This is a genomic window from Niallia sp. FSL W8-0177, from assembly GCF_038006285.1.
Taxonomy (GTDB): Bacteria; Bacillota; Bacilli; order Bacillales; family Cytobacillaceae; genus Niallia; species Niallia circulans_A.
Map to the genome: position 1 here is coordinate 2651285 of NZ_JBBOUX010000001.1, position 57671 is coordinate 2708955.

Consider the following 57671-nt stretch of genomic DNA (forward strand, 5'->3'; position numbering starts at 1 on the left):
GATAAATACCAGGCATAGAGGAAATTTCAGTTTTACTATTTTCTTCTTCTGTAATAAAAATCGGATAAATTAAATCATCCAGATGTACATATGTTTCTTTCACTAATGCTCTCATATTGGCAGATTGTCTTAATCTGCGATGACGTTTAAATTCAACCATGTTCTTACCCCCAACTTAATTTGTTAAATACTGCACTAAATGTTCCAGAATACTATCTGTTGTATATGGTTTTGCTGTGATTGTTACATGCATTCCATAGCTGTGCAAGGTTTCTGTTGTGATTGGTCCAATACTAATCACGATACACCTTTCCACCCTATCAATCAATTGATGTTTTTGGATGATTTGCATAAAATGATGGGCGGTGGAGGAGCTGGTAAACAGTAATACCTCTATATCATTTTCCTTTACTTCATTAACAAGCAATTCTTCACTTTCTAGCGGGAAATACGTTTCATACAATATAGCTTCATCTACTTGTAAACAGGCTTTCTTTAATTGCTCTGCTAGAAATTCTCTTGATCTGTTTCCTTTTATAATTAGAATTCTCTGTTGTTTTTCCAAAATGGCTGCAAACTCTTTGGCAAACTGTTCAGCAACAAAATCTGTCGGCATAAAATCAGCTTGATACCCATATCCCGCAATAGCAGCTGTTGTCTTTTCGCCAATAACAGCAATTGGAGCTACAAGGGTTAATTCTAATCTGTTCATTTCTTTAAAAAAAGCATCTACTCCATTACGGCTCGTAAAGACAAGCCAATCATATGCTTTATTTTTTAAAGAAGCAATTACTCCATCTGGAAGTTGTTTTTCTCGAAACGCGATTAAAGGCACTTCAACCGGAATACCGCCTAGATCAATAATCTGCTTTGATAACACACTCGCTTGTTTTTTTGATCGAGGGACGAGAATTTTTTTTCCAAGAAGCAGATTAGCCATCGATAACATTCTCCTCTTTCAACCGATCAATTAAGGCCTTCGCACCTTTGTCTGTTAAAATGGCTGCTGCTTGCTCCCCTACTTCTACTGGGTTTTTTCCCGATACTTCTTCCTTGTATATCTGTTTGCCATCAGGTGAAATAACTAATGCTGTTAATGACACTTCATCTTTTTCTACTTGTGCAAACCCTGCAATCGGAACTTGGCAGCCGCCTTCCATACGCTGTAAAAAGGCTCTTTCTGCATAAACAGTACGCGTCGTATCTTGGTTGGACAGCTTGCTTAAAAGTTCCAATACCTCTTTATCATCTTCGCGGCATTCAATAGCAAGGGCACCTTGGCCAACTGCCGGTAAGCATACTTCAGGCTCTAGAAACTCTGTCACTACATCGCTTGTCCATCCCATTCTCGCTAACCCAGCAGCAGCTAATATGATGGCATCATATTCTTCTGTTTCTAGCTTATTTAGACGGGTGTCTATATTTCCGCGAATCCATTTGATTTCAAGATCAGGACGAACTGCAAGTAATTGAGCACCTCTTCGCAAGCTGCTTGTCCCAATGACTGCCCCTTCTCTTAAATCTTTTAAAGGAATATGATTTTTACTAATTAAAGCATCTCGATAATCCTCACGCTCAGGAATACAGCCAATGGTTAATCCTTTTGGAAGCTCAGCCGGCATATCTTTCATACTGTGAACAGCAATATCAATTTCCTTATCCAGCATACTTTGCTCGATTTCTTTTACAAATAGCCCCTTTCCTCCAACCTTGGATAAAGTGACATCGAGCACAACATCTCCCTTGGTAACCACTTCTTTCACTTCAAATTCAAAAGAAGAATCTAATTTCTTCAGCTGATTAATTACCCAATTTGTCTGAGTAATAGCAAGCTTACTTTTCCTCGAACCAACAATTATTTTACGCATAAAAAGTACCTCCAACATATTTCCGTTATGTAGTCTTCCTTTTAATAATGAAAGGTGGAAAAATTACCTACTAACAAGAAATTAATTAACATAATTAAAAAACTAGCAATATTTAAGAGGGCAATATTTTTCCCCCTCATTTTTCGAGAAACTCGTAAGTACAAAAAGCTGCTATATACGAGTAACACAATAAAGGAGCTGATAATTTTCGGATCATACCAGAGAAAATCAGGTTTTTGAATAATGGCCCATTGCACCCCAAGAATTAAGCCAATTAATAATAATGGTACACCAAACACGCTTAATAAGTAAGATATATGTTCTAGTTTGGCTAAATCGGCGATCCGCATTACCCTCCTTCCCCATTTTTTCTGTTTCAATAAATCATATTGTATACAATAAAGGACAGAAAGAATAAAAGAGATCGTAAACATTCCATAGGCTAAAAGGGCCGCTGTCACATGAATGAACAGTAACTCAGAAACAACCTGTTCCACATGAATTCTGGCAGAATCTCGTGCAGGAGCAAAAGTATGTATTGCCATAACAATAAATCCGACTACATTTGTAAAAAATACAATAAAATCAATTTCCAGCCACTTATTTATTACCAAAGAAAAGGTTACCAATACCCAAGAATAAAAGTATAATCCTTCCATAATTGTGAGAATCGGAAACCTATTCATCTCCACTATATAGATAATTAAGAAAGATGATTGTAATATCCAGACAAATAAAAGTAACCAGAAAGCGACTCGATTTGCTCTCTGGTTATTATGCATAAAATCAAAAAAATATAATAGCACAGATAACGCATAAAGAATAATCGTGAATTCATGGAGTCTAGTCATAAATATATCCTGCATCATCGCTTCCCCTTCGAACATAAAAGATCATAATACCAAGTTTTTCAACTTAATATAACTCTTATTTCTATAACCCCATCTATATTTTAACCTAAGAAAAGGAAAGTGAAACTACGACCCGAAAAGTTTATTATCGGATGACAAAGAAAGAAATCAAGAGCTCATTCACATTAGGCAGTAATTAAAACATTATCTCAATCATACTTGAATAGACGGCTGTGCAATTGGAGAAAATGCTTCTTTCTCTTCTTTCTTTCCTATATCGCTCGCTTCTTTCGGTGCATCGGCTTCTAAATTGAAGATTTTCATAAAAAGCTGCATTGATTGATCTGCATTCGGTTGAGCCGCTAATTCCTTCGCTTGAAGAATTGGATCTTTTAACATTTGATTCACAATACTCTTCGTATGCTTATTTAAAATCTTTCTTTCTCTTTCAGTAAGGTTAGGAAGTTTTCGATCTAGACTTTTCATTGTTTCACTTTGAATAGCAAGTGCCTTTTCGCGAAGAGCAGAAATGACTGGCACCACACCTAATAAGTGAAGCCATTGGTTAAACTCGATAATTTCTGCCTCTATCATGATCATAATCTTTTCTGCTACTTTTTGTCGTTCTTGCAGATTCGCTTCTACAATTCCTTCTAAATCGTCAATATCATAAAGAAATACGCTATCTAATTCCGCGATTTCAGGATCTAAATCTCTTGGCACAGCAATATCAACCATGAATAGTGGATTCCCTTTACGAATTTTCTCCACGCCCTTCATCATTGCCTTTGTAATGACAAATGCATTAGACCCTGTTGAACTAATCACAATATCTGCATCTATTAAAGCACATTGTAGTTCATTCATCGGTTTGGCTTGACCTTCGAAACGATGTGCAAGTACTTCTGCTTTCTCAAATGTGCGATTTATCACAGTTACGTTTTTTGCTCCATTGCTATACAGATTCTGAATAGCAAGCTCGCCCATCTTTCCTGCACCTAATATAAGGACATTCTTATTTAGCAAGGTACCAAATATTTTTTTCGCCAATTCTACCGCAGCATAACTTACAGATACAGCGTTCGCACCGATATCTGTTTCTGTATGTGCTTTTTTCGCAAAGGTAATAGCTTGCTTAAATAATTGATTAAACACCGATCCAGTCGATTTAATGGATTGCGCTGTTAAGAAGCTAGTTCGTATCTGCCCTAAAATCTGTGTTTCTCCAACCACCATGGAATTTAAGCCACATGTCACTTGGAATAAGTGGTTTAATGCACCATCTTGTTCATACACAAATAAATAAGGAACAAACTCTTCTTGTTCCAATTGAAACCACTCTGCTAAAAATTGTTTAATATAATAGCGACCAGTATGAAGCTGATCTACTACTGCATATATTTCCGTACGATTACATGTTGAAATAATCACATTTTCTAAAATGCTTTTTTTATGTTGTAATTGATTCATAGCTTCCCCTATTTGCTCTGAATCAAATGTTAAACGTTCACGAATTTCTACTGGGGCCGTTTTAAAATTTAGTCCGACAGCTACTATATGCATTTCTTTGTGACACCCCCAAAGTAAGTTATACCTAATTATTCCTATTGAATTTTTTTAAACCTTTTATATAAACGGATTAAATTATAATAATTATTAACATGTAGTTATTATAACAAAATCATTTCAAAAATGGGTAACAATTTGCCTATTAATTGTGAACAAATTGTGAATTCATATGGTAAGATATAGTATTGATAATAGAAAAAGAATTATACTTACGTTATTTACTATAATAGTTTGTACTTCTTTTGCAAAATTATCGTTATTTTATTCGTTTTTTTGTACAATATTGCACTTTACTCATTGTACAGTAACAAAAATCTTCTATGTATTCAAGCTTAGTTTTTTGGAAGTGGAGGAAATAATGAAAACACAAAAATGGTTCTCTGGTATCGTATTAATCGGTTTTGGATTTTATTTTATCTTAAAGGAATTTGATATTACTATTCTACCCAATCTGTACACTTGGCCAACCCTATTAATTATCATTGGGATTGCTTTTCTTTTTCAAGGTTATGGAGGAAAGGATTATGGCGTTATTTTGCCAGGTGTGATTTTAACTGGCTTTGGTTTACACTTTCACTTAGTAAATAAACTTGCTATTTGGCCTGATCATACGGGCACTTTTATTCTAATTATCGCTCTTGGCTTTATTCTTCAAAATCAAAAAACAGGGCAAGGCTTATTAAACGGTCTTCTTTTTCTTTTGTTAGCTGTTCTTTTGCTTTTCTATCAAGAAATTCTTGGTTCGCTAACATTCTTAAAAATAAGTCCTCATACGTTAAATAATTTAATACCTATTTTATTCATTATCTTGGGGGGATATTATTTAGTTTCGAAAAAGAGGAAATAATGATGTTCGTACATAATACATGAGAATAACTCACAAGCATGATTCCTGTTCGCTTTCCGCGGGTTGGACGTCTTTTTAGGCTTGCTATTCAGGATATTATTTCATTTATAAACAAATATAAAAAAACGACTCACTTTTCAACCTAGCTAGCTGATGTGAGTCGCTTTTTTTATTTATTAGCTAAATGCTCTAGTAATGACCAAACTTTATCTTTTCCTTCTCCAGTTTCAGATGAGAATAGGATAAGGTAATCATCTGCACTTAGTCCTAATGTTTCTTTTGTAACTTTTAAATGTTTTTGCCATTGAGATTTGGATATTTTATCGGCTTTTGTCGCAATAACCACACATGGAATCCCATAATGCTTTAAAAAGTCGTACATTAAAATATCATCAGCAGTTGGCGGATGGCGAAGATCCGTAATTAAAACTACTGCTTTTAATTGTTCTCTAGAGGTGAAATACGTTTCCAGCATTTTCCCCCATGCTTCTCGTTCCTTTTTCGAAACCTTTGCATATCCATAACCAGGTACATCTACAAAGTGCATGATTTCATTAATTAAGTAAAAATTTAATGTTTGTGTTTTCCCTGGCTTCGAGGAAATGCGAGCTAATGCTTTTCGCCCAAGCATGCGATTAATGAAGGAAGATTTACCAACATTCGATCTACCCGCTAAAGCAAACTCTGGCAGATTTCCTTCAGGATATTGGTTTGGTTTTACGGCACTAATTACTATTTCTGCTTGATTTACTTTCAAAGATTTACACTTCCGTTCAACGCGTGTTTTAATACTTCATCTACATGTGAAACAAGGATAAAGTCTAGTTCTTCTCTTACACTTTCAGGAACATCATCGATATCCTTCGCATTATCTTTCGGGATAATAATTGTCTTTAACCCAGCACGGTGAGCACCAAGAGATTTTTCCTTTAATCCTCCAATTGGAAGAACACGCCCTCTCAATGTTACTTCTCCCGTCATTCCAACCTCTTTCTTGATTGGCTTTCCAGAAAGAGCAGAAACAAGTGCGGTTACCATGGTGATTCCTGCTGATGGGCCATCCTTTGGTACAGCACCTTCTGGAACATGAATATGAATATCATATTTCTCATGGAAATTCGCATCAATGCCCAGCTCTTCCGATTTAGAACGTATATAGCTGAATGCCGCTTGGGCAGATTCCTTCATTACATCCCCTAATTTTCCCGTTAAGACTAATTTACCTTTTCCAGGCGCCAAGGATACTTCAATTTGCAAAGTATCACCACCAACTGTAGTATAGGCAAGACCAGTTGCTACGCCAACTTGATCCTCTTCCTCAGCTTGACCATAATGAAAAATTGGCTTACCAAGGAAATCCTCTACATTTTTAGCTGTGATAACGACTTTTTTCTTCTCAGCTGTTACAATCATTCTTGCTGTTTTGCGGCAAATTGTAGCTAATTGCCTTTCTAAAGTACGAACTCCTGCTTCTCTAGTATAGAGACGAACAATTTTTTGGAGTCCGTCTTCTCTAATTTGGAGCTGTGCTTTCGATAATCCATGCTCTTTAATTTGTTTAGGCAATAGATGATCTTTCGCAATATGAATTTTCTCGATTTCTGTATATCCAGCTATCGAGATAATTTCCATTCTATCACGTAATGGACCAGGAATGGTAGCTAAATTATTAGCTGTTGCGATAAACATAACTTTCGATAAATCATAAGTTTCTTCAATATAATGATCACTGAAGTTGTGGTTTTGTTCTGGATCAAGTACTTCTAGCATGGCTGATGAAGGATCGCCTCGGAAATCATTAGACATTTTATCAATCTCATCTAATAAAAATACCGGATTAATGGTTTCTGCCTTTTTCATTCCTTGAATGATTCTTCCTGGCATCGCCCCAACGTAAGTTCGTCTATGACCTCTAATTTCTGATTCATCACGCACACCACCTAAAGAGATGCGGACAAAATTACGGTTTAAGGAGCGAGCTATAGAACGAGCAAGACTGGTTTTCCCCACTCCAGGAGGTCCAGCAAGACAAAGAATAGGGCCTTTCAAAGAATTTGTCAGCTTTTGTACAGCTAAATACTCCAATACCCTTTCTTTTACCTTTTCTAGTCCATGGTGATCATCATTAAGGATTTTTTCTGCCTTAATAAGATCCAAATCATCTTCTGTTGCATTGGTCCATGGTAATGCCAAGAGCCAGTCAATATAATTGCGGATGACAGAACTTTCTGCAGAGGTAGAAGGAATTTTTTCATAGCGATCTAATTCCTTTAATGCTGTTACCTTTACATGGTCTGGCATGCCCGCCTCTTCAATTTTTTCAAGCAGTGTACTTACTTCGCCAGTTTTGCCATCCTTGTCACCTAATTCTTTTTGAATGGCTTTCATTTGTTCGCGTAAATAATATTCCTTTTGTGTTCTTTCCATTGATTTCTTTACGCGCTGACCTATTTTCTTCTCGAGGTTTAACACCTCTTTTTCATTTTGAATAATGTCGATAACATAATTCATTCTCTGCTTATTATTTAAAGTTTCTAAAATTTGCTGTTTTTCTTTTAATTTAATTGGTAGATGGGAAGCAATAATATCGGCCATTCTGCCCGGCTCTTCCATATCGGAAACAGCTGCATATGTTTCATGCGATATTTTTTTAGAAATTTTTATGTATTGCTCAAAATATTGAAGCATTGTTCTCATTAATGCCTCATCTTCTACGTCTTTGGTAGTTTCTTCTTCAAACAAACGTAGTCTTGCAGCAAAATAACCATCTTCCTCCATCAATTCTTCTAATTCTGCTCTTTGTACCCCTTCAACAAGAACTCTAATTGTTCCATTTGGCAGCTTTAACATTTGCTTCACTTTTGTTAAAGTTCCCATTTTATATAGATCCTCTTCTTCAGGTTCATCTATATCCATATCTTTTTGCATTGTAAGAAAAATTAAATGGTCTTCTACCATTGCTTTTTCGAGAGCTTGCACTGACTTATCACGACCAACATCTAAATGAAGCACCATCGTTGGATAAACCAGTAAACCCCGAAGCGGCAGGAGGGGGACTATTGTTTTTTTATTTTCCTCCATCACGTTGCACCTCCAGCTTTAAAAATCTCTTTCCTTATATCGCCTATTTCTAATCATTATTTACCACATAGGCTCCCTTTGCATTCTAATGCTTTGTACAATTCTATCTTATTTATGAAAATGTGTCTATTAACTAGGGTTATTAGACAAGCCGTAAAAATAGAACTACTTTTCGCCTTCGTTTTTTTGCTAATCCTTATTAAAATAGCTCATTAAAGAAAGCAGAAAGATAAAAAGAATAGATTGCAATTAAAAACAAGCCTTCCTTATTTAAAATGGCTTATTTAGACGATTTCCATTCAAGAAAAAAGACTGTTTATGCTTACACATATATATTCAATTATATAATAATAATTGGATTTAAGAAAATATAGCCTTATTTTAAAAGGATATTTCTGCACGAAAAACTATAAAGCTTGTTTAGGCTATTTTCCCACAAAAAAACGCCGACTAACTCTCCCTTTACAGAATTAGCCGACAGTGACAATGCTTAATTTAATTTGCATTTTAGCTTAAAATTATATACTCTCTTTCTTTGTTAATGCAATGGTGGAAGCTGGGATTGCTTCTTCTTTCCACTCTTCTTTAAGGAGCGCATTTTCCAGCACTTCATTTAATGTCTTCACAGGAATAATGGTGATATCCTTTATTTCATCTAATATTGCTTGCATATTTTCCTGTGGGATAATAACTTTTTGAACACCCGCAGCTTTAGCAGCTTTCACCTTTGCGACAACTCCCCCGATAGGCTTCACTTTTCCGTGAATACTGATCTCACCGGTCATCGCTACTTGCCGATCAACAGGCTGCTTGTAGATCGCTGAGTAAATCCCTGTAGCCATTGAAATGCCTGCAGAAGGCCCATCAATTGGAATACCGCCTGGAAAGTTTACATGAATATCAAATTGATCTGCAGGAACATCCATAGAACGTAATACAGTAATGACATTTTCAATGGATCCCTTCGCCATACTTTTCCGTCTAATGGATTTTCCTTGTCCGCCAATACTCTCCTCCTCGACAATCCCAGTAATATTTATGCTTCCTTTTCCATCTTTTGCTGGAATTACTGTTACTTCAATTTCCAGCAAAGCCCCGATATTGGCACCATATACTGCTAATCCATTAACAGCTCCAATAACAGAATGGTTATTAATTTTCCTTTCCATTCTTGGAGAAAGTTGACTAGAATGAATCACCCATTCTACTTCATCATCCTTTATAAAATCGCGATCCTCTCCAATTGCTAGTCCAGCAGAAATCTGGACCATATTAACAGCCTCTCTTCCATTTCTTGCATACTCAGAGAGTGTATCAAGGGCTTTCTCACTTATTCTCATCTTCACCTTATCAGCAGCCTTTTTGCCAATTTGAATCACTTCTTCTTTCGTTAATTCTCGAAAAAACACTTCCATACATCTCGAGCGAATGGCTGGAGGTATCTCGTTTGGCGTTCTTGTCGTCGCCCCGATTAAACGAAAATCAGCCGGTAGTCCATTTTTAAAAATATCATGTATATGGGAAGGAATTTGCGTATTCTCCTCATTGTAATAAGCACTTTCTAAAAAAACCTTCCTGTCCTCTAATACTTTTAGAAGCTTATTCATTTGCGTAGAATGCAATTCTCCGATTTCATCGATAAATAGAACGCCGCCATGTGCATTTGTAACAGCACCTTGTTTTGGCTGTGGGATTCCAGCTTGCCCCATTGCTCCAGCCCCTTGATAAATCGGGTCATGTACAGAACCGATTAATGGATCCGCTATCCCTCTTTCATCAAATCTAGCTGTTGTAGCATCTAATTCTACAAACACAGAGTTTGGCTTAAAGGGTGACTTTTGATTTTTCTTTGCTTCCTCTAATACAAGCCTAGCTGCAGCTGTTTTTCCAACCCCTGGTGGTCCATAAATAATGACATGCTGGGGATTTGGTCCACAGAGAGCGGCTCTTAAAGCTTTGATCCCATCCTCTTGTCCCACAATATCTGAGAAGCTTGTTGGACGTACTTTTTCAGAAAGAGGTTCCGTTAATGAAATGGCGCGAATCTTTCTTAATTGATCCATTTCTTTTTTTGATTCCCGGTCAATCGAAACTTTTTGGCTTCTCTGGCTCTTTAATAAATTCCAGAAATATAGTCCGATAATAATTCCAAAGAATAGTTGTACAAATAAAGCAATCTCCGCCCAACTCATAAAAAATTACCTCCTGAAATCTTGTTGTTTTAAAACTTCGCACATGTATTAGCTCAAGTTTCCTTCAATGGTTAGCGATATGTATCTACCCCTACAGCTCAGATGGAAAGGAAAATTTTTTGATTGAATATCAGCATCAAATTCCGCAGTCGCATCAGGCTATAAATAGATTCTTCCATAAAGACTATATACAAATTGTGCCTTGTCTTTAAAAAATAGTATCTCCTTCCCTTTGTTGGAATAAACAAGATTTCAAGGAAAAAATATATAGGAATGATATATAATTGATGATTAAAATCGAAGTATGGGCTTGTAGCAATTGTTACATCCTTCTACTTTCGCCCGCAAAAAAAGAATCAATGATAGATATCATTGATTCTTCTCGTAACTGTTGTTAAGCTGAAGTTTTTGTTTCTTTATCCACCACTGTTCCATCTTCTAGAACAAGCTTAGGTGAAGCATTATCCGTTACTGTTTCTTTCGTAATGACACATTTAACAATGTCTTCTCTTGAAGGCAGGTCAAACATAACATCTAACATAATGCCTTCGATAATAGAACGTAATCCGCGTGCACCTGTTTTTCTTTCAATTGCTTTTTTAGCAATTTCTTTCAGTGCTTCTTCTTCAAATTCTAATTCGACATCATCTAATTCCATCATTTTCTTAAATTGTTTTACTAATGCATTTTTGGGCTTTGTTAATATTTCCATTAATGCTTCTTCGTCTAATTGACCAAGACTGGCAATAACTGGAAGACGACCAATAAATTCAGGTATTAAGCCAAAACGTAATAAATCTTCTGGAAGTACTTTAGATAATAAATCTTTATCTTCTATTTCAGCTTGTTTACCGTCAGAACCAAATCCAATTACTTTTTGACCTAGTCGTCTTTTAATAATTGGTTCGATACCATCAAATGCTCCACCACAAATAAAGAGAATATTCGTTGTGTCAATTTGAATAAATTCTTGATGAGGGTGCTTTCTGCCACCTTGAGGCGGAACACTTGCAACGGTACCCTCTAGAATTTTTAATAATGCTTGCTGAACCCCTTCACCGGAAACGTCACGTGTAATAGAAGGATTTTCAGATTTACGTGCTACTTTATCAATTTCGTCTATATAAATAATACCTTTTTCTGCTTTTTCTACATCATAATCTGCAGACTGGATTAATTTCAAAAGAATATTCTCAACATCTTCCCCTACATATCCAGCTTCTGTTAGACTAGTTGCATCTGCAATAGCAAATGGTACATTTAATATTCTTGCCAATGTTTGGGCAAGAAGTGTTTTACCACTACCAGTCGGTCCGATTAACGCAATATTACTTTTTGATAATTCTACATCATCAATTTTACTATTTGAGTTAATACGTTTGTAATGATTATACACTGCAACAGAAAGAGCCTTTTTCGCTTGGTCCTGTCCAATTACATATTCGTTAAGGATATCGCGAATTTCTGCTGGCTTTGGTACATCTTTAAATTCTACTTCTTCTTCTGTCCCTAATTCTTCTTCTACGATTTCTGTACATAATTCTATACATTCGTCACAAATGTATACACCAGGTCCAGCAACTAATTTACGAACTTGATCTTGTGTCTTTCCGCAGAATGAACATTTTAGCTGGCCTTTTTCGTCATTAAATTTAAACATGCCTTCACCCCTTAAAACTTCTTTTGTATATTTTTACCGTTACGGATTATTATTTGTTCAGAAACAAATTTTACTTTTTTCAACAGTTATGTATTGAATTGTATCACATGATAGTAATGTACAGGAAATAATACAACTCGGATTTGCAGTTCTCTATCATCCAATAACGGTAAAATGGATATACTTCTTTAATCATAACCAGATTTCGCTTCTTTAAATCTGGAAAATTATCTCTTATTTGATTGTATACTCCTGTACGGTTAGAGTAACTTATTTTATAGTTACCCATATTATATGTTATTTAACACTAATATAAAACTAAGGCACGAAATAGTCGCGCCTTAGTTTTTTTACTTACTTCTATTATGCAACAGTTTTACTGTTTTCTACAAGGAAATCGATTGCTTTTCTCATTTTTATGTCCATTTGTAAGTTTTCAACGCCGCCTAATGCTTGTTTAATAGCATCTACTGGCATATTGTACATTTGAGACATATTTTCGAGTTCAGCATTCACTTCTTCTTCTGTTACTTCGATGTTTTCTGCAGCAACGATAGCTTCAAGTGTTAAGTTTGAACGAACACGTTTTTCAGCGTCTTCTTTCATTTGATCTTTAAGTGCTGCTTCATCTTGTCCTGAGAATTGGAAGTATAGCTCAAGATTCATACCTTGCATTTGTAAACGTTGTTCAAATTCGCTCATCATGCGGTCGATTTCTGTATCAATCATTGCTGATGGAATATCCATTTTCGCATTTTCAGAAGCTTTTTCTACAACTGTATCACGAACTGTGTGCTCTGCTTGATGCTTTTTATCATTTTCTAAACGAGTTTTAATTTTTTCTTTTAATTCAGCTAATGTTTCCGCTTCTTCATCTACATCTTTAGCAAATTCATCATCTAATTCAGGAAGTTCTTTCCCTTTGATTTCATGAACTGTTACTTTAAATGTCGCAGGCTTACCAGCTAAATCTTCAGCATGGTATTCTTCTGGGAATGTAACTTCAACTTCAGTTGATTCGCCAGTAGCAACTCCCACTAATTTTTCTTCAAACCCAGGAATAAATTGTCCTGAACCAAGTTCTAATGAGAAGTTCTCAGCAGTTCCACCTTCAAAAGCAACTCCATCTTGGAATCCTTCGAAGTCGATAACAACTGTATCTCCTAATTCAGCAGTTCCTTCTTCTTTTACTACTAATTCAGCTTGTTTTTCTTGCAATGCTTTAATTTCCGCTTCAACTTCTTCATCTGTAACTGTTGTTTCTACAGCAGGTACTTCTAACCCTTTGTATTCACCTAATGTTACTTCAGGTTTCACTGTAACAGTTGCTTTGAAAATTAAAGATTTTCCTTTTTCGATTTGTTCTACATCGATTTCAGGACGATCAACTGGCTCGATTCCAGTTTCATCAATTGCATTTGCATAAGCTTCTGGTAAAAGAATATCAATTGCATCTTGGTATAAAGACTCAACACCAAAACGTTGTTCAAACATTCCACGTGGAATTCTACCTTTACGGAAACCTGGAATATTTACTTGCTTAACTACTTTTTTAAATGCTAAATCTAAACCTTCGTTTAGTTTTTCTGCATCTAATTCAATTGTAAGAACACCGCGGTTCCCTTCTAAAACTTCCCATTTAGCTGACATACTATAAATTCCCTCCAACAATCTATTCTACTTTTTCATTACTTCTACTAATGTATAGATTAACTTCTTTATTCTTGTTTGGCTACTATTTCTATCGAAACAGAAAGAACCTCCTAATAGGAAAAAAGTTATCTAGTAAGAAATATACATCTTCGCATTTTCTAAATGCAACCATTACATTATATCATAGGTTCTAGTTGTTTCAACATCCTTGCCTAAATATTAGGATAAGAAATTTGCTCCAGCTGATAAATAAACGTTTTTGCTTGTTCAAATTCAGTCTCATCTACTTCGTATAATACAAATATTTCTTCCTCATCCTCTTGGCCAAAATATTGATTTACAACTGCATGATAAGCCGCAGCCCATGTTTCATCCTTGTATTCTGCTAGCGCAAATGGGTACAGCAAAAACATTTGTCGATCTATTAACATTTTAATATTTTCAAATAAAATAGGGTTATTACTTTCCACATAATCAATGAGAATAGTAATAATTTTCTTATATTGCTCCTGTTCTTTCATATCCTTTAATGCTGTTGGTTGTATGACAATCTTTCGATCAAACTTCTCAATTTCTACTTCTTTTTCATATTCTTGCTCTCTTAAAATATTGATTAGCATCGTTTTTAAAAAAGGATTTTTCTCCACATCAAGAAGATACTGCTTTACTTCTTCTATATATGCGCGAATATTTTTGCTAGACATTTTAGCTATTAGCAACATTTCTTCCTGAGGATCCTCTAAGTTCATTAAACTCTCGGTTGTCTCTTCAGATTCCTCTTCTCGATAATCATCCGCTTGCGATAGGGAAGCGGACTCAGCCATTTTTCTGCTAAATAAAAGCATTTTAGAGAAATGTTCTATTTTATTTGCTGGTATTTGGTGTTCTTCTAGCAAACCTTCAATCGTAGTAACTATTTCTTCATATTCATGTAGCTGGACTAGAATCATAATATACAATTCAAGTACATGGATGTAGTCTCCATCATCTTGTTTCAGTGTTTCCTTCGCTAGATGCTTTGCCTGTTCCAACAATCCTAATTCATAGTAAGCGAGAATGAGTCCAATGTTTATGTCACGATGAAATGGATTTCGTTCTTTTGCTTCTTCTAAAAATGAAATAGCCTCTTTGTATTGCTTTTCTTGAATAGCATCTAATCCTTTTTGCAATAATCGTTTATCTAAATCGGGAAAAAAAACAACGTTATCCTTTTTTTCCTGCTCCCGTTTCTTCATCCTTTTAACCGCCTATACATATTCTTTTTGTTGCTAGTGTAGCTTTTTTTTCTCTAGGATGCAACCTACCTCTTCCATAATGTGGTTGCTGCTAATATTTTTAATCTACAAAAACAAACAACAGCAAAAGGAAAGACCCTTAGAAGATAATGATGTGATCTCCTAAGGGTCCCTTCATTAGATTATTTTGAAACGGCTCTATTTTCATATTCTGCTATTTTATCACTGTATTGAAGGGTGATTTCAATTTCATCCCAGCCGTTAATCAACATTTTTTTCCAATATGGATGGATAGAAAACGATGTTGAAAACCCTTGGTCGTCCTCTACTCTCTCTTTTTCAAGATCTATATGAAGAAAATAGGGTTGGCTTTGGGCAGCTTTTAAAAGATATTCTACTTCATCTGTCTGCAATTGAATTGGAAGCATCCCATTTTTCAAACAGTTTTGATAAAAGATATCTGCAAAAGAGGGAGCAATGACAACGGAAAAGCCAAAATCCTGCAAAGCCCACGGTGCATGCTCTCTTGAAGATCCACATCCGAAGTTTTTATTCGCAATTAAAATAGAGGCTCCTTGATTTTCAGGTTGATTCAGTTCAAATTCAGGATTCGGTTCGCCATTTTTCAAATAGCGCCAATCAAAAAACGCAAATCTACCAAATCCTGTCTTTTCGATACGTTTCAAAAATTGCTTAGGGATAATTTGATCTGTATCCACATTTACTCGATCCATTGCTACTGCTTTTTCATAAAGCTTCTTAAAGCCACTCATTAGAGACTCCTCCTTTACACTGTTGCTTGTAATTCTGTATTCACTTTGCGAATATCAACAAATCGTCCATTTAACGCTGCTACTGCTGCCATTGCAGGACTGACTAAATGGGTTCTTGCACCTGCTCCTTGTCTTCCCTCAAAATTACGATTAGAAGTGGAAGCACAGTGCTCACCGCTTGGAACTACGTCGTTATTCATGCTTAAGCACATACTGCATCCTGCATCTCGCCACTCGAACCCTGCTTCAACAAACAGTTTATCTAGGCCTTCTGCTTCTGCCTGTTTTTTAACTTGCTGGGAACCTGGAACAACTAATGCTCTTACTCCAGGAAAAACTTTTTGTCCTTTAATCACTGATGCTGCTTGTCTTAAATCTTCTATTCTTGAATTCGTACAAGAACCAATAAACACATGCTGGATCGCGATATCGGTAATCGCCATTCCTTCTTTTAGCCCCATATATTGAAGAGCACTATGTAAAGCGCGACGATCCGTTTCCTCTTGATAAGAATCTGCTGTTGGAATCTTTTCATCTACTTTAGCCGTCATAGATGGATTGGTTCCCCAGCTTACCATTGGCGCAATATCATTGCCATCAATCGTGATAACTTTATCGTAAATAGCATCCTTATCTGAAGCTAAATTACGCCATTCTTGTACTGCTTCATCCCAATTTTCTGGCGCGTGTTTTCTGCCTTTTAAATAGGCAAAAGTCGTTTCATCTGGACAAATTAAGCCTGCACGCGCTCCGCCCTCAATGGACATATTACATATGGTCATTCTTTCTTCCATCGATAGATTGCGAATCACTTCCCCTGTATATTCAATAACGTGGCCAGTTCCAAAGTTGACTCCATGTTTAGAAAGCACATAAAGAATGACATCTTTCGCATTCACACCAAAGGCTAGCTTTCCATTGACCTCAACTTTTAATGTTTTAGGTCTTGTTTGCCATAACGTTTGCGTAGCAAGTACATGTTCTACCTCACTTGTGCCTATTCCAAATGCTAGTGCCCCAAACGCACCATGGGTTGATGTATGACTATCCCCACAAACGATTGTTTTACCAGGCTGAGTTAATCCAAGTTCTGGACCAATCACATGAACAATCCCCTGCTCCGGACTTTGCAGACCAGCTAATGGGATATCAAATTCTACACAGTTTTTTTCTAATGTGGTCATCTGATTTAAGGCAATTTCGTCGTCTATCTTAAAGCGGTTAATCGTTGGCACATTATGATCCATTGTGGCAAAAGTTCGGTCTGGCCTTCTCACTTTGCGATTTTTCATTCTTAATCCGGAAAATGCTTGCGGTGAGGTTACTTCATGGACAAGATGCAAATCAATATATAATAAATCCGGCTTTCCCTCTTCTCTATGTACTACATGTTTTTCCCAAATTTTATCGATAATGGATTTTCCCATTACTTTACCCTCCAATCCATATTTTTTCCCTGTTGTTGATTAAAGGGCTGTCAAAGTATTCTTTTGACGAGCCCTTTAACATTTCATTTCTCTCTATTATTAGTCCCTTATCCAATCACTGCCACTTTTGATGAACTGTGTTTATTTATATGCCCTTTGTGCAATTTTTACATTAATTTGAGCTGTTCTTAGGTGATTTTCTATTTTTTCAACTAACTTGCATTGCTTATCAGCCAAATTCTTGATTTTTCAGCCAAACCACGCTATTTATCAGCCAAACTTCTGTTTTTTCAGCCAAACCACGCTACTTATCAGCCAAACTTCTATTTTTTCAGCCAAACCACGCTATTTATCAGCCAAACTCATTATCCCACAGCAGAGCAACCTTGTTATAATACTTGTGTCACTTTTGCAAGCTGATGAATTTCTTTCTCAACTGCTTCCACCATCGCAGTCGTCGAAACAATTTTACAGTTTGGTGAAAGAATATCTCTTGTTCTATAACCTTGATTTAGAACATTATTTACCGCCTCTTCTATAATCGAAGCTTCTTTCTCCATTTGAAAAGATAATCGCAACATCATACTTACAGATAAAATCGTTGCAAGGGGATTAGCGATATTTTCTCCAGCGATATCTGGTGCAGATCCGTGGATCGGTTCATAAAGATATGGTCCATCTGCTGACATGCTGCTCGATGCCAACATTCCTAATGATCCTGTTAGCACGGATGCTTCATCGCTTAAGATATCGCCAAACATATTTTCTGTGACAATCACATCAAATTGTTTTGGATTTCGAACAAGCTGCATTGCTGCATTATCTACAAGCATATGTTCAAGCATAACATCTGGATATTTTTCCGCTATTTTACTTGCGATTTCTCGCCATACTCTACTAGTCTCTAAAACATTGGCTTTATCAACAGAAGTAACTTTTTTTGATCGCGTTCTAGCAATTTCAAATGCTTTCTCAATAACTCGCTCGATTTCTTCATTTTTGTATAATAGTGTATCTACAGCACCAGGTTTCCCATCGATAATCGTTCGTTCGCTTGGCTTTCCAAAATAGATGCCGCCTGTCAATTCACGGACAACAACCAAATCTACTCCTTCAATAATATCTGCTTTAAGGGGAGATGCTTCCGCCAAGCTTTCATAACAGGTTGTTGGACGAATGTTCGCAAATAAGTTCAATTCTTTTCTTATTTTTAATAGTCCTTGCTCTGGACGTTTTTCAACAGGAAGCGCATCCCATTTCGGTCCACCTACTGCCCCTAAAAGAATTGCATCACTATTTTTACAAATGGTAATCGTCTCATTAGGTAATGGTGTTCCTGTTTTATCTGTCGCACATCCACCAATATCTACGTATGTAACTTCAAACTGGTGACTAAATAATGTCTCTATTAACTGCAAAATCTTCATAGCGCCTGCTACTATTTCAGGTCCAATTCCATCACCTGGCAATACGGCGATTCTTTTTTTCATTTCTACTCGCTCCCTATATCAAAGCTTGATGTTTTAGACCTCAATCCCTACACTTTTTCAAGAAATTGTTCTTTGGCAAGAATCCCTCTATTAATCGCATTTATATAGGCCTTTGCAGAGGCTATTAATACATCTTGGTCTAAACCTCTTCCTGTACTTTCTTTTTCGTCATATTGAACTCTGACAAATACTTGAGCTAATGCATCTCTGCCAGCTCCCAGTGACTGAATTCGATAATCTTCCAACTTCACCTGGCCAGATATAGACATTTCCAATGTGTTATATAATGCTTCAACACTTCCAGAACCAGTGCCATGTTGAATAATCAGTTCATTTTTCGGACCGAAAAGTTTCACTGTTGCATCTGCTTCATTATCATTTTTATGTTGAACCTTTACGTCCACTAACTCATAATACTTCTCTTCTTTAGCTAGCTTCTTCTCTAAAACAATGGCAATAATGTCTTCATCAGAAATTTCTTTTTTATGATCTGCTAAATCCTTAAAGGCCATAAAAAGATCTTTCACATCCTCATCATTCACTCGCAGCCCTAGTTCGTTCAGCTTTGTTTTAAACGCATGGCTGCCTGAATGCTTCCCGAGAACCATATTATTGTTGTTTACATAGCCTACAAGCTCTGGAGAAATAATTTCATAAGTCGTTTTCTCCTTAAGAACACCATCCTGATGAATACCAGATTCATGAGCAAAAGCATTGCGACCAACAATCGCTTTATTTCCAGGAACTAGCATGCCCGTTAATTCACTTACAAGACTGCTTGTTCTACTAATTTCTTTTAAATTAATTCTTGTTTTTTCTTGATAATGATCATTTCTAATATGAAGCGCTACCACTATTTCTTCCATAGAAGCATTGCCAGCACGCTCTCCGATACCATTAATCGTACATTCTACTTGTGTTGCCCCATTTTCGATAGCAGCTAATGAGTTTGCTGTCGCCATCCCTAAATCATCATGACAATGAGTAGAGAGAGAAACTTTGTCAATAGATGGAACATTATTTTTTAAATATTGAAAAACTTCTCCATATTCGTTAGGCGTTATATAGCCTACTGTGTCTGGTATATTAATAATTCGTGCTCCCGCTTGAATAACTTCTTCTATTATCTCTGCTAAAAATGGCAATTCTGTCCGACATGCATCCTCTGCACTCCATTGAATAACTGGGAATCTTTCAGCTGCATACTTTACAGCTGAAACAGCTCTTTCGATCACTTGCTCTTTCGAAAGTTTTAGCTTATATTCCCGATGGATAGGACTTGTTGCTAAAAATACATGAATTCTTGGTTCTGCTCCATCCTTTAATGCTTCCCAAGCTGCATCAATATCAGATGTTACCGCTCTTGCTAGGCCGGTAACAGAGCTATTTTTTATTGTACGTGCAATTTGTTGAACAGATTGAAAATCACCTTTAGAGGCAGCAGGAAAGCCTGCCTCTATAATGTCTACATTCAATTTTTCTAACTGCTCAGCAATAACCAACTTCTCAGCCAAATTTAAGTTTACGCCAGGAGATTGCTCTCCATCTCTCAATGTCGTATCAAATATCTTAATTTTTGCCACTACCCACCACTTCTTTCTTTCGCGAGCTTTTAACAAATGGCATCATTGCCCGCAATTCTTTCCCAACCTTCTCGATTAGATGCTCGCTCTCTCTATCATTAATTGCGTTGAATACTGGTCTATTCGCTTGATTTTCAAGAATCCATCCTTTTGCAAATTTACCTTCTTGAATATCTGTAAGGACAGCTTTCATTTCTTTTTTCACCTCATCTGTAACAATACGTGGTCCTGTTACAAAATCGCCCCATTGTGCGGTATCAGAAATAGAATATCTCATTCCTGCCATTCCATCTTCATACATCAAATCAACAATTAATTTCAGCTCATGTAAACATTCAAAATATGCTAATTCTGGTTGATATCCAGCTTCTACTAATGTTTCAAAGCCTGCTTTTACTAGTGCTGTAAGCCCTCCACATAGAACCGCTTGTTCACCAAAAAGATCTGTTTCTGTTTCTTCTTTAAACGTTGTCTCCAGCGCTCCTGCACGTAATGCTCCAATCGCTTTTGCGTAAGCAAGTGCCAGTTCTCTCGCCTCACCAGTTACATCTTGATAGATTGCAAATAATGCTGGGACTCCTGCTTCTTGTTCATATGTTCTTCTTACTAGGTGACCTGGACCTTTAGGAGCAACTAATAGTACATCACTCTCACTAGGTGGAACAATTTGATTAAAATGAATATTAAATCCATGGGCAAACATTAACGCTTGATTTGTTAAGTTAGGTTTAATTTCTTCATTATATACTTTTGTTTGTAGTTCATCTGGAAGCAAAATCATCACAATATCAGCCTTAGCTGTTGCTTCTCCAACTGGAAATACGTCAAATCCGTCTTCCACTGCTTTATTCCATGAATTCCCTTTTCTTAACCCGATGATTACTGAAACACCACTATCCTTCATATTTAAAGCATGTGCGTGGCCTTGTGATCCATAACCAATCACTGCAACTGTTTTCCCGTTAAAATATCCTAAATTTGCGTCTCCGTTATAATACATTTTTGCCATAATTAATCTCCCTTTCGTCTGTAAAAATTAGATTTATTTAATATTAGAATTAAACGATAGAATAGTTACTTTTATGATTTGCTATTTTTTGAGAGCCACGAGGGAATGCGGTTGTGCCTGTTCTAGCCAACTCTTTAATCCCATATGGTCTAAGCAGTTCAATAAAAGCTTCAATTTTTGATGATTCACCAGTAATTTGAATAACGAGGCTTTCTTTACTTACATCGATTACCGAACCTCTAAATGGCTCAATAACTGAGTATAATTCATGCCTTGTCTGCGGTGTTGCAAGTACTTTAATTAAAGCCAGCTCTCTTTGGACAATTGCTTGATCGGTGATATCCACCACTTTCAAAATATCAATCTGCTTATTTAGCTGTTTTGTGATTTGTTCAATGATGCCATCACTCTCAACATGCACCACACAAGTAATCCTTGAAATTCCTTCATGCTCCGTATGCCCTACCGATATACTTTCAATGTTGTAGTTTCGTTTTGAAAAAAGATTAGTAATTCGGTTTAACACACCAGATTTATTCATAACAGTTAGGCTAATTATTTTCTTCATGGCTTCATCCCTACCATTTCGTGTAATCCTTTCCCTGGTGCAATCATTGGATAGACATTTTCATCTGGATCAATACGGAAATCCAATAATACAGGTTCTCTTATCGCTAACACTTCATCCAGAATATTAGCAGCTTCATCAACTGATGAGATTTGATATCCCTTTATTCCATATGCTTCTGCTAAAGCAACGAAGGACGGTTGATAAGATTCTTTACTATGTGAAAAACGAGATTCATAGAATATTTCTTGCCACTGTCTTACCATTCCCAACGCCCGATTATTAAAGATAATAATCTTGATTGGCAAATTTAATTCTCTTATTAAAGCAAGCTCTTGACTGCACATTTGGAAGCCGCCATCCCCGCTGATTGCAAGCACTGTTGCTTTTGGATCTGCTAATTGCGCTCCAATACTGGATGGAAGACCAAATCCCATTGTTCCTAATCCTCCAGATGTTACCCAGCGATTGGATTCTTTAAAATGATAGTATTGCGCTGCCCACATCTGATGCTGTCCAACATCTGTTGTAACAATCGCTTCCCCTTTTGTTTTTTCAAAGAGCATCTCCAAAACTTGCTGCGGTTTTAGAAGATTGGATTCTTTGTAATAATACGGATACTCATTTTTCCAATTTTCAATCTTTTCTAACCATGCGTTATGGTTTGATTGCAAGCCTTTTTGTTTTATTAGCATAGTTAATGCTTCTTTCGCATCTGCAACTATTGGAATCTTCGTTGGGACAATTTTGCCGATTTCTGCTGGATCAATATCTATATGGGCTTTAATAGCATTTGGTGCAAAATGAACTAGATTTCCTGTTAACCGATCATCAAATCTTGCTCCGACATTGATTAATAAATCCGCCTCATATAAGGCCATATTAGCAGCATAGCACCCATGCATTCCTCCCATCCCAACAAACAACTTATTATCAGCTGGAAAACCACCTAATCCAAGAAGCGTGTGTACAACTGGAATTTGTTGTTGTTCTGCGTATTCCAGTAATTCTGCACTCGCTTTTGCAAAATTGACACCAGCACCTGCCAAAATTACTGGTTTTTTTGCAGCACTTACAGCTTCTGTTAATTTTCGAATCTGCAAGTAATTCGGCTGTGTCTTCGGCTGATAACCAGGAAGCTCAATATCCTGTTCAGCAGGAACGTCTGAAATGGTTGCAGCAATATCCTTTGGAATATCAATTAATACAGGACCAGGTCTTCCACTTGTCGCTATATAAAACGCTTCTTTAATGATTCTTGGAATATCTTCAAGGTTACGAACCTGACAATTATATTTTGTTATTGGGGTAGTGATCCCTAAAATGTCCGCTTCTTGAAAAGCATCTGTACCAATCACCCCTGTTGCTACTTGGCCTGTAAAGACAACTAGCGGTAATGAATCCATCATCGCATCGGCAAGCCCTGTTACAATATTTGTTGCACCTGGACCTGATGTTGCAATGACTACTCCTGGTTTTCCAGAAATTCTCGCATACCCTTCTGCTGCATGAATGCCGCCTTGCTCATGTCTAGGTAAAACATGAAATATTTTCGAATCGTAAATCTTATCATAAATTGGTAAAACAGCCCCTCCAGGGTATCCGAAAATAAATTCTACATTTTCTTTCTCCAAAGCCTGCAATAAGAGATCAGCACCAGTTAACGGTTTCACTTGGGCCTTTGTATTTTCAAAGGCAGTCTCCTGTAACATTTGTATAACCTCCCTAAAATACTTTCCTTTTACTTCTTTACATAAATACTACCAAGAAAGGCTTTTCTAACAAAAAAGCCTTCCCACCTCCAATGGTTACTAATGGCTTTTAGTAAACAAAGGGGTGAAAAGGCATTTCCTTTCCACGGTACCACCCTCATTCATACACTAATGGATAAGCGTATGCACTTTATGAACGGTTCGTTCTCTTTTGATAACGAGTGGAAACACTCGGTTAGCTCTAATAGGGAGACCTTTCAAGCTAACACTCTGAGGTGAGTTCATTAACTATTGGTTCACCGATTTACACCAACCACCGGCTCTCTGTGGAATCCAAATAGAAAACTACTTATCCTCTTCATCGAATTACTATATTTACTATGTTAAACAAAGTCAGTTTGTCATGTTGTCTTTTGCCTGTTTTTACAAGTTGAACATCTTGTGTTTTTCATTTATTGAGGTTATCTTACGCTGAATTTAAACAGGAGTCAACACCATTTTTGAGAATTATTTGATTATTTAAACAACAACCCACTAATCAGGAAACGCTTACATTATTGGTCTATAAAGAATGCCTGTACTTTTTAATCGTTCAAAAAATTTTTTAAAATTCTTTTTTTACTGAAAATACATCACTTTCTTACATTTCCATTTTCCTATGGTGCTCATTATAATAAAATAATTCTTTCTTTTAAAGAAAAGTGTTAAATAATCTAACACGTTTTTTTATTGCGCAACATACTCCCTAAAACAAGAAATGCAACCGCACTTAAAGAAAGCGATTGCATTAGAGAGTTAAATTAAGATACGGCACATATATCTTGAATCCACGATAAACGGATTTGATACGTATTTTCTTTGTCATCTTTTAAATCAATTGTTTGATCGTTGAGATTTAACTTCTGAACCTGTCCTTTAATTGTTTCTAATAATCCATTCTTATAATAATTAATAACTATAAGCCTACTTCTTCCTAATTCCTTGAGAATCATGGTGCATATCTCCTTCTATATTTTTTATATTAATGTTCATCTATTCACATTGTTTCATTTCTAGTTTATTTAACTTAAATCTATTATACATAATAATAGTAAGCGTTTTCAAGTATTTTACGTGATTTTCTGAACATTATTTTTCTTACTTCCATTATTACCTATTTTGTTTCTCTTTATTCCTTTCCAGGTAATTTTCTCCCCCTTTTTCCTTGCCAATTCCTATTGCATCTGTAGATTGGGAAAGTTCAGTGCGAATAAATCGTTATATAGAAAAGGGGTATCCCTTTCTAACTCTTACATCGTTTGTAAAAAAAGATAACCAAACAAGAGCTTATAATAGGATTTCACAAAGGTTATTCCTTCATCATTATTCTAATATAAGATAGACAAAATTTTCTTTCTATTTGAAAAACAAAACTTCCTAACAGCTAATAAAGGACTCTTTTTCTAAAAAAATCTCTGTTTATTCTTTTCATAAGGGGGAATATATACTATATGCAAGAACTAATTGTTTAAAGGAGGAATAGGTATATGACAAAAAGTGTTGTAGGTATATATGATTCTCCTGAAGCTACAGTAAATGCTATTGAGGAACTTCTCTCTAAAGGATATTCACCAAATCATATTTCCGTTATTACAAGAAGCGAACAAACTGCATTAATCGAGCAAGAGACAAATGTAGATACTGCAAGTGGAATTGATGAAGTAGAACCAACATCTTTTTTAGATCGGTTAAAGACTTTCTTTTCCGATACTGATACAGAGCCATATGAAAAAGAGTTACAAGAAGGGAAATACATTGTTCTTCTCGATAATGACACAGAGTCAGAAGAAGAGAAGCTAAATAAATTAAACTTCGATAATAATGAAGTAGATGTTATACCATCTCAAACGATGAATACAACAGTGGAACGCAAAAAAATATAGCCAGAAAAAGAGGGGGAACGCCCCCTCTTTTTTTTGATATGTCCCAACCTTTAATTAGGTAAAATTTCTTCTTTTCTCACATAAAAACCCCTCCAGTTACATTAAACTGGAGGGGCATTTAAAAGCATAGCTTAAAATGCTTGCATAATAAAAAAGGATTCTGAATCGATGGCCGAAGCTGCGACAGAATCCTTTATTGTTACGTCCCAGGAGAGATTCGAACTCCCGACCGACGGCTTAGAAGGCCGTTGCTCTATCCAGCTGAGCTACTGGGACATGTTTTAAATTGCAATCAATTATTTCAGCGATAACTACCTCAACTAGTATATCATATACAAGTTCATTAGAATAGTATCTCTAAGCAAATCTTCTCATTAATTATTCGTCAATAACGCATTTACAAAAAGCCCTGAAACAACCAATTAACTATTTACAAAAATACGTCCCAGGAGAGATTCGAACTCCCGACCGACGGCTTAGAAGGCCGTTGCTCTATCCAGCTGAGCTACTGGGACATGCTATGTATTTATTCAGTCCTTATGAGGACAATAGTTATTATATGATTATAGCAACATAAAGTCAATAGTTTAGTGAACCTTTTTTTCCTAATGAGGAATTTTTTTCTTCCTCATTAGGAAAAAGCCGACTAAAAAGGAAATTCACTTGTTAATTCTGGTAGTAATCCACTATGAAAATCATAAACTTCTGTCACAAATCGATCCATTTCAATCGTTAAAATAACATACGTTTGTTCTTTTCTTCCTCTAGGCAGTCTTAAACTACCGGGATTAATGAAAAGAACATCATCAACTACTTCCATCCCCAAGAAATGAGAATGGCCGAAACAGGCAATATTTGCCCCCACTTCCTTTGCCTTATACAGCAAGTTATTAAGGGAGGATTTGACGCCATATAGATGTCCATGTGTTAAAAAAATCTTTTTATCTGCAATTTCTTGAGTGGTCTCTGTTGGAAATTTGTCTTCATAATCACAGTTACCTTGAACAGTAATATACCCCTTCATCACTTCCTCACTTGCTGATAGCTCAGAATCCCCACAATGCAGAAATAACTCGACATCTTCTTCATGTCTTTTTTTTAAAGCACCTAACTCGGATACCAATCCATGACTGTCACTTACAATCAAAATTTTCATCCAGTTCTATTTCCCTTCTTTAAAAACAGTCGGAAGCTGTTCTTTTAGTTTTTTCAATGCGTTTGCACGATGACTAATTTTATTTTTCTTTTCAGGCGGCAATTCCGCCATTGCCTTTTCTTCTGCTTCTACATAAAAGATTGGATCATAGCCAAATCCATATTCTCCTCTTCTTTCCTCCAGAATAACCCCTTCACAAGTTCCAGTAAATGTTAAGGAGTCTTCATTTGGAATCGCAACTGCTAATGTACAACAAAAACGAGCAGTTCGTTTTTCTAATGGTACACCCTCTAATTCATACAAAACCTTGTCCATATTATCTTGATCATTCTTTTGTTCTCCTGCGTAACGTGCGGAATATACTCCTGGTCTCCCATTTAATGCATCAATAACAAGACCAGAATCATCGGAAATAACGACACGATTTAACAGCTTAGAAATCGTTTCTGCTTTAAGGAGAGCATTTTCTTCAAATGTTGTTCCTGTCTCTTCTACATCTTGGACATCTGGAAAATCTAATAGTGTTTTTACTTCATAGCCAAGTGGTGAAAACATTTGTACAAATTCTTTTGCTTTGCCTGTATTCTTAGTTGCAATAATAATTTCTTTCATTGTAAAACTCCTTTAGTCTCTATTTGTTATTTCTTATGTTGAACTATGTAAATTAATGTACTTTCTTATAGTTTACTACGCTTAAAATCATCCGTCTAATATCAGTATATACCCTTTCTTTCTTATTTCCAAAGGCAGTTTTGTGAAGTTTATGCGATGATATCCATTCGCTCACCTACAGAAAGCAAACCATTATTCCTAGAATCACTTATCACTAAATAAAAATAAAGTTATTATTTCATTTGAACGAAACAATTTCACCCTAAGAACGTATTTATTATAACAAGCCAATTTATACCACTAATCAAAGAAAAGAGGTAAAACATGTCTTTACACTATCAGGAGTATGGTGATAAAAGTGCTCCACTGATGCTATTTATACATGGTGGTGGAGTAAGTGATTGGATGTGGGATAAGCAAATTCAATACTTCACTCATTATCACTGTGTTGTTCCCCTCTTACCTGAACATGGATTGAATAATGATAAAGTTAAATTTACTATAAAAGGGAGTGCACAAGCATTAATTAAATTAGTGGAAGATAAAGCTAGAGGAAAGAAAGTAATCTTAATTGGATTTTCTTTAGGTTCTCAAGTCATTGTGGAAATGATCAGTATGAAACCAGATATAATGAATTTTGCCATAATCAATAGCGCTTCAGTTAGACCGATTTTATGGGCAAAGAAAGTAATAAAACCTACTATTGCATTAACCTACCCATTAATTCAAAATAAGACCTTTTCCAAACTGCAAGCCAGAACACTATATATCAGCAATGACTATTTTGAAAAATATTATGAAGAAAGTTGTCAAATAAGTTCTGATACCCTTGTTCGAGTATTGGTAGAAAATATGTCCTATCAACTCCCTAAAAACTTTGCAGAGGCCACTGGAAAAATATTGGTTACGGTTGGTGAAAAAGAAAAAGCCATGATGAAAAAATCTGCAAAAGATATTGTAGCGGCAAATTCGAATGGAATCGGCGTGATTATCCCTAATATTGGCCATGGAGTATCTTTCGCTATGCCTGATTTTTTTAATCATATGGTCGAAACGTGGATTCAAAAAGGTGTTTTACTAAATGAATGTAAAGTGATAAGTTAATATTTATTATTTGCTAAGGAAAGTTTTTGTCTCCCAAAAAATAACGCTCATACGAAGAAGGGGACAAGAATATAACTATTCTCGTCCCCTTTATCCATTATTAGAAGCTACCAGTATTCACATTTTCTGGGCGTGTCACTGGTTTAGTTAAACTTTTTCCTTCTGCGTTCACTAAATCTGCTTCTCCATTCACAGTAACAGCAACACTTTCAATGCCTTCTTGCTCTGTTAAGGATAATACTAATGAATTTAATACTTCATCAGCCAGTACCTTTTCTTCTCCATTTAAGCCACTCGAATATATATTCTCGTTAAAGTTTAACGTAACCTTGCCATCTTCTACAATTGGATCATCCAACAGCTTTACGTCATTAGGTAATAAGCTTGTCAGAGCTGCTCCTCCGCCCATACCAGGTCCTTCTATTAGCTCTCCTACTGCAGCAGCGACATTATTTTCTTCGCCATTACTAATACGCTTCGTTACTGGCACATAATAATAGGAGTCCAACTCTCCACCAATATAATAAACAGTCAATGGTCTTGTGTTTGTAATGTCTGTGACATCATCTGTATTAATGTTGATGCCATCCGCTCTTGTTAATGCCCCTTGAATTGGCGTTTTATTTACAGGCATCTCTGTCAGCTCATGACCATTTAACGAAAGCTTCACACTATCGATGGAATCAAATTGTGTCAATGTCCATGTAATGGACTGCAAGATTTTCTCTTCATCTTTAGCCTCGTATTCTTTGAATTCCTTGGAAAAATCTACAGTAGCCACTTTATCTTTATCTACATTAATACTTATTTTTGTATCTTGAGGAATTACTGCTTGAAAATCATTTGGTAGCAATTCAGAAACTTTCCCACCCTTAACTAAATATTCCAAGCTTTCTTTTGCAATCGAATTCGTTTTTGGCAGATTTAATGTTTGAGGAACGACATACCCATTTTTATCCATTAAGTATAATTCAACTGGCATTGCATCCTCTTTCGCCACTTCACCAGTTGTTTCCTTATCCGCATCCTTTTTAACTGCATCCTCTTTATACGAAGTAGTTTGCGGTGGATCGACTTTTTCTTTATCTCCTAACAAGCTACAACCAGAGATCAACACAGATGATATGATAACCGCTGAAACAATGGTCAATTTGTTATTCTTAGACATCTTCATCACTCCTAAGACAGTTTGTACTAATATATATACGAGCCTATATTTTTTTTAGACCGTCTTTAGGATATTTTTTTCAAAAAAAGACTGTCTCCCTATTTCCATTGCAAAATGTTTAGATGGGAAATCGTCTAAACATGATGTAATAGAACAGAAGACAGTCTTCTTTATTATGTTAATTTAACTGTTTCAACAGCATGTATTTCTTGATTCAGCCAATTGGAAGCGATGCGGGCAAACATCTCTTTTGATCCAGTTGTATAAAAATAATGTTCTACTTGATTCTCTCCAGAAGCAAGTTCATCATGATGGTTGAGAATAGTACTAACTTCGCGGGCAGTTTCTGCTCCAGAACTAATTACCTTTACCTTTTTTCCCATCTCTTCCTGTATAACTTTTGCTAACAAAGGATAATGGGTACAACCAAGAATTAGAGTATCTATCTCTTTATTCTTTAATGGCCATAGCGTTTCTTTCACAATTTTCCTTGCGACTGGTCCATCATATTCGCCGCTCTCCACTAAAGGGACAAATTTTGGACATGCTAAACTAATTGTTCTCACTCGATTATTAATCTTCTTTAATGCTGTTTCATATGCCCGACTTCGAACAGTACCTAATGTTCCAATCATACCTATATAATTATTTTTCGTTACCTTAATTGCTGTCCGTGCACCTGGAACGATTACGCCAATCACCGGAATAGACAGCTGTTCGCGTATCTCCTCTAGTGCGACTGCAGTAGCTGTATTACAGGCAATCACAAGCATCTTTATGTTTTTCTTCAACAGGAACCTAGTCATTTCCCAAGTAAATTTCTTCACTTCTTCTCCCGTTCTTGGGCCATATGGACATCTTGCCGTATCCCCTAAGTAAACGATATTTTCAAAAGGAAGCTGTCGCATTATCTCCTTTGCAACTGTTAATCCACCAACCCCAGAATCTATAACCCCTATTGCTCTTTCCAAAAAACCGCCTCATTTTTCTCGCATTACTTGATGTAACCGCATAAAATTTTTCTTTAATTCTTCAATATCTTCCGTTGAGTACTCATTTAATACCTCTTGAAGATAACCTTGACGCTTCTTGATAACTTCGTCAATTAATCTTTTTCCTTCTTCTAGCATATGAATACGAACCACACGTCGATCATTGGGATCCTTCACTCTTTGAACTAACTGATTTTTTTCCATCCGATCAACCAAATCTGTCGTAGTACTAAACGCAAGGAACATTTTATTAGATAATTCCCCAATCGTCATATCCCCTTCTTCAAATAGCCATTGTAAGGCAACAAATTGAGGAGGAGTCATCGTATAATTACTTAAAATCTCTCTTCCCTTTTGTTTGATAATACCAGATATGTAGCGCATATCTTTTTCGATTGTAGCTATATTCTTTAAGTATTCCTTTACATCTTTTTCTTCAGTCATCATGATTACAACTCCCATATATAAATATACAAATATAATGAATATCCGACAATTTTCTATAAATCAGTACCTCTAATTATAATCTACAATTCTCCCCTCGTAAATGTATAAGGTGAAAAGTTAATGTCCATGTAAAAATTGCCGAATAAAGCCATGATTCCACTACTTATTCACATTAAAAAGAAGATGACCCATATAAGCGGTAAAGGAGTGGAATTTCCTGCCCGCTTATACAAGATCATCTTCTTTATTATAGTTCTAGTTCTCCCATTCTAAGGAGTTCTACAACAGCCTGTGAACGCCCCTTCACGCCCAGCTTCTGCATAGCATTAGAAATATGATTTCGAACTGTTTTCTCGCTTATGAATAAATCACTCGCGATTTCCTTAGTCGTTTTATCTTGGACTAACAGCTCAAATACTTCTCTTTCTCTTTTGGTTAATAATGGCTTGTGAGTAAATTCATTCTCCTTCAAGTAGTGTAACCCTCCTTGCCTTTGCCAGCTATGAACTTTGGGATGGGTATAGTTATAGTCTGAATATATTATGTAAGATGACACCTTGGAGTGACTGGATTTAAGCAAATTAGGAAAGGTTTTTTCGGTTTTTCATGATTAGTACTCCATTCCCAACATTTGACGATAATTTTACGTACTTATGAACTTTCAACACACGAATTTTCATTATAAAATAGTCAAAATGTAGTACGTGCAATTATCATCCCTTTTTCCAAGCTTTCTAAAAAAATCGTGTTATAATTTAAACAATGAACCTTAGTTCGTAGTAAATTTCTGTTATCAAAGAAAGTTTTGGTGATATTGATGGACTTAAACATTGAATTATTGGCAAATTTACATATAGAAATTCTTCAGGATATGTATTTTGATTATGAAGAGAATAGTACTACATATATTGATATGGTAACGATTATGGGGAGTCTATTTTATTTTGAGCAACAAACGAAAAAGGCGCGAAAAAATAATCGCTTAATTGTGCCTGTTTTTAATTTAAGCCTCTGGGAAAAAAATAAAGCTATCTTAACAGAGCTAATAGATTGGATAATGGATGAACCTGTTTATCTGACTTTCCAGCAAAATGAAGCAGAGCTTTTTGCTCCATCTTTTTACCTTCCTAATCATCAGGAAGTAACCTTATTTTTGGATGATATAGCATCACTTGTGGGTGTTGCGAAAAATAATTGCATAGATCCGCCCATCACTTCTGACTACATTCGACTAAAAAACATGGACAATGAACAGAGCAAACAAGAAAAACTAGCTACATTTTTACGAAGTAGTGTTTCAGATGCTGGAGAGATTATTCATTTAGGCTCGGCAATTTGCAAGAAGATCAGAAGAAATCGATCAGCCGCTAGCATATGCTTGCTTGTATCGATTGCAGCAGCAAAAACATATTTTAACGGGAAAGGTACGGTATATGTCTATCAAAATAGCAAAATTAATAAGGATGTTTCTATCGATGGAGATGTACTGCTTAAAGCTACTCATCCAAAAACATTTAATCTAATAAATGCTCTTTATTCCAGCTTGGAGCTTGATTTGACTATCCAGACGCCTATCTTATATAGACCCTTCCATCGTGTCATCAATGAGATTCCTAAAGAATATAAGCTGCAAATAAAAAACACGGCAGAGTGTCTCCGAATACGAGGAGATGGGTATATATCAGCGAAAGTTCCATGCGGAATTTGTCTGCCATGCTTGCAAAGAAAAATGGTCTTATCGGCCAGTAATAATGAATTATATGATACCTTATACGAGTATGATTACGGGCAAAAGACTGCTGATATAAAAAATGAAGAAGATAAACGTATCTTAACAGAGAATCTGCAAACCCTCGAACATGCTATTGAATATCTAAAGACAAATGTAAGTAGACTAGCTAGCGAGGAACAAACAATAGCAGAGGAATTCATTTTCACTTATCATCAATTTATGGAAAAATATTAGCACAAGAAAGACCACCTTAACTGGTGGTCTTTTGTTTAATGGTCACTTCCAAAGAACTCTTTAAATGCCTGGAACGTTGTTTCTCGGTTTAAGGCTGCAATTGATGTAGTTAGTGGAATGCCTTTTGGACAGGACTGCACACAGTTTTGAGAATTACCACAGTTAGCCAGTCCGCCGTCTCCCATTATCTCTTGCAGTCTTTCCTCCTTATTCATCTCTCCTGTTGGATGTGAATTAAAGAGACGGACTTGAGAAAGAGGTGCTGGTCCAATGAAATTAGATTTACTATTTACATTTGGGCAAGCTTCTAAGCAGACTCCACATGTCATACATTTCGATAACTCATATGCCCACTGGCGTTTTTTCTCTGGCATTCTTGGTCCAGGCCCTAAATCATATGTGCCATCAATTGGTATCCACGCTTTGACTTTCTTTAAGCTGTCAAACATGCGGCTTCGATCGACTTGCAGGTCGCGCACCACAGGGAAGGTTCTCATTGGCTCTAGACGAATCGGCTGTTCTAATTGATCAATGAGTGCTGTACAGGATTGGCGTGGTTTTCCATTGATGACCATAGAACAGGCTCCGCAAACTTCTTCCAAACAGTTCATATCCCAAGCAACTGGAGAGGTCTTTTTCCCGTCGCTTGTAACTGGATTTCTGCGAATCTCCATTAATGCAGAAATGATGTTCATATTAGGACGATAAGGTAAACTAAATTCTTCTACATAAGATGGTGAATTAGGGTCATCTTGCCTTTCAATTTGTAATGTTACAGTTTTTTGCTCCCCCATTTTATTTCACTCCCTCTTTTTGCTTTGAATAATCTCTTTTTCTCGGTTTGATTAAGGAGGTATCGACTTCTTGATAATGGAAATCTGGTGCCTCATTTGCGCCAACAAATTTAGCCATTGTTGTTTTTAGGAAATCTTCATCATTTCTTTCTGGAAATTCTGGTTTATAATGTGCCCCACGGCTTTCATTTCGGTTGTATGCACCGAGAGTAATCACACGTGCTAGCTGAAGCATATTTTCTAATTGACGCGTAAATACGCCTCCTTGGTTAGACCATTTTGCTGTATCATTGATATTAATTTTTTTATAACGCTCTAACAGTTCTTGTATCTTATCATCTGTTGCCAGCAGCTTATCGTTGTAACGAACCACTGTAACATTATCTGTCATCCATTCCCCTAATTCCTTATGAAGCACATAGGCATTTTCTGTTCCATCCATTTTCAAAATGCCCTGCCATTTAGCTTCTTCTGCTTTAATAGCGGAATCATAGATGGATGATGATAAATCTTCTGCACTTTTGCTTAATCCGCTTATATATTTAACCGCATTCGGACCTACTACCATGCCGCCATAAATAGCTGAAAGCAAGCTGTTGGCACCTAAGCGGTTTGCTCCATGCTGTGAATAATCACATTCACCAGCGGCAAATAAGCCTGGAATATTCGTCATTTGATCGTAATCTACCCATAATCCACCCATGGAGTAATGAACAGCAGGGAAAATTTTCATCGGAAGTTTACGAGGATCTTCACCAGTGAATTTTTCGTAAATCTCGATAATACCACCCAGTTTAATATCAAGCTCTTTTGGATTTTTATGAGATAGATCTAAATACACCATGTTTTCTCCATTGATGCCGAGCTTTTGATCGACACATACATGAAAAATCTCGCGTGTAGCAATATCCCTTGGTACAAGGTTTCCATAAGCTGGATACTTCTCTTCCAAGAAATACCATGGTTTACCATCTTTATATGTCCAGATACGACCGCCTTCTCCACGAGCTGATTCACTCATTAAACGTAATTTATCATCACCAGGAATTGCAGTTGGATGGATTTGAATAAATTCACCATTTGCATAATAAGCTCCTTGCTGATAAACAACAGATGCTGCTGAGCCAGTATTTATAATAGAGTTTGTGGATTTCCCAAAGATAATTCCCGGGCCGCCAGTTGCCATAATAACAGCGTCTGCAGGGAAGGATTTAATCTCCATTGTTTTTAAATCCTGTGCCTTAATTCCTCTGCATACTCCTTCGTCATCTGTGATAATACCAAGGAATTCCCAGCCTTCATACTTCACAACAAGTCCGTCGACTTCGTATCTTCTTACTTGCTCATCCAATGCGTATAGAAGCTGTTGTCCTGTTGTTGCACCTGCAAAAGCCGTTCTGTGATACTGTGTTCCTCCAAAGCGGCGGAAGTCCAGTAATCCTTCTGGTGTACGGTTAAACATAACTCCCATTCTGTCCATCAAGTGGATAATGCCAGGAGCTGCCTCAGCCATTGCTTTAACCGGTGGTTGGTTCGCTAAGAAGTCACCGCCATAAACCGTATCATCAAAATGTTCCCATGGAGAATCTCCTTCTCCTTTTGTATTTACCGCTCCATTAATCCCGCCTTGGGCACAAACAGAATGAGATCTTTTTACAGGCACAAGGGAAAATAATTCTAAAGGAGTCCCTGTCTCTGCTACTTTGATTGCTGCCATTAATCCTGCTAAACCACCGCCAACGATGATCACTTTCCCTTTCTTCATAACAACCGTTCACTCCTTCATCTATTGCTCTACTAATCTAGTATTTATTAAACAAACGCCAATATTGCTCGTACACCTACAATTGATAATGCAACAAATATTCCTAGCGTTACATATGTATTAATTCGTTGAGACTTAGGCGAAACAGTAATTCCCCAGCTTACACAGAATGACCATAAGCCATTAGAGAAGTGGAAAATCGTGGAGATAACACCCACTAAATAAAATGCAAGCATCCCTGGGTTTGCTAAATTTTCACTCATCATGTCATAATTTACTTCTTGGCCTAATTGAGCTGCTACTCTTGTTTCCCAAACATGCCATACGATAAAAATTAACGTAAAGATCCCTGTCACCCTTTGAATATAGAACATCCAATTTCGAAAAAAACTATAATTTTTTGTATTATTTTTGGCTGTAAACGCAATATAAATTCCATAAATCGCATGATACAAAATCGGTAAAAATATTACAAAAATTTCGAGAAAATACCGAAAAGGTAAATGCTCCATAAAGCCAGCTGCCTTATTAAAAGCTTCTGGACCTCTAGTTGCAAAGTGATTGACAACTAAATGTTGGATTAAAAATACACCTACTGGAATCACTCCTAATAACGAGTGAAGCCTTCTGAATAAAAACTCTCGATTTGCTGCCATAAAATTCCCCCCTAATTGATGACATACTCCCATTGCCCATAAAGCGATAACATAACCAAAAATTCTTACAATTTAGTGACAATTTAATTGTACTCTTAAAAAAAAATGCGGTCAAGAAAACGGATACATTAAATAAATTTTCTTTCGCTTTTTTTCTATCTATATGTCCCAAAAAAGGAAAAATTTCCTCCTTTCTCTTCTGTGCATAAATTTAACAAACAAATCAAATAATAGAATCAATGTAAAGAACTTGAACAAATATTGATTTTATCGTTATGGAAGCAAGATTTTTTCCTTTAAAAGGAAAAAAATTATTAAGACATTATTTAAAAAATTGCTTATTGTTTAAATAGATTTTTCACGTTTTTTAGTCACCCTAATTCAAAAATCGTTCCCTTTTCTTATGATTTTTTTCCGTTTTTACAGTATACTATTTAGACAATATATTTTATTCTATTTTATTTGGTTTCCGTACTTTTTACATAAACCGATGTATGGAAATATTGCAAATGCCAAAAATGATAACTTTTAGGAAGAGACTATCTTGTAATTATGTAAATATAATAGAATCATAGAAAGAGGAGAGCATATTGAGTGATTTAACATCCTTAGAAGAAAAAACACAGGTGGAGTCAGATCCCCTTACTGTTCCCGCGTATGGATATGAATTAATTCGAGAGATACTTATCCCCGAATTATTAGGTCGGGACACGCCTGATCTGTTATATTGGGCCGGTAAACGTATTGCCCGATTATTTCCTTTAAATACTGTAGAAGAAGCGTATGCTTTTTTTCAAAAGGTCGGATGGGGAAATTTAGAAGTTGTTAAACAAACAAAAAATGAAATTATCTATCAATTATCCAGCGAGCTGATTGAAAAAAGATTAAAGGAAAAAGGGAAATGCACCTTTCAATTAGAAGCAGGTTATTTAGCTCAACAATACGAACAGACAAAAAAAGTTATTGCAGAAGCCTTTGAAGACCCAAAAAGAAAAGAAAAAAAAGTAACCATAACGGTTCGCTGGGATAGTAAAGATCCTGTAGAAGGATAAAAAGAACTCCAAAAGAAAGAAGAATTTTAATAGTCTTCCTTCCTTTGGAGTCTTTTTTGCTTCTACTAATCATTTCTTATGCATGCACAGGTAGTTTACTTAATTCAAATGCATCGTGAAGAATTTCTACTGCTTTTACCATCTTCTCTTTCTCAATTACCGTTGATACTTTAATTTCGGATGTGCTAACCATTTTAATAATAATTTTTTCTTGTGATAATACTTTAAACATATTTGCTGCAACTCCCGGATTAGAAATCATTCCAGAACCGACTATCGATACTTTTGCCAATCCTTGTTCAGAAGTTACTTTATCGTATCCTAATTCCGCCTTATTTTCTTCTAGCACATTCAATGTTTCTTCTAAGTCACTATCTTTTATCGAAAAAGACAAATTTGTCAGCTGGTCATTTGTTAAGCTTTGAATAATAATATCGACATTTATATGATGGGACGCAAGGGTGGTAAAAATAGTAGAGAGACTTGTTAAGGGATTTCTTAATCCAAATACCGTCACACTCGTAATATTGTCCTCAAATGCCACTCCGCGTACAACTAAATTTTGTTCCATGGAAACTTCCTCCTCGATGATTGTTCCTTCTTCTTGTTCCATACTTGAGCGAACCACTAATGGTACTTGATAGTTTTTTGCATATTCTACTGCTCTTGGATGCAGGACTCCTGCCCCTAAATTAGCTAATTCCAGCATTTCATCATAAGAAATAGCTAATAGTTTTCGTGCGCTTTGCACAAAACGTGGGTCGGTTGTAAATACGCCTGTTACATCTGTGTAAATATCACATTTATCCGCTTTTAAAGCTGCTGCAATCGCAACCGCCGTTGTATCCGATCCACCACGTCCAAGTGTTGTTATATCTCCCACGTCAGTTACTCCTTGAAATCCAGCTACTACTACTACTCTTCCTTGTTGTATCTGTTCTTGTACTTTTTCTGTTTGTATATTTACTATTCGCGCATTCCCATGAACATTCTCTGTTTCTATTCCTGCTTGCCAACCAGTATAGGAAATGGCATCTACTCCTTTCGCCTGTAAAGCCATAGATAGTATGCTGATGGTAATTTGCTCTCCTGTGGATAGTAAGACATCCATTTCTCGTTTAGATGGCTTTGGATTTATTTCACTTGCAAGCGTTACAAGCGAATCGGTTGTTTTCCCCATAGCGGATACGACGACGACTACATCATTGCCACGATTTCTTTCTTCGATTACTCTTTCTGCTACATGAAGAATTCTTTCTGCACTGCCTACGGAAGTACCACCAAATTTTTGTACAACTAATCCCACTTCATTCCCTACCTTCTTGTAATCTTAGAGGTTTCTTTTTATTTCTCATTGCTTTTTTTTATGTACTTTTCTTTTCCTCTTTCGCAATCTTAATTAGTAAAAGACAAATAAAAAAAGCAATGAGAATATCTCATTGCCGTGCAGCTAAATACATTATAAATATGCACAAACAGTGAGATAGCTCTCCAAAACAGTTTCTTGTTTTGACAGTCTTACATTTATTCAATGCAAAACCAGCAAAGAAAGTCATGAGAACTTTCCTTACTTCGGCGATCTATCCCTTTCATAATTCTTCCCTGAAGCTCATTCTTCTCCGAATTATTACTCTTGAAGCTCGCACCTCTACCTTCACTTATTAAGTTATAAGTTGCCATCATTATAGCACAGTGGATTCATTCCGACAATTAATTTTTTATTCCTTTAATTTAGCAAGTAATTGTTCAGCCACATTTGCGGGAATACCTGCTTTCACAAATTCTTCGATCGTAGCTTCTTTCATTTTCTTCACAGATCCAAAGGTTTTTAAAAGTAATTTTCTGCGCTTTTCTCCAATCCCAGGAATGTCATCCAATAATGACTGAAAAGCATTCTTCCCTCTTAATTGACGATGGAACGTAATGGCAAAGCGGTGAACTTCATCTTGGATTCTTTGTAATAAATAGAATTCCTGACTATTTCGCTCAAGCGGGATAATCTCCAATGGATTTCCGAATAGCAGTTGAGAAGTGCGGTGCTTATCATCCTTTACTAAACCAGCAACTGGAATATCTAAGCTTAATTCATCGAGTAGAACCTCTCTAACTGCTTCAAGATGCCCTTTTCCACCATCAATTAATAGTAAATCTGGAAGCGGCAGCCCTTCTTTTAAAACACGCTGGTATCTTCTTCGAACTACTTCCCGCATGGATTCATAATCATCTGGTCCTTTTACCGATTTGATCTTATACTTGCGGTATTCTCGTTTCGCTGGTTTTCCATCGATAAAGACAATCATCGCTGAAACTGGATTCGTCCCTTGAATATTACTGTTATCAAATGCTTCAATCCGCAGTGGTGTGTAAATCCCCATTTGTCTGCCTAGGTTTTCCACTGCTTTTATCGTACGCTCCTCATCACGTTCGATTAATGCAAACTTTTCTGTTAAAGCATTCTTCGCATTTTTATTAGCTAATAATACAAGTTCCTTTTTTTGCCCTCTCTGCGGCTTTATCACTTTTACATTTAATAATTCTTCGACAATATCTCCTTGGATCTCGTCTGGAAGATAAATTTCCTTTGGTTTAAAATGATTGGCTTTCTCATAAAACTGCCCTAGATATGTTAGCATTTCCTCTTCAGGCTCTTGATAAATAGGAAACGTACTAACATCGCGTTCAATTAACTTTCCTTGACGAACAAAAAATACTTGAACACACATCCAGCCTTTATCATAGGAATAGCCAAAAATATCTCTGTCTACTAAATCCGTCATCATCATTTTTTGCTTTTCCATTGTTGCTTCGATATGAGCGATTTGGTCACGGTATTCCTTAGCGCGTTCAAAGTCTAATTCTTCTGATGCTGCCATCATTTTTTCAGATAGTTCTTTTTTAATATCTTTATATCCACCATTTAAGAACTTGATGATATCATCTGTCATCTTCTTATATTCTTGTTCGGTAACCTCATTTACACAAGGAGCTAAACATTGTCCTAAATGATAATATAAACAAACTCTATCTGGCAGCACATTGCACTTACGTAAAGGATAAATGCGATCAAGCAGTTTTTTTGTTTCATTTGCTGCTTGGACGTTTGGATATGGGCCAAAGTACTTGCCCTTGTCTTTCTTTACATTTCGAGTTGTAATCAGCCTTGGATGCCTTTCAGCCGTCAATTTAATAAATGGATAGCTTTTATCATCCTTCAGCATAATATTATATTTTGGATCATGCTTCTTAATTAAATTTATTTCTAATATTAATGCTTCAATATTGGAAGAGGTTATGATGTATTCAAAATCTTCAATTTCATTGACTAGTCTTAATGTCTTGCCATCATGAGAGCCTGTAAAGTAGGAACGAACTCGATTTTTTAATACCTTTGCTTTTCCTACATAAATAATGGTACCTTGTCGGTCCTTCATCAAATAACATCCAGGCTGATCAGGTAAGATCATTAATTTATTTTTAATGATGTCGTTCACAATTTTCCCTCCCAGCTCACAAACCTTATAAACGAACATATATACTATCTTCTCTAATTATAGAGAATTTCATCGATTCATCAAGGAAAAAGTATGGAATGGGAATATTTTAGGGAAAACGGTTTATTGTTATATGAAAAAATAAGGAGAAAAGAGGGGGAATGATTTTATTGCGATGTTTTGTTATAACGGCTTTTATCGGATTATGATTATATTTTCCATTTCTACCAGCAAGTTTATTTTTTCTCCATAAAAAACCTGCAGACACTAGTGGTGTCTACAGGTCTTTTTCTTTCAAAAATGAAAGAGTTTCATTAAACATGTTTAGCTAATAGTTCAGAAAGAGCTTCTTTTGGTTGGAATCCAACTACTTTATCTACTACTTCACCGTCTTTAAGAACAAGTAAAGTTGGGATGCTCATTACGCCAAATTTAGATGCTGATCCTTGGTTTTCATCTACATCTACTTTAACGATTTTTACACTATCTCCCATTTCGCCATCAAGTTCTTCAAGAACTGGAGCGATCATTTTACAAGGTCCGCACCATGGTGCCCAGAAATCTACTAATACTACACCTGAACCTGTTTCTTCTTGGAATGTTTGATCTGTTGCATGTGTAATGGCCATTTATAATTTGCCTCCTTATTTGATAAACTAACAATATCGAAAGTATACCATGGTTTCTTAGATGATACTAATAATATGTTTCAAATATCATTTTCCCCTACTATCAGCTAATACATTCACCCATAATTAGATCATTCCCATTCTTTTAATAAAGAAGGTATTATTTCAAAAATATCTCCTACAATCCCATAATCAGCTACTTCAAAAATGGGAGCATTTGGATCTTTATTAATAGCGATAATGGTTTTGGCAGATGTTACCCCAACAAGATGTTGAATAGCCCCTGATATTCCGCAGGCGATATATATATCTGGAGCCACGGTTTTTCCTGTCTGACCAAGCTGAATAGAAGCATCACATACTCCTAATTCTACTGCACCTCTGGAAACACCAACTGTTCCGCCAAGAGTGTCAGCTAATTTCTTCACTAGTGCAAATCCCTCTTCGTTTTGAATGCCTCTTCCAGCGCCAACAATAATTTTTGCATCTACTAAGCCAGCTGCCTTTTCTCTTTTTTGTTCGAGTCCAATTAAAGTAGCTACTGGCTTATCGATATTTACTTTCAAAGAACGAACATTCGGTTTTGTTTTCTCTTTCTTTGGGAGAGTCGTCCATTTTTTGGGCTTTATTGTCATAAGAAAAGAAGAATCTTCAACTTCTGTCCGTTCCGTTAATTTTCCAGAATAAGCAGACCGAGTTATAGACAGTTTATTATCATGAAAGACAAAACTCTCTATATTTGAAAATAAGGATAGATTCCATTTCTCACTTAAATACGGGAAGATGGATCTGCCGATATCATTATGTCCACATAAAAGAATAGAGGGTTCAAGTTGTTCCCAAACAGATAAGAGGGCTTTTATATATGATTCATTCGAAAATCTAGCTAACAAAGGATGTTCCACGATAATGATTTGATCGACATCCGTTTCATCCCATTCAGATGCGTTCTTTCTCATATCCTCTCCCATTAGCAAGAGAATCGTTTCTGCCTCCGTTTGTAATTCCTTTGCTGCTGAAATACATTCAAGGGTAATGGAGGCAAGTTTTCCTTCTTGATGTTCTCCCAACACAACGATTTTTCCCTTCATATTAACTCCTCCATTACTATGACTTTAATAATTTGGATAATGAAGCAACTTGATCTTTTATTTCCCCTTGCAACATTATTTGTTTACGATTTAATTGTGGATACGAATAGTGGCTGAGCGTTTTTTTTGCTCGACTGTCCTTTAACTGGATGATTCGAAAAGGCTTCTTTTTTGCTTTCATGATTCCAGCAAGTGATGGCAATCTTGGAACATGTAAACTTTGTGGAATGGTAGCTAAAAAAGGAAACGGAACTCGATATGTTTCGATGTCTCCATCTGCATTTCTTATAATTCTTGCATGTTTTTCCTCTTGTTCGATTCGAATTGCTTTCACAAAGTAGGGAATATCTAATAAAGCAGCAACCCTAGGACCTACTTGACTTGTTGCTCCATCTGTAGAAAAATCTCCTGCTAATAGAACATCGTAGTCTATATTCTGCAAATATTCCTGTATCTTTTTAGCTATATGAGCTGGATGATCTTCATTAGGATTAGATTCTATTAAAACAGCTTGATCTGCTCCCATAGCTAAAGCTGTTCTCAATTGCTTTTCTCCTTCTTTTTTACTTACCATCAGCACCGTTATACGCCCACCATATTTTTCTTTTAATTGAAGGGCTTCTTCTAAACTTATCGCATCTGGCGGATTGATGATAAACTCTTTTTCTTCTACCAATGGTTGTTCTGCTTCAAGTACGAGGGAAGCTTCAGGAGAAACGGTTCTCGATAATAAAACCACAATCTGCAATGCTTTATTACTCATTTTCTTCTTCACTTTCTTTCTTCAATTGTCTTCTTAATACTTTTCCTACTGCCGTTTTCGGAAGTTCTTCTCTAAATTCATAAATACGAGGTACTTTAAAAGATGCCAATTTCCTACGCATAAACTGATTCAGTTCTTCTTCTGTAACCGTCATTCCTTCGCGCAATACAATAAATGCTTTCACTGTCTCTCCCCTATAAGAATCCTTCACTCCCACAACTGATGCTTCCATAACAGCTGGGTGCTCATACAAAACTTCTTCAATTTCACGAGGATAGATATTAAAGCCGCCTGCAATGATAATGTCCTTTTTCCGATCGACGATATAAAAATACCCTTTCTCATCCATATATGCGATATCACCAGTTAGTAACCAGCCATCTTTTAAAACCTTATTGGTTTCTTCTTCATTGTTCCAATATCCTTTCATTACTTGCGGCCCCTTAATTGCAAGCTCACCAACTTCTCCCACTGGCAATATTTCACCTGACTCTAATGAAAAAATAGCTGCATCAGTCCCTGGCCAAGGAACACCAATACTTCCTTTTACAATTTCATTGTCCCAAAGAAAATTCACGTGGGTAACAGGGGAAGTTTCCGTTAATCCATAGCCCTCTACTATTTTCCCGCCTGTCTTCTCCTCAAATTTCTCAATAACCTCAACTGGTAATGGAGCAGAACCACTAATCGCTCCTTTAATCGAGGAAAGATCGTATTGGCTTATGTCTGGATGATTCATTAAACCAATGTAGATAGTAGGTGCTCCTGGAAAGACAGTTGGCTTTTGTTTATGGATTGTTTTTAACAAACCACTCGCATCAAATTTCGGAACAAGAATCATTTTATATACTTCCATTACTGATAATACAAGAACTGTCATAAGCCCATACACATGGAATAATGGCATGACGGCAAGCATTTTTTCTTTTCCCTTTTCCATCTTATATAGCCATTGTCTGCACATAGAAGTATTGGCTACTAAATTTTGATGGGTGAGAATAACTCCCTTTGGAAAACCTGTCGTTCCGCCAGTGTATTGTAGAATCGCTATATCTTCTTCAAAATTTATCGGTACTTCCTTTAGTACTGATTCTTTGGACTTTAATGTTTGGATAAATAGATGAGTAGAGTTTGATGATGAAATTGTTGGAGGTTTTCCTTGCTCTTTCGCTTGAATGAATGGATAGACAATATTTTTGGGAAATGGGAGATAATCTTTAATAGATGTAACAATAATTTGTTCAAGATCTGTTTGCTTCATTACTCTTTCCACTCTATTGTAGAGCATATCTAATGTTATAATTACTTTCGCCCCTGAATCTTTCATAATAAATTCTATTTCTCGCTCTTGATAAAGCGGATTTACTGGTACAGCGATAGCTCCCGCCTGCAAGATTGCATAGAAACTAATAACTGTTTGTGGAATATTCGGCAGCATTACTGCAACCCTGTCCCCTTTTTTTACACCTAAGTGCTGTAAATAAGCTGCAAATTGCAATGTTTTCTTATAAAGTGTTTTAAACGTCATTTCTTTTCCCATAAAATGAATAGCTTTATGTTTTGGATACTCATTTGCCGCGTATTTTAATAATTGTGGGAGAGTATCTGCACGATAATAAACATTTTTGGCAATTTGTTCAGGATAAAGTTTTAACCATCTTTTCTCTGTTTCCAACACAATTCCTCCATTTAATTCTATTGTTGTACTAGCTTATTATATGGAGGAACATATTCATTGGATTATGTATAAGCCTACTTTCCCTTTAATTGACACAATTCCGCATAAAAACAGCCTTTTTAATAGTAACTAAAAAAGCCAAACAATCATGCGAATGTGATTTGTTTGGCTTTTTGGCTTTGAATATTTACGTCCAACCTTCATTTAAAATACTATATTTATTAAGAGATACCTGCACCAATTACAAAAGATAAACCAACAGAAATAATCATAGAAATAAAGCCGACTGCTCGATTATCATTTTTTATTTCATCGTCAATATTAAATTTAGGGGTTAAAAATTCAAAGATGAAATAACCAATTAACAATAGGACAAAACCATATACACCCCAGATAATCATTTTCAGTAAAGAATCATTTTGCATAATTGAATGGCTGAAAATATTCGCTATTCCAAAGATTTTTCCGCCTGTCGCCATCGCAACTGCTAGATTCCCATTTTTTATTTCATCCCAATTATTATATTTTGTTACAAGTTCAAATATAGCTAAAAATACAACAAGGCTTAGAATAACAACACTATAATCGCCGGCCGTTTTTACATATTCATTTTCCCAAAATTGTGCCATAAGGTTTCTCCTCTACCATTATTCTCCAAAAGAATATTTATTTAAATTCGACAACCGTTACGCCGCTGCCGCCTTCTCCTGCTTCGCCAAAACGAATCCTTTTTACTGCGCGATGATTTTTCAAATACTCTTGAACACCTGAACGGAGGGCTCCTGTTCCTTTCCCATGAATAATGGAGACTCGCGGATAGCCAGCAAGCAAGCTATCATCTATATACTTTTCTACTCGAGCAAGAGCATTTTCAAATCTTTCGCCACGTAGGTCTAACTCCAAGCTAACGTGATAGTCTTTTCCTTTTATCGTAGTTAGTGGTTTTGTTTCTACTACCTTAGGCGCTTTGATGAATTCAAGATCTTTTTCTTTGACCTTCATTTTCATAATACCAATTTGGACTTGCCATTCTTTGTCGGAAACTTTTTCTAGTAATTGGCCTTTTTGATTAAAGGTTAGAACCTTCACTTCATCGCCAGGCTGATAAACATGGTTCGTCTTCGATGCAGCTGGTTGTTTTTGTCTTTCTATTTGTGGTGTTGCATCATCTAAACGTTTTCTTGCATCAATTAGTTCATGTTCTTTTACTTCTGCTCGTTTTTCGAGCTGCATTTTTCGTAAATCGCCAATAACCGCTTCGGCTTCTTTTTTAGCATGTTCGATAATTTCTTTCGCTTCTCTTTTTGCTTTTTCTTGCAGTGTTTCTTTCTTCTCGTAATATTCCATTACTTGTTTCTGTAAATCACGATGAAGCATTTCCGCTTGTTTTAATAGATCTTTCGCTTCTTCATGCTCTCTTTCTGCTTGCTTACGACTATTCTCCAGAGAGGCAATCATATTCTCGATTTTATTACTATCCTCGCTTACATGTGACCGAGCTGTATTAATCACATCTTCCTTTAAACCCAAGCGCTTACTAATTTCAAAGGCATTACTTCTTCCCGGGACTCCAATGAGTAATCGATAGGTTGGACTTAATGTTTCAATATCAAATTCCACACTTGCATTTACAACGCCTTCGCGATTATATCCATAAGCCTTTAACTCCGGATAATGAGTAGTTGCAATAACTCTTGCCCCGCGTTTATTTACTTCATCGAGAATTGAAATAGCTAGAGCTGCTCCTTCTTGAGGATCTGTACCAGCTCCTAATTCATCAAATAAAACAAGACTTTTATGATCCACTTTTTCAAGAATACTAACAATATTAACCATATGGGAAGAGAACGTACTTAAAGACTGTTCAATAGACTGTTCATCCCCTATATCTGCGTATACAGATTTAAAAACGCCCATTTCTGAACCGTCTAATACTGGTATTTGCAGGCCTGCCTGTGCCATTAAAGTACATAGACCTACTGTTTTTAAAGTTACTGTTTTACCGCCCGTATTTGGTCCGGTAATAACAATAGATGTATAGGAATCCCCAAGAATAATATCATTCGCTACCACAACCTCTGGCGGTATAAGTGGATGCTTCGCCTTATGAAGAACAATCTTTCCTTCATTATTAATTTTTGGTTTGGATGCTTTTAAGCGGTGAGCATATTTTGCTTTTGCAAACATAAAATCAATTTCTGCTAATACAGTGACAATATGCAATAGCTCTTCTTCATATTGTGCTACAAGTGCAGTTAATTGCGTTAAAATACGATCAATTTCTTGTTGTTCTTTGACCCGAATAGCTTGAAGTTCATTATTTAGTGTCACTACAGACTGTGGTTCAATAAACAGGGTTTGCCCAGAGGCACTTTGGTCATGAACAATCCCCCCATAATTGCCTCGATATTCTTGCTTAACCGGGATAACATACCGATCATTTCTAATTGTAATAATACTGTCAGACAGCATTTTTTGGGCACTTGAGGAACGAATCATACTTTCTAGTTTCTCTCGTACTTTTGATTCATTTCTACGCAGCTGATTTCTTAACGTTCTAAGAGCATCACTTGCACTATCCATCACCGCACCTTGTTCATCAATAGCCATCTTAATTTCTTCTTCTACTTCAGCAAGCACCATGATACTGTCTGTTAAAGTAAACAGTATCGGAATAGGCTCTTCTTCATGAAATTCTTCAATAAATCGTTTCATTTGTCTACTAGCATGAACAGTACTTGCAATCTGATTTAATTCAGATGGGCTAAGCATACCGCCAATAGAAGATCTTTTCACATGGGCGCGGATATCATAGATTCCATCAAGAGGGATGGATCCACGCATGCGATATACCTTAGCAGCTTCATCTGTTTCCTCTTGCCATCTTACAACTTCATTATAATCAGTAGATGGAACTAATTCCTCCACTTTATATCTTCCCAATGAAGAAGATGCATGTTCGATTAATTGATCTTTAATTTTATCAAATTCTAACGTTTTAAATACTCTTTCCTGCATGGAGTAATCTCCTTTGCTATCCCCATTTCGGGTTTAATCATATTTTTTAATGGTTCTTCTGACTTTTTGAGCGTTCTTTTCCGTTGAGCTATCTTTCAACAGAGAGATTGCTTTTCATTTCAACACTTGGACTGAGGCGAAAACAGCTTTTCCTTGAAGAGTTTCAGCCATTGTTTTCCAAGCTAACTACTTACCTATATACTGATCATCCTTTATATAAGAAGGCTAATAATTCTTCTTTGGACATTGCATTCAATACAGTAGATTTTTTTATCCAGCCCTTTTTCGCGGTGGATACTCCGATAGCCATATTATTAAGCTCATGCTTATAATGAGCATCTGTATTAATTACAATCTTTACGCCCGCATCTTGGGCCATTTTGACATGTGCTGCATTTAAATCTAAGCGGTTAGGATTACTATTCAATTCCAAGATAGTATTCGTTTCTTTCGCTAACTGAATAAGCATTTCCATGTCAATATCATAACCATCTCTTTTGCCAATTTTCCTACCAGTCGGGTGTGCAATGATATTAACATACTTGTTTTCCATGGCAGCTTTTAATCTATTCATTATCTTATCTTTCGATTGTGAAAAGGCAGAATGGATGGAGGCAATTACAATATCTAATTCTTTCAATAATTCATCATCATAATCTAGTGTGCCGTCTGGTAATATATCCATCTCAGCACCAGCTAAAATAGTTATATCCTCATATTTTGCATTTAACCTTTTAATTTCTTTGATTTGCTTTCTCACTCTATCTGGTGTTAATCCATTGGCAACCTTTAAATATTGAGAATGGTCTGTAATAGCCATGTATTGATAGCCTAATTTTCGATTTGCTTCTATCATTTCTTCTAATGAATGTGCACCATCACTCGCAGTAGTATGCATATGCAAATCTCCTTTAATATCTTCCAAGGAAATAAGCTCACTATCATCTGAATAATTTTCTACTTCTTTCCCATCTTCTCTTATTTCAGGAGGAATAAAGGGCAGTTCGAAATAATGATAAAACGCTTCTTCTGTCTTAAAGGTTTTTATTTCGCCTGTTTCATTATTTTCCACACCATACTCGCTTATTTTTTCTCCGCGTTCTTTAGCTAGCTGTCTCATTCGCACATTATGTTCTTTTGAACCTGTGAAATGATGTAAGGTTGTTGCAAATTCCTCTGGTTTCACTAACCGAAAGTCAATAGAAACGTCATAATCCAGCCCCAGAATTACACTAACTTTTGTCAATCCTGCTCCAATTACTTCTTTTATGGACGGAAGCTGAATCAACTGCTCTTTCACCTGATTAGGATCTTTTGTGGCAATAATAAAATCCAAATCTTTAATCGTCTCCCTAACTCTTCTTAAACTCCCGGCTCTAGAGTATTGCACAACACCTGCCATCTTAGCTAGGTGTTCCTCAATGGAAACTGCTATCGGAATCATAAATGCAATCGGCAGTCGCTCTGGGCGAGAACCGGCATTTTGAAGGGCTTCCATAATTTTTTCTTCCGTCTTTTTGCCAAAACCTTTTAATGCTTGCACTTCTCCTTTTAAACATGCATTTTTTAAATCCTCTGCATTTTCAACAGATAGCTCTTTATATAATTTTGCAATTTTTTTTCCACCGAGACCTGGCAGCTGCAGCAATGGTATTAACCCTTTTGGAACTTCGTCTTTTAACTCTTGTAAAACAGACGACTTACCTTCTTTTAGATATTCTTCTATAACAGCTGCTGTTCCCTTTCCTATTCCCGGCAGTTCCGTAAGATCGGTTATTTCGGTTAAGTTTAATTCACTTGTTTCAATCGTATTGGCAGCTTTTCGAAAGGCAGATATTTTAAATGGATTTTCTCCTTTCAACTCCATATATATCGCGATTTGCTCTAATAATCGAATAATATCTTTATTTGTAATCATCCTTTATCACCCACATATGTAAAATAACTCATCTTCTCATCCTACCTATCATACCATGAACTGTATAAATTCAATAATCATGCAGCACCTGTTTAACTAAACAAAAAAACTCTCTAGCTACATATAAAGCTAGAAGAGTTTCCTCTTTCTATGAAGCCATATAATCAAACCATAAATCTTTTATTTTCTCTGAAAAATATGGAGTGTTTTCTATCATCCATGCGGCAACCGAGGATTCATTTAATTGAGATTGAATAAAATCAACCGGAATTAAAATAGAAATAAATAATAGAAGGAATAATAGCAAATACGTTTCGACAAATCCTAGGACCGCACCAGCCCATGTATTTAACTGTTTTAAAATAGGAATACTAGCAACAAAATCTATCATACTTCCAATAATTTGCCAAATAATTTTCACTACAAAAAATATCACCACAAAGGAGAACCCTCTGTAAAAGACATCTTCCATATTTGCCGTTTGAATAAAAGATTGCAGCAAACTATTTTCCCCTATATTTGGATATGGAATCCATAGTGTTAATTTTTGCGATAATGGGATGTAATATTTATTAGCAACAATAAACGCAACAATAAATCCTGTTAAGTGTATAATTTGCATAATAAATCCTCTTTTTAGTCCTCTAAGAAGACCAAAAAGCAGCAATATAACCAAAATAATATCTAACATGAACAATGTCAGTCCTTTTCTCTTCTTTTTAATTCTTCCTCTAATTCTTTCACTCGATCTTCTAGCTTTACATAGTCGTTTACTATATTTACTGCGGTAAGTACAGCAAGTTTATTGGTATCAAGTGAGGGATTCAAAACATGAATTTCACGCATTTTTTCATCAACTATGGAGGCAACCAGTCTAACATGGTTAGAAGGTTCTTTCCCTATTATTGTATATTGTGTTCCATATATATCAACATTTGTACGATTTTTAGGGGTATTTGACACGCCCATGCCTCCAATCTAAAGAATCCTAGTTTCTATCATATCATGAACTATTCTTGGTAGGGAAGTCATTCGAATAGATTCTATCTTAAGACTTTTGATATAGAGAAATAATTATGATTAAAAAAACAGACTGGGACAAAACTAGCTTCACATAGTGAGTAGGGGGCTGTCCAAAAAGTAATGAAAGCTGATTTTTGGAACAAAAAAAATCATCCTTTTGAGTAAAATGAAGTTACCAACAACATTAAAAGAAAGGATGATTTTTATGTACAATCAAATGATTACTACTGAAAAATTAACACGTAAATGACATTCCTTCCAGCTATAGAAGTGAATGAGAAAAAACACTAAAAGGCAACCTCCCCCTATTCTTTCTTATCCAGATACAGGTTTTAAAGAGGATGTACTTATTTCCCTTTAGATACACCACTTAATGGACTAGATCTTCTTTGTAAGAAATGGTATAGAGCTCCAATTAAGTTCGAGTCATTTCCAAATTGGCATGGCTGAACTTGAATGTTTAAACACTCTTCTGTTGGCTTCATAATTTTTAGCTTTTCGTTAATCTGTTCAATAAGCCCTTCGCGTTTACTGATTGCTCCGCCGATTAGAATTTTCTCCGGATCAATAATGTATTGTAAATTATAAATTCCTACAGCTAAGCGCTTAATGAATTTTTCTATTTCTTCCTGTACTTCCCAGTCGCCTTCATCAGACATGTTAAATACAATTTGACCGTCCAAAGTTATTGGATCCAAGTTTTTCCGTTTCGCAACTTGCTTAATTAAACCTCCAGTTGCTGCAAGAGAACTCCATGATTCCCCTAGCGGCTGATTCAGATAATCCTCTAAAATCATGTAACCAAATTCGGCTCCGAAAAGATGGCTACCATGACGAATTTTCTTATCTAGAAAAATAGAACCACCAATACCACTCCCAATTACAATACAAATATAATCATCGACATTTTTTGCAGCACCCATCCATCCCTCCGCTAACCCTGCACAATTAGCATCATTTTCAAGCTCAACAAGCAATTTTGTCCGTTCTTGGATGACATCCCTTATATTCGGCCCATGAATATATGGCAGAGCTGAGGTTCCTTTTATAAATCCTGTTTCTACATCTACTGCTCCTGGCATACTTAAGGCGATACCGATTATCTCATTCTTTTCTTGAAAATTCTTCACTACTGTTTCGATTGTATCCACGAAAGAATCGATTCCATCTTTTGGAGTAGGAACAGAAGACTTTTCTACAAAGTTTCCCAATTCATTCATAAGCGAAAATTTTATTGCAGAGCCACCTACATCAAATACTGCATAATAATTCACCAAAAAACCTCCTGACATCCATACAAGTCTTATTATTTATGTAAGAAAGCTCCTAAATCAGCCCAGAGCTCACCTGAAGGCTTTGTTCGTCCCACACGTTTCCCTTACAATAATTTTAGAGTCTGTATACACTGGCTTTAATTTTGATTTTCCTTCTATCAAGTCATTTAGCATAAAAGCAGATAATTTACCGATTTTCTCCTTATCCTGTTTGACCGTGGTCAATTTAGGATCACTATAGCGGGAAGCAGCAATATCATCACATCCTACAATTCGGATGTTTCTAGGTGTATGAAGTCCAGCTTCCTTAATAGCTCTTAGTGCACCTAAAGCCATTAAGTCGGATGCAGCAAAAATAGCTTCTGGATAATCCTTCAACTCTAGTATTCTCTTCATTGCGATATAACCACTCTCTTCATGGTAATCTCCATATTGAATCCACTCTTCCCTGATTTCAAGACCAAACTGATTCATCGCATCCTTGAATCCCTTTAACCTTAAATTAGAAATGACGGATTCACTCATCCCGCCAATATAGCCAATTTTTCTAAGAGAATTCAAATAAAAATGCTCTACTACTTTCCTTGATAAATTTACATTGTCCGTCATGACGTAGCTCGCTTTTGGACCTACTAATTCAATATCAATTCCAATACAAGGAAAACCGCTCTCAGCAAGTTCAAAAGTAGCGTCCTCTACTTCTTCACCTGCAATTATCAAGCAGCCATCCAAATTAAAGTGCTTGCATCTTGCTAAATAACTTCCTTGAAATTGTTCATTAGAAAACATTAAGATATCGTATCCAAGTAATCCAATATTTTTCTTAAAAGTCGAAATAACTTCATTAAAATATGGATGGGTCATGTCTACATTGATTTTACCTGCATAGACAAGACCAATGAGATTTGATTTTTTCGTTGCCAGTGACCGAGCCGAAAAATTTGGTGCGTAGCCCTTTTCATTAATAACTGTCATGACTTTTTTTCTAGTCATCTCACTTATTTCGCCATAATTATTTAATACTTTCGAAACGGTTGATGGTGATACCCCTGCCAATTGTGCAATGTCCTTTATCGTTAAACTCATCGTTTTTTCCCTTCTATTTCCGTCTAAATTCATTCCTAATATTAGATTAATAAAAGTTAGAGAATGAAACAATAGCATGGCAGGAAATAGTCTTTATTTCACAGACCCTTCCGTAATACTTGATATAAATAATCGGTTAAATAATAAGAAAATGACTAATAATGGAACAGTTGCCCAGAACACACCAGATAAAATCATACCGAAATCAATATTATGAGTATTGCCCAACTGTGCTAATGCAACCTGGATGGTATACATTTCTGGATCTCTTAAAACCGTAAACTGCCATAAGAACTCTCCCCAAACAGCAGTAAATACAATAATTCCAAGAGTAGCAAACGCTGGTAAGATAATCGGTAATACAATTCCCCAATAGATACGGAAATTCGAGCACCCATCTAATTTCGCTGCTTCTATTAATTCATCAGGAACTCCCTCGGATATATATTGGCGCATTAGAAATATCCCTAAAGGATTTAAAAAGGATACAATCATAACTCCTTGTAAGGTATCTAGAAGTCCTATTTTAGAAATTAAGAAGTATTGTGGGATTAACCCTAATTGCGGTGGAATAATCATGGTTACCAAAATAGCAATGAAAAAAATGTTTCTTCCTGGGAATCTAAATTTAGCAAAGGCAAAGCCTGCTAATGAACTAATGAGTAGTACTATGATCGTTACAACAAAACAGAGTATAAATGAATTCCACATCCCACCAAAAAAATCAATTTGACTTAATACCTTTTTAAAGTTTTCAACCAGCATATTTCCTGGTGTTAAAGTTGGTGGGATGGAATTGTAGGCAGCACTCGGCCTTGTTGCCATGACAAACATCCAGTAAAATGGAAACAACGAAACGATAGCAGCAATAAATAAAAATAAGTAAACGGATAATCTGCCTATGGAAAACTTTCTCCGGTTTCTTTTGTCATGCTTCCTCATTGATCCACACCTCTCTTTTTCTTTCTAAATCCTTGCGTTAAACTTAAGTTTATGACAGCAAATAATGATATAATGACCAATAGAATGATTGCAGTTGCGGATGCGGTTCCAAATGACTGCAATTTAAATGCATCTCTATACAGGTACATAACAATTGTCATCGCTTCATCCCTTGTGAAAGCACCAGTTCCTAAAAACACAGTTGGTTCAGAGAATAACTGCATGGCACCAACTGTTGAAGTGAATACCGTTAAAATAATAAATGGTTTCATCATTGGGATAGTAATGTAAAAAAGCTGATGAAATTTATTGGCACCATCAATGGTAGCTGCCTCGTATAAATCATTTGGTATACCTTGAATTCCAGCTAGATAGATAATCGTGTTATATCCTACCCATCGCCAGAACACCATAATGGATATCGCAATTTTCGTCCCCCATTCAGAGGCTGCCCATTGGATAGGGTCAAGTCCAAAGAAATGAGTTAATACATAATTGGCTAAAGAAGATTCATGATTACTGAATAACACACTAAAGATAAGGGCTACAGCAACCATGGAAGTTAAATAGGGCATAAAAATTGTTACACGAAAGAAGCTTTTAAATTTAAGAAAAGCCATATTCAACAAATAAGCTAAAATAAGACCGACGACTAACTGTGGAGCTGTTCCCATAATTCCTATAATTATCGTATTATAAACCGATTTCCAAAATAGAGGATCCGTGAGTACAGTCTCAAAATTAGCCAGTCCGTTAAATGTCATCGGGCTTAAGCCATTCCATTTTTGGAAGGCTAGGTAAATACTAAAAAGCATAGGATATAAGCCGATAACGGCAAAAATTATGAAGAAAGGCGCTATATATAAATATCCTGACAGCATATCCTTTTTTTGCTCCGACCTAAATTTTTTCTGTTTTTTATGAATAGGTTGCTTCTTACTGACAGTGTTCACAGTTTCCTTATTACTGCTAGGATTCATTTCCCCACCTCTTTTCATATTCGAGGGAGCATGGTACATATAAACGTCCAAACTTCCCTATCTATCCATCATTATTCATTTTCCTCACAAAAACCAATATATGAAGTATCGCCGGCTTACCACAAACCTTTTTCTCGCTAAAGGCTCATATATGTAAGCCGACCGACTTTTCAAATTATTTAAAGGTTAGTAGATTTTAGTAACTTTGTTTTTTATAGAACAAATGCTAGATTAACGGCTTAATAAATCTTCTGCGCGCTTCACGGCAGCTTTCCATTCTTTTTCTGGGTCTGCTCCTTTATTTTGGACATTCTTAAGCGCATTCAATACTTCGCTATGGATTGAAGCATATTTTTCACCTTTATATCCTATGCCACTAATGTCCTTTGCAGCTTCTGCAAATACTGGAGCTGTTGCTTGGCCACCAAAGAATTCATCTGCATTCGTTTTAAATTCTTCCATATCATATACGGATTGAGCAGATGGGAATAATCCATGGCTTTGGAATGATTTCAATTGATTTTCTGGTGATACAAGCCATTCAATAAAATCATAAGCTTCTTGGGAATGTTTTGTTTCAGATGGTACGGCAATGTATGAACCACCCCAGTTTGCAGCAAACTCAGTTGGTAATGTAGCAACTCTCCATTTCCCAACAGCATCAGGAGCATTTCCTTCCATCCATCCTTTTAACCATCCTGCTCCTAACTCTGCCGCAAATTCGCCTTTGTTAACAGCATTTGCCCACTCTGGAGTCCACATATCATATTTACCTATAATTCCAAGTTCATTTAAGCGAATAGCATAGTCATATGCTTTTTTCACTTCACTGTCTGCTCCTAAATTTAATTTATTATCAGGAGTCAAGTAAGCTGTTTTCGCAGAATCTAGATAAGCTCTATATGCCATTTCAATACTATCAACAAATGGCAATTTTGTTTTCTCTTTAACTTGTAATCCAGCTTTTTCAAATGCTTCAGGTGAGTTAATCAAATTGGCTACTTCCTGTGGATCAGTTGGAAGTCCTGCTTTTTCAAATACATCAGTTCGGTAGTACAATCCTTTAGGTCCAATATCTGTAGGAAGACCAAATAAGAAATCTCCGTCCTGGTTTTCTCCACTCTTCCATTTCCACTCTAAGTACTGGTCTTTCACATCTTTCGCACCAAGATCATATAGATTTTCAAAACGATCTTGAGCTACTTTAAAACGGTCAAATTGGTCAATCTCTAACATCGTAATATCAGGTGCACCGCTCCCCGCAGATAATGCTGTAAAAAGCGCATCATGATGATCAGCTGTTTCAGATGCCTTTACTTTAATTTTAATATTTGGGTTTTCTTTCTCGTATTCTTTTGCTAAATCCTCATAACCAGTCGAACCAAATGTCCAAAAATCCAACGTGATTTTTTCATCTTTACCACTTGTTTTACTTGATGTATCATTCCCACTACAAGCTGCTAAAGACAGTGCAAGCAATGACGATAAACCTATGGCAGCAAACTTTTTCATTCTTTTCAAAATCATAACCCCCCAAAATTATTTAATATTTTAATAGTCTTTCTTAAATATGAGATTTCTATAAAGAAATGAACACCCCCAAAAATGATAGATTTCAATTTAACGAAATCGGTTTCGAAAGCACTTACAGAAATCGCTTACAAAACATATAATAATATCATTACTTCAAAAAATCAATATAAAAATAACCAATTTATTGAATTTTTTTAAAAAATCATATAATTTTAATTTATTTATTCACTATTATCGCCATAAATAGTGAATAAATAAGAATTTCCATTCGAAACCGTTTTCGTAATTATATGCTTCTCTCCCGATTCGCCCCATGGAAAGAAAAAATGAATTCAGGCTGTTGTGTTCACCACATACCAGCTTCAATAAAAAATCCCAGAATTGAACTCTGGGATTTTTTTTATCCGACTCAGCCTCTTAGCGAAGCACCAGCTTTTTCTTCTACTGCAGCAAGTACTTTGTCATGGGTCTTGCTAATCATTTCATCTGTTAATGTTTGTTCTGGATCAAAATATGTTAAAGAGAATGCAATCGATTTTTTGCCTGCTTCCATTTTTTCGCCCTCATATAAATCAAACACTTGGACATCTTTCAATAACTTTCCGCCAGCTTCAATAATAACTTCTTGAAGCGTACCAGCTAACACGTCTTTCTCAACAACAAGCGCTATATCTCTTGTTACATACGGGAAACGAGGGATGGACGTATAATGTAATGCTTCTACTTCTACAGCAAATAACTTACTTAAGTCTAGTTCGAAACAATATGTTTCTTTTAAATCTAAATCATTTTGCATTTGCGGATGCACTTGACCGACAAATCCAATGATCTCCCCATTAAGAACGATTTCAGCCGTTCTTCCTGGATGCATACCATCCAAATTCGCTCTAGCAAATGTAATTTGCTCCATAACACCTAACTTTTGGAATAATCCTTCCAATACACCTTTTACAACAAAGAAATCAACAGTTTTCTTCTCTCCTTGCCATGGGTGCATACTCCAAATGCCTGTAACTGCACCAGCTAGATGTTCTTTTTCCTCAGGAAGCTCCTGCTCTCCATTCGCTAAGAACACAACCCCTGTTTCATAAAC

The 57671-nt window shown here is 36.1% G+C and carries 51 protein-coding genes, 2 tRNA genes, 1 riboswitch and 1 other annotated feature (2 of these 55 running past the window's edge); of the genes, 6 read left to right on the plus strand and 47 right to left on the minus strand.

The window, feature by feature from the left end:
• The 5 genes from hemB to hemA form a co-directional block, all read right to left on the minus strand.
• Nucleotides 1–160, minus strand: the 5' portion of a protein-coding gene (gene hemB, locus NST77_RS13145; RefSeq protein WP_095331541.1) for a porphobilinogen synthase. It extends 815 nt beyond the left edge of the window; the window shows 160 of its 975 coding nt (coding positions 1–160); the start codon lies at nt 158–160; the stop codon falls past the left edge of the window.
• A 15-nt stretch (nt 161–175) separates the two neighbouring features.
• Nucleotides 176–940: a uroporphyrinogen-III synthase gene (locus NST77_RS13150; protein WP_163185441.1), complete on the minus strand. Its 765-nt coding sequence runs from the start codon at nt 938–940 to the stop codon at nt 176–178.
• Entirely contained in the window at nt 933–1868 is a 936-nt protein-coding gene (gene hemC, locus NST77_RS13155) for a hydroxymethylbilane synthase (RefSeq protein WP_095331537.1), read from the minus strand. The genes NST77_RS13150 and hemC overlap by 8 nt, the downstream gene beginning before the upstream one ends.
• Before the next feature lie 41 nt (nt 1869–1909).
• Nucleotides 1910–2734, minus strand: a complete 825-nt coding sequence (locus NST77_RS13160; protein WP_095331535.1) for a cytochrome C assembly family protein — start codon at nt 2732–2734, stop codon at nt 1910–1912.
• A 198-nt stretch (nt 2735–2932) separates the two neighbouring features.
• Nucleotides 2933–4282, minus strand: a complete 1350-nt coding sequence (gene hemA / locus NST77_RS13165) for a glutamyl-tRNA reductase (protein WP_095331533.1) — start codon at nt 4280–4282, stop codon at nt 2933–2935.
• 364 nt (nt 4283–4646) lie between these two features.
• On the opposite strand from hemA, the gene NST77_RS13170 reads away from it, so the two are divergent.
• Nucleotides 4647–5135 carry a LiaI-LiaF-like domain-containing protein gene (locus tag NST77_RS13170; protein ID WP_095331532.1) on the plus strand — a complete coding sequence of 163 codons (489 nt, stop codon included), beginning with the start codon at nt 4647–4649 and terminating at the stop codon, nt 5133–5135.
• Nucleotides 5136–5304: 169 nt separating this feature from the next.
• Here the strand turns inward: NST77_RS13170 and yihA are convergent, their stop codons facing one another.
• From yihA to NST77_RS13240, 14 genes are all read right to left on the minus strand, one after another.
• A complete protein-coding gene (gene yihA / locus NST77_RS13175; RefSeq protein ID WP_047943566.1) occupies nt 5305–5892 on the minus strand; it encodes a ribosome biogenesis GTP-binding protein YihA/YsxC in 588 nt (195 codons plus the stop codon).
• On the minus strand, nt 5889–8216 hold the full coding sequence (gene lon, locus NST77_RS13180; RefSeq protein ID WP_095331530.1) for an endopeptidase La: 2328 nt from the start codon (nt 8214–8216) through the stop codon (nt 5889–5891). Before lon ends, yihA begins: the two co-directional genes overlap by 4 nt.
• Nucleotides 8217–8734: 518 nt before the next feature.
• Nucleotides 8735–10408 carry an ATP-dependent protease LonB gene (gene lonB / locus NST77_RS13185; protein WP_341123068.1) on the minus strand — a complete coding sequence of 558 codons (1674 nt, stop codon included), beginning with the start codon at nt 10406–10408 and terminating at the stop codon, nt 8735–8737.
• Between the two features lie 394 nt (nt 10409–10802).
• A complete protein-coding gene (gene clpX / locus NST77_RS13190; protein ID WP_047943563.1) occupies nt 10803–12068 on the minus strand; it encodes an ATP-dependent protease ATP-binding subunit ClpX in 1266 nt (421 codons plus the stop codon).
• Between the two features lie 363 nt (nt 12069–12431).
• The gene (gene tig / locus NST77_RS13195) at nt 12432–13718 is read right to left on the minus strand and encodes a trigger factor (RefSeq protein WP_047943562.1); all 1287 of its coding nucleotides are present in this window, start codon (nt 13716–13718) and stop codon (nt 12432–12434) included.
• 215 nt (nt 13719–13933) lie between these two features.
• Entirely contained in the window at nt 13934–14956 is a 1023-nt protein-coding gene (locus tag NST77_RS13200) for a tetratricopeptide repeat protein (RefSeq protein WP_095331527.1), read from the minus strand.
• 182 nt (nt 14957–15138) lie between these two features.
• A complete protein-coding gene (gene leuD / locus NST77_RS13205; protein ID WP_095331526.1) occupies nt 15139–15729 on the minus strand; it encodes a 3-isopropylmalate dehydratase small subunit in 591 nt (196 codons plus the stop codon).
• Nucleotides 15730–15743: 14 nt separating this feature from the next.
• On the minus strand, nt 15744–17156 hold the full coding sequence (gene leuC / locus NST77_RS13210) for a 3-isopropylmalate dehydratase large subunit (protein WP_123258060.1): 1413 nt from the start codon (nt 17154–17156) through the stop codon (nt 15744–15746).
• Between the two features lie 389 nt (nt 17157–17545).
• On the minus strand, nt 17546–18646 hold the full coding sequence (leuB, locus tag NST77_RS13215) for a 3-isopropylmalate dehydrogenase (RefSeq protein ID WP_341123069.1): 1101 nt from the start codon (nt 18644–18646) through the stop codon (nt 17546–17548).
• A 47-nt stretch (nt 18647–18693) separates the two neighbouring features.
• Entirely contained in the window at nt 18694–20229 is a 1536-nt protein-coding gene (locus NST77_RS13220) for a 2-isopropylmalate synthase (protein WP_123258061.1), read from the minus strand.
• A complete protein-coding gene (ilvC, locus tag NST77_RS13225) occupies nt 20216–21238 on the minus strand; it encodes a ketol-acid reductoisomerase (RefSeq protein WP_061798688.1) in 1023 nt (340 codons plus the stop codon). Before ilvC ends, NST77_RS13220 begins: the two co-directional genes overlap by 14 nt.
• Nucleotides 21239–21287: 49 nt before the next feature.
• On the minus strand, nt 21288–21806 hold the full coding sequence (gene ilvN, locus NST77_RS13230; RefSeq protein ID WP_095331520.1) for an acetolactate synthase small subunit: 519 nt from the start codon (nt 21804–21806) through the stop codon (nt 21288–21290).
• A complete protein-coding gene (gene ilvB / locus NST77_RS13235; protein WP_095331518.1) occupies nt 21803–23518 on the minus strand; it encodes an acetolactate synthase large subunit in 1716 nt (571 codons plus the stop codon). Before ilvB ends, ilvN begins: the two co-directional genes overlap by 4 nt.
• A 117-nt stretch (nt 23519–23635) precedes the next feature.
• Nucleotides 23636–23889 (minus strand) — a binding site (T-box leader).
• A 429-nt stretch (nt 23890–24318) separates the two neighbouring features.
• A complete protein-coding gene (locus NST77_RS13240) occupies nt 24319–24510 on the minus strand; it encodes a YolD-like family protein (RefSeq protein WP_095331517.1) in 192 nt (63 codons plus the stop codon).
• 534 nt (nt 24511–25044) lie between these two features.
• Here NST77_RS13240 and NST77_RS13245 point away from each other — a divergent pair.
• Nucleotides 25045–25440 (plus strand): general stress protein, encoded by a 396-nt coding sequence (locus NST77_RS13245; RefSeq protein WP_095331515.1) that lies wholly within the window; start codon nt 25045–25047, stop codon nt 25438–25440.
• Between the two features lie 202 nt (nt 25441–25642).
• Here NST77_RS13245 and NST77_RS13250 read toward each other — a convergent pair.
• The 4 genes from NST77_RS13250 to NST77_RS13265 form a co-directional block, all read right to left on the minus strand.
• A tRNA-Arg gene (locus tag NST77_RS13250) sits at nt 25643–25716 on the minus strand.
• A 165-nt stretch (nt 25717–25881) separates the two neighbouring features.
• A tRNA-Arg gene (locus tag NST77_RS13255) sits at nt 25882–25955 on the minus strand.
• Between the two features lie 131 nt (nt 25956–26086).
• On the minus strand, nt 26087–26596 hold the full coding sequence (locus NST77_RS13260; protein ID WP_095331512.1) for a metallophosphoesterase family protein: 510 nt from the start codon (nt 26594–26596) through the stop codon (nt 26087–26089).
• A gap of 6 nt (nt 26597–26602) precedes the next feature.
• The gene (locus NST77_RS13265) at nt 26603–27208 is read right to left on the minus strand and encodes an XTP/dITP diphosphatase (protein WP_095331510.1); all 606 of its coding nucleotides are present in this window, start codon (nt 27206–27208) and stop codon (nt 26603–26605) included.
• A gap of 324 nt (nt 27209–27532) precedes the next feature.
• Here NST77_RS13265 and NST77_RS13270 point away from each other — a divergent pair, with 324 nt between their 5' ends.
• Nucleotides 27533–28312 carry an alpha/beta fold hydrolase gene (locus tag NST77_RS13270; RefSeq protein ID WP_095331509.1) on the plus strand — a complete coding sequence of 260 codons (780 nt, stop codon included), beginning with the start codon at nt 27533–27535 and terminating at the stop codon, nt 28310–28312.
• Between the two features lie 100 nt (nt 28313–28412).
• Here NST77_RS13270 and NST77_RS13275 read toward each other — a convergent pair whose 3' ends face one another.
• The 4 genes from NST77_RS13275 to gerE form a co-directional block, all read right to left on the minus strand.
• On the minus strand, nt 28413–29480 hold the full coding sequence (locus NST77_RS13275; protein WP_095331508.1) for a GerMN domain-containing protein: 1068 nt from the start codon (nt 29478–29480) through the stop codon (nt 28413–28415).
• A gap of 173 nt (nt 29481–29653) precedes the next feature.
• On the minus strand, nt 29654–30451 hold the full coding sequence (gene racE, locus NST77_RS13280; protein ID WP_095331506.1) for a glutamate racemase: 798 nt from the start codon (nt 30449–30451) through the stop codon (nt 29654–29656).
• A 9-nt stretch (nt 30452–30460) separates the two neighbouring features.
• On the minus strand, nt 30461–30919 hold the full coding sequence (locus NST77_RS13285) for a MarR family winged helix-turn-helix transcriptional regulator (protein ID WP_095331504.1): 459 nt from the start codon (nt 30917–30919) through the stop codon (nt 30461–30463).
• A gap of 247 nt (nt 30920–31166) precedes the next feature.
• On the minus strand, nt 31167–31391 hold the full coding sequence (gerE, locus tag NST77_RS13290; RefSeq protein ID WP_016201768.1) for a spore germination transcription factor GerE: 225 nt from the start codon (nt 31389–31391) through the stop codon (nt 31167–31169).
• Nucleotides 31392–31736: 345 nt separating this feature from the next.
• On the opposite strand from gerE, the gene NST77_RS13295 reads away from it, so the two are divergent.
• Entirely contained in the window at nt 31737–32885 is a 1149-nt protein-coding gene (locus tag NST77_RS13295) for a hypothetical protein (protein ID WP_095331503.1), read from the plus strand.
• A gap of 35 nt (nt 32886–32920) precedes the next feature.
• Here NST77_RS13295 and sdhB read toward each other — a convergent pair whose 3' ends face one another.
• Genes sdhB through NST77_RS13310 form a run of 3 tightly spaced genes read right to left on the minus strand, consistent with a single transcriptional unit; the run spans nt 32921 to nt 36100 of the window.
• Nucleotides 32921–33679, minus strand: coding sequence for a succinate dehydrogenase iron-sulfur subunit (gene sdhB / locus NST77_RS13300; protein ID WP_095331501.1), 759 nt, complete (start codon nt 33677–33679; stop codon nt 32921–32923).
• A gap of 1 nt (nt 33680) precedes the next feature.
• Nucleotides 33681–35444, minus strand: a complete 1764-nt coding sequence (sdhA, locus tag NST77_RS13305; RefSeq protein WP_095331499.1) for a succinate dehydrogenase flavoprotein subunit — start codon at nt 35442–35444, stop codon at nt 33681–33683.
• Nucleotides 35445–35491: 47 nt separating this feature from the next.
• Nucleotides 35492–36100, minus strand: coding sequence for a succinate dehydrogenase cytochrome b558 subunit (locus NST77_RS13310; RefSeq protein ID WP_095331498.1), 609 nt, complete (start codon nt 36098–36100; stop codon nt 35492–35494).
• A 590-nt stretch (nt 36101–36690) separates the two neighbouring features.
• Here NST77_RS13310 and NST77_RS13315 point away from each other — a divergent pair.
• On the plus strand, nt 36691–37152 hold the full coding sequence (locus NST77_RS13315) for a YslB family protein (protein ID WP_095331496.1): 462 nt from the start codon (nt 36691–36693) through the stop codon (nt 37150–37152).
• Nucleotides 37153–37228: 76 nt separating this feature from the next.
• Here the strand turns inward: NST77_RS13315 and NST77_RS13320 are convergent, their stop codons facing one another.
• The 16 genes from NST77_RS13320 to NST77_RS13395 all read right to left on the minus strand — a co-directional run bounded on the left by NST77_RS13320 (nt 37229) and on the right by NST77_RS13395 (nt 56557).
• A complete protein-coding gene (locus tag NST77_RS13320; protein WP_341123070.1) occupies nt 37229–38458 on the minus strand; it encodes an aspartate kinase in 1230 nt (409 codons plus the stop codon).
• Nucleotides 38459–38628: 170 nt separating this feature from the next.
• A riboswitch (Lysine riboswitch) is annotated at nt 38629–38811 on the minus strand.
• 59 nt (nt 38812–38870) lie between these two features.
• Entirely contained in the window at nt 38871–40643 is a 1773-nt protein-coding gene (gene uvrC, locus NST77_RS13325) for an excinuclease ABC subunit UvrC (protein ID WP_095331493.1), read from the minus strand.
• Between the two features lie 314 nt (nt 40644–40957).
• Nucleotides 40958–41272, minus strand: a complete 315-nt coding sequence (gene trxA / locus NST77_RS13330) for a thioredoxin (RefSeq protein ID WP_047941926.1) — start codon at nt 41270–41272, stop codon at nt 40958–40960.
• Between the two features lie 131 nt (nt 41273–41403).
• Nucleotides 41404–42363, minus strand: coding sequence for an electron transfer flavoprotein subunit alpha/FixB family protein (locus NST77_RS13335; RefSeq protein ID WP_095331491.1), 960 nt, complete (start codon nt 42361–42363; stop codon nt 41404–41406).
• Between the two features lie 16 nt (nt 42364–42379).
• Complete coding sequence (locus NST77_RS13340) at nt 42380–43126, minus strand: electron transfer flavoprotein subunit beta/FixA family protein (protein ID WP_095331490.1); 747 nt, start codon at nt 43124–43126, stop codon at nt 42380–42382.
• On the minus strand, nt 43119–44801 hold the full coding sequence (locus NST77_RS13345) for a long-chain-fatty-acid--CoA ligase (RefSeq protein WP_095331489.1): 1683 nt from the start codon (nt 44799–44801) through the stop codon (nt 43119–43121). Before NST77_RS13345 ends, NST77_RS13340 begins: the two co-directional genes overlap by 8 nt.
• Nucleotides 44802–45025: 224 nt before the next feature.
• On the minus strand, nt 45026–45433 hold the full coding sequence (locus NST77_RS13350; protein WP_095331487.1) for a DUF350 domain-containing protein: 408 nt from the start codon (nt 45431–45433) through the stop codon (nt 45026–45028).
• 37 nt (nt 45434–45470) lie between these two features.
• Nucleotides 45471–47822 carry an endonuclease MutS2 gene (locus NST77_RS13355; RefSeq protein WP_095331486.1) on the minus strand — a complete coding sequence of 784 codons (2352 nt, stop codon included), beginning with the start codon at nt 47820–47822 and terminating at the stop codon, nt 45471–45473.
• A 205-nt stretch (nt 47823–48027) separates the two neighbouring features.
• On the minus strand, nt 48028–49740 hold the full coding sequence (polX, locus tag NST77_RS13360; protein ID WP_095331484.1) for a DNA polymerase/3'-5' exonuclease PolX: 1713 nt from the start codon (nt 49738–49740) through the stop codon (nt 48028–48030).
• A gap of 148 nt (nt 49741–49888) precedes the next feature.
• Complete coding sequence (locus NST77_RS13365; protein WP_095331483.1) at nt 49889–50431, minus strand: CvpA family protein; 543 nt, start codon at nt 50429–50431, stop codon at nt 49889–49891.
• A gap of 8 nt (nt 50432–50439) precedes the next feature.
• Nucleotides 50440–50703 (minus strand): cell division protein ZapA, encoded by a 264-nt coding sequence (zapA, locus tag NST77_RS13370; protein ID WP_047941918.1) that lies wholly within the window; start codon nt 50701–50703, stop codon nt 50440–50442.
• 407 nt (nt 50704–51110) lie between these two features.
• On the minus strand, nt 51111–52037 hold the full coding sequence (locus NST77_RS13375) for an ROK family protein (protein ID WP_095331482.1): 927 nt from the start codon (nt 52035–52037) through the stop codon (nt 51111–51113).
• Nucleotides 52038–52106: 69 nt separating this feature from the next.
• Nucleotides 52107–53123: a LacI family DNA-binding transcriptional regulator gene (locus tag NST77_RS13380; protein ID WP_095331480.1), complete on the minus strand. Its 1017-nt coding sequence runs from the start codon at nt 53121–53123 to the stop codon at nt 52107–52109.
• A gap of 93 nt (nt 53124–53216) precedes the next feature.
• Nucleotides 53217–54065 carry a carbohydrate ABC transporter permease gene (locus NST77_RS13385; protein ID WP_095331478.1) on the minus strand — a complete coding sequence of 283 codons (849 nt, stop codon included), beginning with the start codon at nt 54063–54065 and terminating at the stop codon, nt 53217–53219.
• Nucleotides 54062–55045: a carbohydrate ABC transporter permease gene (locus NST77_RS13390; protein WP_235850296.1), complete on the minus strand. Its 984-nt coding sequence runs from the start codon at nt 55043–55045 to the stop codon at nt 54062–54064. Before NST77_RS13390 ends, NST77_RS13385 begins: the two co-directional genes overlap by 4 nt.
• Nucleotides 55046–55276: 231 nt before the next feature.
• On the minus strand, nt 55277–56557 hold the full coding sequence (locus NST77_RS13395) for an ABC transporter substrate-binding protein (RefSeq protein ID WP_095331513.1): 1281 nt from the start codon (nt 56555–56557) through the stop codon (nt 55277–55279).
• 93 nt (nt 56558–56650) lie between these two features.
• Between NST77_RS13395 and NST77_RS13400 the strand changes: the two genes are divergently transcribed.
• Nucleotides 56651–56776 carry a hypothetical protein gene (locus NST77_RS13400; protein WP_341123073.1) on the plus strand — a complete coding sequence of 42 codons (126 nt, stop codon included), beginning with the start codon at nt 56651–56653 and terminating at the stop codon, nt 56774–56776.
• A gap of 211 nt (nt 56777–56987) precedes the next feature.
• Here the strand turns inward: NST77_RS13400 and pheT are convergent, their stop codons facing one another.
• Nucleotides 56988–57671, minus strand: partial view of a phenylalanine--tRNA ligase subunit beta gene (gene pheT, locus NST77_RS13405; protein WP_095331474.1) — the 3' end only. The gene runs 1731 nt beyond the window's last position; the window shows 684 of its 2415 coding nt (coding positions 1732–2415); the start codon falls outside the window, past its right edge; the stop codon is at nt 56988–56990.

Coding starts and splice junctions, on each gene's coding strand:
- NST77_RS13150 (WP_163185441.1), bottom strand. CDS start 940: ATGGCTAATCTGCTTCTTGGAAAAAAAATTCTCGTCCCTCGATCAAAA.
- hemC (WP_095331537.1), bottom strand. CDS start 1,868: ATGCGTAAAATAATTGTTGGTTCGAGGAAAAGTAAGCTTGCTATTACT.
- NST77_RS13160 (WP_095331535.1), bottom strand. CDS start 2,734: ATGCAGGATATATTTATGACTAGACTCCATGAATTCACGATTATTCTT.
- hemA (WP_095331533.1), bottom strand. CDS start 4,282: ATGCATATAGTAGCTGTCGGACTAAATTTTAAAACGGCCCCAGTAGAA.
- NST77_RS13170 (WP_095331532.1), top strand. CDS start 4,647: ATGAAAACACAAAAATGGTTCTCTGGTATCGTATTAATCGGTTTTGGA.
- lon (WP_095331530.1), bottom strand. CDS start 8,216: ATGGAGGAAAATAAAAAAACAATAGTCCCCCTCCTGCCGCTTCGGGGT.
- lonB (WP_341123068.1), bottom strand. CDS start 10,408: ATGAGTTGGGCGGAGATTGCTTTATTTGTACAACTATTCTTTGGAATT.
- clpX (WP_047943563.1), bottom strand. CDS start 12,068: ATGTTTAAATTTAATGACGAAAAAGGCCAGCTAAAATGTTCATTCTGC.
- tig (WP_047943562.1), bottom strand. CDS start 13,718: ATGTCAGCTAAATGGGAAGTTTTAGAAGGGAACCGCGGTGTTCTTACA.
- NST77_RS13200 (WP_095331527.1), bottom strand. CDS start 14,956: ATGAAGAAACGGGAGCAGGAAAAAAAGGATAACGTTGTTTTTTTTCCC.
- leuD (WP_095331526.1), bottom strand. CDS start 15,729: ATGAGTGGCTTTAAGAAGCTTTATGAAAAAGCAGTAGCAATGGATCGA.
- leuC (WP_123258060.1), bottom strand. CDS start 17,156: ATGGGAAAATCCATTATCGATAAAATTTGGGAAAAACATGTAGTACAT.
- leuB (WP_341123069.1), bottom strand. CDS start 18,646: ATGAAAAAAAGAATCGCCGTATTGCCAGGTGATGGAATTGGACCTGAA.
- ilvC (WP_061798688.1), bottom strand. CDS start 21,238: ATGGCAAAAATGTATTATAACGGAGACGCAAATTTAGGATATTTTAAC.
- ilvN (WP_095331520.1), bottom strand. CDS start 21,806: ATGAAGAAAATAATTAGCCTAACTGTTATGAATAAATCTGGTGTGTTA.
- ilvB (WP_095331518.1), bottom strand. CDS start 23,518: ATGTTACAGGAGACTGCCTTTGAAAATACAAAGGCCCAAGTGAAACCG.
- NST77_RS13240 (WP_095331517.1), bottom strand. CDS start 24,510: ATGATTCTCAAGGAATTAGGAAGAAGTAGGCTTATAGTTATTAATTAT.
- NST77_RS13245 (WP_095331515.1), top strand. CDS start 25,045: ATGACAAAAAGTGTTGTAGGTATATATGATTCTCCTGAAGCTACAGTA.
- NST77_RS13260 (WP_095331512.1), bottom strand. CDS start 26,596: ATGAAAATTTTGATTGTAAGTGACAGTCATGGATTGGTATCCGAGTTA.
- NST77_RS13265 (WP_095331510.1), bottom strand. CDS start 27,208: ATGAAAGAAATTATTATTGCAACTAAGAATACAGGCAAAGCAAAAGAA.
- NST77_RS13270 (WP_095331509.1), top strand. CDS start 27,533: ATGTCTTTACACTATCAGGAGTATGGTGATAAAAGTGCTCCACTGATG.
- NST77_RS13275 (WP_095331508.1), bottom strand. CDS start 29,480: ATGTCTAAGAATAACAAATTGACCATTGTTTCAGCGGTTATCATATCA.
- NST77_RS13285 (WP_095331504.1), bottom strand. CDS start 30,919: ATGATGACTGAAGAAAAAGATGTAAAGGAATACTTAAAGAATATAGCT.
- NST77_RS13295 (WP_095331503.1), top strand. CDS start 31,737: ATGGACTTAAACATTGAATTATTGGCAAATTTACATATAGAAATTCTT.
- sdhB (WP_095331501.1), bottom strand. CDS start 33,679: ATGGGGGAGCAAAAAACTGTAACATTACAAATTGAAAGGCAAGATGAC.
- sdhA (WP_095331499.1), bottom strand. CDS start 35,444: ATGAAGAAAGGGAAAGTGATCATCGTTGGCGGTGGTTTAGCAGGATTA.
- NST77_RS13310 (WP_095331498.1), bottom strand. CDS start 36,100: ATGGCAGCAAATCGAGAGTTTTTATTCAGAAGGCTTCACTCGTTATTA.
- trxA (WP_047941926.1), bottom strand. CDS start 41,272: ATGGCCATTACACATGCAACAGATCAAACATTCCAAGAAGAAACAGGT.
- NST77_RS13335 (WP_095331491.1), bottom strand. CDS start 42,363: ATGAAGGGAAAAATCGTTGTGTTGGGAGAACATCAAGAAGGAAAACTT.
- NST77_RS13340 (WP_095331490.1), bottom strand. CDS start 43,126: ATGAGTAATAAAGCATTGCAGATTGTGGTTTTATTATCGAGAACCGTT.
- NST77_RS13350 (WP_095331487.1), bottom strand. CDS start 45,433: ATGGCACAATTTTGGGAAAATGAATATGTAAAAACGGCCGGCGATTAT.
- NST77_RS13355 (WP_095331486.1), bottom strand. CDS start 47,822: ATGCAGGAAAGAGTATTTAAAACGTTAGAATTTGATAAAATTAAAGAT.
- polX (WP_095331484.1), bottom strand. CDS start 49,740: ATGATTACAAATAAAGATATTATTCGATTATTAGAGCAAATCGCGATA.
- NST77_RS13365 (WP_095331483.1), bottom strand. CDS start 50,431: ATGTTAGATATTATTTTGGTTATATTGCTGCTTTTTGGTCTTCTTAGA.
- NST77_RS13380 (WP_095331480.1), bottom strand. CDS start 53,123: ATGAGTTTAACGATAAAGGACATTGCACAATTGGCAGGGGTATCACCA.
- NST77_RS13385 (WP_095331478.1), bottom strand. CDS start 54,065: ATGAGGAAGCATGACAAAAGAAACCGGAGAAAGTTTTCCATAGGCAGA.
- NST77_RS13390 (WP_235850296.1), bottom strand. CDS start 55,045: ATGAATCCTAGCAGTAATAAGGAAACTGTGAACACTGTCAGTAAGAAG.
- NST77_RS13395 (WP_095331513.1), bottom strand. CDS start 56,557: ATGAAAAAGTTTGCTGCCATAGGTTTATCGTCATTGCTTGCACTGTCT.
- NST77_RS13400 (WP_341123073.1), top strand. CDS start 56,651: ATGATAGATTTCAATTTAACGAAATCGGTTTCGAAAGCACTTACAGAA.